The following is a 57,671-nucleotide window of genomic DNA, read 5'->3' as shown; positions in this document are numbered from 1 at the left end:
TCGTGCAGAGGGCGGCGGCAAGCATCGCTTCGACCTGCCGCTGCACTATGCCGGCCAGATCGTCGACTCCGGTCTGAAGTTCCAGGGCGGGACCAGCGAACTGAAGCCGCTGGGCAAGGCCAATGGCTACCAGCACCTGTGGGATCGCGGCCGGGCACCGGTGAAGGGCGGCGCGCGCGTCGCCTGGTTCAACGAGGGGCGGTTCTACGACTACGTCTTCGCCTCGACCGATGTCGACCAGGTCGTGCTGACCGAGCTGGGCGCCAATGACCCCGACTACAATCTCCGCAACGAACGGGCCGTGATCCTGCGCGGCGACGACCGCGACGGCTTCGTCCTGGCCGGGGTTCTGGAGCCGCACGGCTCCTACAGCGCGGCGGAGGAATACGCCCGTGACACCCTCACCGCCGTGAAGGGCGTCGAGCGCGTCTCCGAGAACGGCGCCGACCTCGTCCTCATCCGCCTTTCGTCGGGCAAGACCCTGACGATCGGCGTCTCCTGGGATCCCGATCCCGCCAAGCGCCATCGGGTCACGACCCCGGGCGGCGCCTATGCCTGGACCGGCTTCTCCGGCCTGGCCACCGCCGAAAAGTGAGATCCGCCATGAAGATCAAGGGACTTCGCTGGCTGATCGTCGGGTTGGTCGGTTTGGCCACGGTGATCAACTACATCGACCGCAACGCGCTGGCCGTGATGTGGCCGCAGATCTCCAAGGACATGGGCGTCGGCAAGGAAGAGTACGCGCTCATCCTGACCTGCTTCATGCTGTCCTACGCCGCCGGCCAGTCGATCTTCGGCAAGATCTTCGACGCCCTGGGCACGCGGATCGGCTTCATGCTGTCGATCCTGGCCTGGTCGGCCTCGATCGCGCTCCACGCCGCGGCCAGGTCGGTCCTAACCCTCGGTATCCTGCGTGCGGCGCTGGGCATCAGCGAGGCGGGCAACTGGCCCGGCGCGGCCAAGGCCAATGCCGAGTGGTTTCCGGTCCGCGAGCGCGCCTTCGCTCAGGGCATCTTCAATGCCGGCGCCTCGGTCGGAGCCATCATCTCTGCGCCGCTGATCGCCTGGCTGTTCCTGACCTTCGGCTGGCGCGCCACCTTCCTGGTCATCGGCGTGCTGGGTGTCATCTGGGTCGTGCCGTGGGCCATCGTCTGTCGCGCCGCGCCCGAGGACCATCCCTGGCTGTCCGACGAGGAGCGCCAGCACATCCTGACCGGCCAGCGTCCGGCGTCGGGCGAGGCCGAGGTCGAATACAAGCCCACCTGGATGGGCCTGTTGCGCCACCGCGAGGCCTGGGGCCTGATCCTGGCGCGGTTCTTCATCGACCCGGTCTGGTGGCTGTTCGTCTCGTGGCTGCCGATCTATCTGGCCGAGCGCTTCGGCTTCGACATCAAGCAGATCGGCCTGTTCGGCTGGGTGCCCTATGTCGGCGCGGCGGCGGGCAGCCTGTTCGGCGGCTGGATCTCCGGCTGGCTGATCGGTCGCGGCTGGCGGCCGGGGCTGGCCCGCAAGTGGGCGATCACCCTGGGCGGCGTCTTCATGTTGCCGGCCCTGCTGCTGACCATCGGCGCCTCGACGCCGCTGCACGCGGTGCTGCTGATCGCCGTGATCCTGTTCGGCTTCCAGATCGCCATCAACAACATCCAGACCCTGCCCAGCGACTACCTGCCGGGCAAGTCGGTCGGCTCCCTGGCCGGGATCAGCGGCACCGCCGCCGTGGCCGGGGTGCTGATCACCACCTGGATCGTCCCGGTCGCCACCAAGGTCAGCTACGCCCCGGTCTTCGCCATGGGCGCCAGCCTGGTCCCTCTTTCCATCCTGTCCATCTGGCTCTTGGGCGGCCGAGGCGAGCGCCTCGTCGATCCCGCCCTCGCGGCCCGCACTACCAACGGAGCGAATTCCTGATGCCCCTCACCAACAAGACCGTCATCGTCACCGGCGGCGCGCGCGACATCGGCAAGGCCGTCTCGCTGAAGCTGGCGGCGGAAGGGGCCAATGTCGCGATCAACTACTTCGGCAGCGAGGACGGCGCCAAAGCCACCCTGGCCGAGATCGAAGCCGCCGGCGGCCGAGCGCTCATCCTGAAGGGCGACATGACCTCGGCGGTCGACGTCCAGGCCCTGGTCGACGCCGCGCTCTCCACCTTCGGCGGCCCGATCGCCGCCCTGGTCAATGTCGCCGGCGGCATGGTCGCCCGCAAGACGCTGGGCGAGATGGACGAGGCCTTCTTCGACCATGTCATGCGCCTGAACTTGACCTCGGTGTTCCTGGCCACCAAGGCGGCCGTGCCGCACATGGCCGAGGGCTCGGCGATCGTGAACCTGTCCTCGCAGGCCGGCAAGGACGGCGGCGGTCCGGGCGCGACGGCCTACGCCACGGCCAAGGGCGCGATCATGACCTTCACCAAGGCCATGGCCAAGGAACTGGGCCCGCAGGGCATCCGCGTGAACGCCCTTTGCCCCGGCATGATCGGCACGACGTTCCACGACACCTTCTCGAAGGACGAGGTTCGGGCCCGCGTCGCGGCCAGCACGCCGCTGCGCCGCGAAGGCCGCGCGCCCGAGATCGCCGACGCGGTGGCCTATCTGGCCAGCGACGCGTCCAGCTTCCTCACGGGGGTCTGCCTGGACATCAACGGCGGCCTGTTGATGAGCTGATGGTAGAGACGTCGATGATCGCCAAGACCCTCGCCGCCGTCCTGGCTCTGGGCGCGACCCCGGTCGCCGCTCAGACCTGGACCGATCCCGCTGCCTGGGCGTCCGTGAAGGCGCCCGAGGCGACCAAGGACGTGGTCTATCTCCAGGCCAGCGGCCAGGACCTGCATCTGGACGTCTATCGCAACACCGCCTTTGACGGTCCGCGGCCGGTGCTGGTCTACATCCACGGCGGCGCCTGGTGGAAAGGCGAGAAGCCGGCCGGCTGGGGCGGGTTCCGCTCCTACCTGGCGGCGGGCTTCTCGGTGGTCACGGTCGAGTACCGCCTGACCGACGTCGCCCGCGCCCCGGCGGCCGTCCAGGACGTTCGCTGCGCCCTGTCGTGGGTGAAGGCCAACGCCAAGACCTACGGCTTCGACGCCAAGCGGGTCGTGCCCTACGGGACCTCGGCCGGCGGCCATCTGGCCTTGATGGCCGGCATGTTGCCGAAGAAGAACGACATCGACCTGCCGGCCTGCCGCGACCAGCCCAAGGTGGCGGGTATCCTCGACTTCTACGGGCCGTATCACCTCAAGTCGGATCTGCCGGGGGCGTTCAAGAGTCCCTCGACCGCGCGGTGGATCGGCGATGGCCCGGAAAGCCTCTGGAAGTCCATGTCGCCGGCCGCCTATGTCCGTAAGGACCAGCCGCCGGTCTTCATCGTCCACGGCGACGCCGATCCGACCGTGCCGTTCGAGGCCTCGACCTCGCTGAAGGCGGATCTCGACAAGGCCGGCGTCCTGAACCGCTTCCACCCGGTGCCGGCCGGCGTGCATGGCAAGTTCCCGAAGGAGGAGCAGGTCAAGGTCGAGCTGGATGCGCTCGACTTTCTGAAACCCCTGGCGCTCGACGCCCGTTAGCCGCCCAAAGAAAAAGCGCCGCCTCCGGGAGGAGGCGGCGGCGCGAGTTGCTAGGCGGGGGGGGGTGGAAAGAAGGACGCCTAGAAATTGTAGCGGAGGCCGACGATGAACTGGCGGCCGCTGTGGGTGTAGACGTTCAGGCGGTTGCTGTAGCCGACGTACTGGTCGTTGAACTCGTCGGTCAGGTTCACGCCTTCGACCGAGAGCTTCAGGTTCTCGCGGATGTTCCAGCTGGCCTGCATATCGACGTTCAAGGTCGAGTTGGTGCCGTGGACGGTGTTGCCGTCGCTGCCCGGGACCTGGGTCAGGTAGCCGGCGCGATAGGCCAGCGAGCCGCGCACGCTCCACTTGTCGGTCTCGTAGTAGAGCGTCGCATTGGCGGCGTTCTTGGACAGGCCGATCAGGTCCTCGATCACCACCGGCGAGCCCGCCGTCGACGAGGTCGGATATTCGATCTTCGAGGCGACATAGGTGTAGTTGGCGATCACGCCGAAGTGGCTCAGCCAGCCTGGCAGGAAGGTGAAGGGCTGCTGCACGTTCAGCTCGAAGCCCTTCAGGTCGCCGCCCTTGGTATTCACTGGCTTGGAGACCTGGAACAGCATGTCCGGCGTCGCCAGGGTGCCGGCGATCAGCGAGTCCGGCAGGCCAAGGGTGTTGTAGACGCGCTGCTCGCTCTGGGTGGCCACGAAGGTGTCGATCTTCTTGTAGAAGAGACCGGCGGCGAACATCGTCCCGGAGGCCGGATACCATTCCAGCGAGACGTCCAGGTTCTTGGACTGGGTCGGGCGCAGGTACGGGTTGCCCGAGCTGAAGCTGCGGTTGGCGCCTTGCACCGCGACGTCACCGCCGGGCGAGAGCGAGCCGATGCCCGGGCGGGCGATCGTCTTGGCGGCGCTCACACGGGCCACGAAGGTGTCGGTGACGTCGGCCGCCAAGTTCATCGACGGCAGGGTCAGGTCATAGTCGCGCTTGACCTCGACACGCTGGACCGAACCGCCGACGGCGGCGTAGCCGGCCGACTCCTGTTGGGTGTGGACGCGGCGCAGGCCGGCGTCGCCGCGGAAGGGCAGCCCGAACGCCTCGAAGCGGAAGTCAGCCTGGACATAGGCGCCGGTGTCGCGCTCCTCGACCGCGCCGTACTGGCCACGGGCCGAGGTGTTGTTGGTGCCGGTCAGGGCGTAGATGCCGGTGTTGCTGTAGATGTTCAGCAGGGCGTTGTATTTGTCGATGTCGGGCACCAGCCAGGCGGTGGCGTTGCCGGTCGGCATGCCCAGGCCCTTGCCGAAGCCGCTGAACACCTTGGACGTCGAGGCGACCTGGGCCGGGGTCAGGGTCTGGCTGACCGTTTCGGTGGTCCGGTACAGGCCGTAGCTGTCGTACTCGAACTTGCGCCAGTCGACGCCGGCCTTGATCTTCAGATTCTGGTTGGCTTCCCACTCGCCATAGACCTTGGCGGTGGAGAACTGGTTCTCGACGAAGGTCGGGCGGATGCGGACTTCCGAGGTGCCGTTGATCGCCGACCAGTTGGCCGGATCGGTCGGGTCGAAGCCCAGCAGGATCTGCGGCGCGCGACCCTTGCGGAAGTCGTAGGTGTAGTTGGCGCTGTTGAGGCGATCGAAGGTGACGATCGTCGAAATCGGCTGGGTGAAGGTCGAGTCCGCGAAGCCGACCACACCGCCGACGACCAGGCTCTCACCGAAGTTGTGCTTGGCCGAGAGGGTGGTCTGCTTGAACTCGGTGTTCAGCTCATCATAAGCCGACTGGGTGCGCAGATCGACATTGTCCATGCGGGCATAGACCAGGTTGCCGTTCTCGACCACGCCGTCGCGGATGATGGTCTCCGGCTTGCCGGTGGTGGCGCGCGACAGGCCGATAGCCTGCAGTTGGGCTTCCTTCCGCACGCCGGCCAGATAGGCGTACAGCATGTCCAGCGTGATCTCGGTGTTGGCGTCCGGCTTGTACTGGATCGAGCCGGCCAGGCCCGTGCGCTTGTTCTTGATGTCGTAGCTGACGAAGGCCGGGATGCGCGGGGCGAAGATGCCGGTCGTCGTGTTGGTGTTGTTGATCTGGGCTAGCGTGTAGCCCGGCACGGTCGAGGCGGCGTTGAAGCCGCCGTTGCTGCCACCGACGGCCCAACGGGTGATGTTGGCGCCTTCTTCCTTCAGGTGGCGCTCTTCGTAGGCGGCCGAGACCAGCACTCCCAGCTTGCCGTCGAAGAAGGTGCGGCTGGCTAGGGCGGAGAAGCGCGGCGTGGTCTTCTTGGCCAGGTCATTGTAGCTGGCGCCCGCCGCCAGCACGAGCTGGGGCTTGCGGCTGTCGAAGGCGCGCGAGGTGTTCAGGTCGACCGTCGCGCCCAGCGAGCCTTCTTCCACGTCGGCCGAGGCGGTCTTGCGCACGGCGATGCTGTTGAAGAGGTCAGAGGCGAAGACGTTGAAGTCGAAACCACGGCCGCGGTTGGTGCCGCCGCTGTTGGCCGTGCCGCCGGTGGTGGAGATGGCCTCCATGCCGTTGATGCGGACGCGGGTGTATTCCGAGCCGAGGCCGCGCACGGTGATCTGGCGGCCTTCGCCGTTGATGCGCGAAATCGAGACGCCGGGGATGCGCTGCAGGGATTCCGCCAGGTTCAGGTCGGGGAACTGGGCGATGTCCTCGGCCTTGATGGCGTCGACGACGCCGCTCTCGTTGCGCTTGAGGTTCATCGCGCTCTGCAGGCTGGCGCGGAAGCCGGTGACGACGATGGCGTCGACTTCATCGCCACCCGACTGGGCGGGGGCAGGGGCCGTCTGAGCCGAGGCGGCGCCCGCCAGGATCAAGGCCAGGGCCGAGGCGGACAGCGCCAGGGCGGTGCGCGCTGCGGGTTTGCGGTTGGTCGACATGGTCCCTCCCAAGTGCCCGCGTTTCGCGGGTCTCTTTCGTGGCGAAGGCGGTCGAGCCACCTTCTTCGTTGGCTTCAGGATAGGAACGGCTTTTCGTCGAGGGCCAATCTCAATCGGGTATGAACCGATGCGCGTTCGGCAAGGATCGCCCGTGATCCTTGGCCGGAAAGGGCGTTCGAGGTGTGATTTTCGGCAAAATCAATCGTTGGCGCGACTTTCGAGCCCGGGTTTCGATACGGAAGCTGCCTCGATCGATGTCGCGCGTAGATCGGTCCATAGGCGAATTGACTTAGACCTCCGGCGCGAGCGCCTCTAGCGTCCACCCTGACAAACGCCGACGACAGATCGGTTCACTGGGAAGGGACGCCTATGACCGACACCACCAAGCGGACGCGGGTGCGCTGGCTGATCATCGCGGTCCTCTTCATCATCACCACGATCAACTACGCCGACCGCGCGACCTTCTCGATCGCGGGCCAGTCGGCGTCGAAGGAGCTGGGGCTCGACCCGGTGGCGATGGGTTACATCCTGTCGGCCTTCGCCTGGGCCTATGTGCTGGGGCAGATCCCCGGCGGGGCGCTGCTGGATCGGTTCGGCTCCAAGAAGATCTACACGATCTCGCTGATCGTCTGGTCGCTGTTCACGGCGCTGCAGGGCTTCGCCGGCTTCTTCACCGGCCTGATGGCGGCGACGGTGCTGTTCGCCATGCGCTTCGCCGTCGGCCTGGGAGAGTCGCCGTCCTTCCCGGCCAATGCCCGCATCGTCGCGGCCTGGTTCCCGGGCTCGGAGCGGGGCACGGCCTCGGCGATCTTCAACTCGGCCCAGTACTTCTCGCTGGTCGCCTTCGCGCCGCTGATGGGCTGGCTGGCCCACACGTTCGGCTGGCGCTCGGTGTTCTGGGTGATGGGGGCGGTCGGCGTCGTCGCGGCGTTGTTCTTCGTCAAGCTGATCCACAGCCCGCTGGCCCATCCGGCCGTCAACAAGGCCGAGGTCGACTACATCGAGGCCGGCGGTGGCCTGGTGCGCATGGAGGAGGCCTCCGCCTCGAACGGCGCGGCCTTCACCTGGGCCAACGTCAAGCAGGTGTTGTCCAGCCGCATGCTGCTGGGCGTCTATCTGGGCCAGTACTGCATCAATGTGCTGACCTATTTCTTCGTCACCTGGTTCCCGATCTACCTGGTCAAGGAGCGTGGCCTGTCGATCTTGCAGGCGGGCTTCACGGCCGCCCTGCCGGCGCTTTGCGGCTTCGCTGGTGGCATCCTGGGCGGCATGATCTCGGACGCCCTGCTGAAGAAGACCGGCAATCTCGATATCGCCCGCAAGACCCCGCTGCTGCTGGGGATGGTGCTGGCCACCTGCATCATCGTCTGCAACTACGTCGAGCAGGAGTGGCTGGTCATCGTGATCATGGCCGCGGCCTTCTTCGGCAAGGGCGTGGCCTCGCTGGGCTGGGCGGTGGTGGCCGACACCTCGCCCAAGGAGATGGCCGGCGTCACCGGCGGCATCTTCAACACCTTCGGCAATGTCGCCGGCATCGTGACCCCGATCGTCATCGGCTACATCGTCAAGGCGACCGGCTCGTTCGACGGGGCCCTGATCTTCGTCGGCGCCCACTGCGTGATCTGCATCCTGGCCTATTTCCTGATCGTCGGGAAAATCCAGCGTCTGGAACTGAAGGCGGTTTGAGCATGACGACCCGCCGCTCCGTCCTGGCCGGCGCCTCGGCCCTGGTCTTCGCCGCTTTCGCGAAGCCTGTCGCCGCGTCGCCGGCGCTCACGGTCTCGACGCCAATGGCCCCGCCAGAATGGGCGCTGCTGCAGCGCGAACTGCTGAAGGTCAATGAGGAGGCCTGCGCGGCCTTCTTCGCCCGTTATTTCGATGATCGCGGCTGGCTGCTGGCGGTCGAGCGCTGGGGCGCCAACGACGGCCCCGACGATGCCATCGAGAACGTCAACGACTGGCCCACGCTCCATGCCCTGGGCGCGGGCGACCGGGTCCTGGCCATGGCCAAGAAGGCCTTCGACGGCAATGTCGCCCAGTACACGGCGGCCAAGACCCAGGAGGTGCCGTTCGCTCGCGAGGGCATGTACTTCCGCGAATTCCCGGTCATGACCGACTGGCAGCACCTGTCCGAGGGGCTGTCGGTGTTCAACCTGCTGGGTCTCTCGGACCCCAACGACGCCAAGTATCGCGACCGGGTGAAGCGCTTCTCGGGTTTCTACACCGGCGAGGACAAGGCGGTCCCGAACTACGATCCCAAGCTGAAGATCATCCGCAGCATGATCACCGGCAGCAAGGGGCCGATGCTGCGTCAGGCTACGCCGCTGGACTGGGCCGGCGACCGGTTCGACCCGACGAACTTCTTCATGGAGCACGGCGAGGAGAGCTACGAGCAGACGCTGCACCACTACGACGAATATGGCGACGTGGTCGGCGACGCGCCGCTGAACCTGCAGGCCACCAGCCTGGTCCTCAACGCCTACATGCTGGATCACGAGCCGAAGTACCGCGACTGGATCGTCGCTTACGTCGACGCCTGGATCGACCGCGCCAAGGCCAATGGCGACGTCCTGCCCAGCAAGATCGGCCTCGACGGCAAGATCGGCGGGCCCAAGGGGCAGTGGTGGAGCGGGACCTACGGCTGGGGCTTCAGCCCCGTCGTGCCCCAGACCGGCAAGCGGGAGGACCGCAACCGCGTGCCGCGCGCCGTGGTCGGCTTCCTCAATGCCTATCTGCTGACCGGCGACGACAAGTATCTCGACGTCTGGCGCCGCCAGAACGACGTGATCAATGCCCAGAAGAAGACCGTCGACGGCAAGGTCCTGACCCCGCGCATGTACGGCCCCAAGGGCTGGTACGGCTATGCGCCCGGCGAGTACCGGCTGAACGGCCTCGAGATCTGGTACATGTCGCAGAAGGCCAGCGACCGCGCCCGCGCCGCCGACCATCCATGGGTCTCGTACCTGGAGGGCAAGGACGCCGGCTATCCGGTCAAGGCCTTGCGCGGCGACCTGGAGCGGGTCCGCGCCCGCGCGCAGGCTCAACGCGACGACAAGACGACGGCCGACACCCGCCTGGCCGACGCCACGCTCGACATCAATCCAGCCAGCGTCACGACCCTGATCCACTTGATGGAAGGTGGCATCAACATCGCCCGGCCGGCCTGGTCAGGGACCTCGCCGTCGCAGGGCGGGGCGCTGCGCTATGCGCGCTTGCGCTGGTTCGATCCCGAGCGCCGCCGCGCCGGCATTCCGCCCGACGTCTCGGCCCTGGTCGAGAAGCTGGGCGAGGACGAGACGGTGGTGACCCTGGTCAACATCAACCAGGTCTCCGCGCGCACGGTGACCGTGCAAGGCGGCGCCTATGCCGAGCACCAGATCCTGAGCGCGGCGCTAGGTGAGGGGTCCCCGACACCGGTCGACGCCTCGGCCTTTACGCTGCGCCTGGCGCCTGGCGCCGGCGCGCGGCTGACGCTGAAGATGAAGTGCTATACGAACGCCCCGACCCTGAGCTTCCCCTGGGAGCGAGGCTAAGGCTTCAGGCCTGAAAACCTCGCCCTTCGACAGGCTCAGGATGAGGTTTTCTACTGACAAGCATGTCATTCGGACCTCACCCTGAGCCTGTCGAAGGGCGAGGTCCGCATCCACTGAGATCAAGGAGAAACCATGATCGGCGCGACTTCCAGGCTAGCGCTTCTCGCGGCGTTGATCGCGACTCCCGCTCTAGCCCAGACGTCGGAACCGAAACCGATCGCGGCGGTCGCCGCCGGCGGTCCCGCTGTCACCGGCGGCGAGACGACCCTGCTGTTGGTGGATCGCGATGCTGACGACGACGCTCAGGGTTCGCTGCGCTGGGCCATCGCGACCAGCAACGCCGAGCCCGGCCGTTACCGCATCGAGATCGCCGCGCCGACCATCGTGCTGAAGTCGGCCCTGCCGCCGATCAAGGGCCCGGTCTCCATCGAGGGCCGGGCCTTCGCACGCTCTGGCGGCCACAACGTCGTGGACGGTTCGGGCTATCTGCCGCGAGACCTGAGATCCTGCCCCGGCATGGTTCCGGGCCAGTACGGCACCAATGTCCGCACCGCCAGCAATCCCGGTTTCGCCTTGGTCGACACCAGGGGCGTGGCTCTGAAGGGGCTGGAGATCCGCAACTTCTGCATCGGCGTGCTGATCCTGCGGACCTCGAACGTGGTGGTCGCCGACAACCGGATCGTCCGCAATATCGGCGGCGCGGGTGTCATGCTCAGCGGCGACGACGGCAAGGGCGGCTCGACCTCGAACACGACCCTGAACAACAAGGTGCTGCGCAACACCTTCCTGGAGAACGGCGACGGCCTGGAGCTGACGCGCGGCGCGGCCTTCAACCTGATCGCCGACAACGTCTTCGACGGCGGAACCGACAATCTGGAGCCCTCGCAGGGCATCGAGATCCTGTGGGGCAACGACAACACCGTCGTGCGCAACCGCTTCGTCCGCTACTCGGACGGCCTGCAGTCGAACTGGGGCGCGCGCAACTATGTCGGCGCCAACACCTTCGAGGGCAACGCCTTCGGGGTCAGCCTGACGGGTGCCGGCAATATGGTCGAAGGCAACATCATCCGAGGCAATGGCATTGGCATCGCCGTACGGCCCGAGGCCAAGGTCGCGGTCAACCGGATCAGCCAGAACAGCATCTCCGGCAACGGCCTGCCGATCATGCGCTGCTCGGCCGGCGGCTCGTGCGACCCGAAGCTGGCGCGGGGCGGCATCGTCATCGGCCCGCCGGGCCTGGAGCACGGCAGCTTCGTCGGCTCGCGCGGCATGGGCGTGGTATTCGACAAGGCCGGCGCGGCGGTGATCTGCCTGAACCAGGACGATCCGCCGAACTGCCATGCGCAGCCGCAGTTTGGGTTGGGGCCGCCGAAGCTCTCGGCCGTGCGTCTGGCCGCAGGCAAGCTCTCGGTGAAGGGCGTGCTGCAAGGACCGCCGGCCAGTCTCGTCACCGTCGAGGTCTTCGCCGGCAAGGCGGGAACCGCCGAGGGCGAGCGTTATCTGGGCTCGATCCAGGCGGTCACCGACGGCGTGGGCAACGCGGCCTTCGCGGGCGAGGTCGAGGGCGCGGCGGTTGGCTCGGCGATCACCGCCACATCCACCACGGCGGCGGGGGCGAGCTCGGCGTTTTCGAAGCCGGTGGCGTTGGGGCGCTAGCGCCGAGGAGCCGTCCTCGCCCTTCGACAGGCTCAGGGTGAGGACTACGCGTAGGGCGGTTCGGTAGGAAACCTCACCCTGAGCCCGTCGAAGGGCGAGGTTGCCGCTAGGTCCCTTCCTTCATGAACGGCGCGACCGCGAAGATCTCGCGCTCTTCCTTCCTCGGATCATCGACCATCCTCGAGGTCTCGTTGATCACCAGCGTCGCCCGCTTCGGCAGGGTGTATTTCTCCCAGGCTGGGATCGCCGCGCCGTTCGGATCGCCGGTCCGCGCGAAATTGACGAAGGCGCCACTCATCTGGTCGCGGACTTTCTGGGCCGCTGGCCCCGTGCCCGTCTTCGATTCCTTGGCGTCCAGCGTGCCGAACACCAGCGGGATGTCGTAGGTGTGGTAGGCGCCCATCTTCGGATCGGTCTGCGCGCCGAAGTCCAACTGGTACATCCAGGCCGGCGCGCCGATCTGCGCGCGTCGCTCGGCCTGGATCAGGTGGCCTGGCCAGGAACGACCCGCCGTGGTGATAGCGAAGAAGCAGTCCGACGGGCTGTAGTTCGGATAGAGCGCCCGGTACCTGGCGACCAGATATTCCGGCGACATGTCGAGGACCAGCTCGTTGTCCAGCTTGCCCGGCAGCTCCTCCCAGGTCAGGGCGAAGTTCTTGGGATCGCCGCCCAGGAAGGCCTTGGTCTCGTCGTGGGTGTTGCCGATGATCATCGGGATGTGGCCGCTCTCGCGCGGGGCGTCGGGATAGAACGGGTGGCGGGCCAGGACGCCGTGGTCGAGCACCGACCAGAAGACGATGCTACCCTTACGCTCCAGAGGATCTCGCATCTTCAGAGCGTCGACCAACTGAGCGGCGGGCAGGGCCTTCAGCGCCTCGGTCTGGTCGGGCTTGAGGCCCAGCTTCTCCATGAACGCCTTGGCGCGGATCGTGGCGTGGATCGGGCCCATGGCGGTGACATGCTGGCCGCTCATGGTCGCGACCTTGTGGTAGAGGCCAGCCGCGCGGGGCATGGCCATCAGGGTCACGATCTTTCCGCCGCCGCCCGACTGGCCGAAGGTCATGACGTTGCCGGGATCGCCGCCGAACGCGCCGATGTTGTCGCGCACCCATTGCAGGGCCAGGATCAGGTCCAGATTTCCGACATTGCCGCTGTCGGCCAGCTCGGGTCCGCCCAGCCGCGCGAGATAGGCGTAGCCGAAGCAGTTCAGGCGGTGGTTCACCGTCACCACCACGACGTCATAGGTCTTGGCCAGCCAGGTCCCGTCGTACAGCGGGCTGGAGCCCGAGCCATTCGCGTGGGCGCCGCCGTGGACATAAAACATCACCGGCCGCTTCTTCCCGTCGGCGACGCCCGGCGTCCAGACATTGAGGAACAGGCAGTCCTCGCTGGTCCCTTCGTCGGCCTTGGTCTGCGGGCTGGCCGCGCCATAGGCGAGGGCGTCGGCGATCCCCTTCCAGGGCTGGGCGGCCTCGGCGGGCTGGAAGCGCCGCGCGGAGGTGTCGGCGCCGTAGCGGACGCCCTTGAACACCTTGATCCCATCGACCAGCGCCCCGCGCACCCGGCCGGCGGTGGTGGTCGCCACGGGCGCGGCGACGCCGGCGGCGTTCACCTTGGTCGCAGCGGTCAGGGCGGCGGCTCCGGCCAGCACGGCGCGGCGATCGAGGATCATGTGGTCTCTCCCAAGTCTTGTCGTTGGGCGTCGGCCCACCGGGGGAGAGACGGCGCGCCTCAGCGCGCGTCGGCGCCCGCCGGCGAGGCCTCGGCCAGGCATAGATCGATGAAGGTCTGCAGGATCGGGCTCTCGTTGTCCTTGCGCCAGGCCATGTAGAGCTCGACCGGCCGGTCGGGCGTGGTCGCCACGGGCCGGAACTGGACGTCGTCGAAGTGCAGGCTCATGGCCGCTTCGGGCACGATCGCCGCGCCGAGGCCGGCGTGGACCAAGGCCAGCATCGAGTGGATCTGGGTGACGTGCTGGACGTAGTTCGGGGCCACGCCGTTGGCGTCGAACAGTGTCGTCAGCATGTTGTAGAAATAGCCCGCGCCTTCGGGCGAATACATGATCAGCGGCGCGGCGTCGAAGTCGGCCAGGGTCAGCGAAGCCTTGGCCAGACGCGCATCGCCGTTGGGCAGGGCCGCGACCAGGGGTTCGGACAGCACGCGAGCAGTGGCGAACTCGACCCGCTCCATCGGCGGGCGGACCAGGCCGATGTCGATGCGGCCGGTCAGCAGCGCCTCGACCTGCTCGCGGGTGACCATCTCACGCAAGGTGAGGTCGGCATTGGGCAGGCGGGCCTTGGACAGGATCACCAGCTGCGGCAGGAAGTTGTAGCCGGAGGCGGCCGTGAACCCGATGGCGATCTGGCCGGCCTCGCCGCTGGCGATGCGGCGGGTGGCGAGAGCCGCGCTCTCGGCCAGGCGCAGGATGCGGCGGGCCTCCAGCAGGAAGGCGCGGCCGGCGGGGGTGAGGCGCACCGAGCGGCTGGTGCGATCCAGCAGGGTCACGCCCAGGATCCGCTCCAGGAGCTGGACCTGCCGGCTCAGCGGCGGCTGGGTCATGTTCAGCCGCTGGGCGGCGCGCCCGAAATGCAGCTCTTCGGCGGTGGCGACGAAGCAGCGCAGCTGGCTCAGTTCGAACATCGGAAAGCGCCCATCCACAACACCCTGGAGGCGTGAAGCTAGACGCTCGTTCGGCCCGATGGCCAACGTCTTCTTGCCGGGAAGGGGCGTGAACGCGTTCATCGCGGGGCGAAAGCGGGTCGATGCTTCGCGCGCATCGACCCGGATCGTCTAGCCGTTGGCGGCGCGGCGGGTGTCGTCGAGGTTCGCGCGGGCGATCAGGCCCTGCAGCTCGCCGAACTCGGCCGGGGTCAGTTCGGTCAGGGGCAGGCGCACGGGGCCGGCGTCGCGACCGATGGCCTTCATGCCGGCCTTCACGATCGAGACCGCGTAGCCCTTGCCCTTGTTGCGCAGCGAGATGTACGGCAGCACGAAGTCGCGCAGGCCGGCCATGACCGCTTCACGGTCGCGGGCGCGGACCGACTTGTAGAACTCCAACGCCCATTCCGGCATGAAGTTGAAGATGGCCGACGAGTAGGTCGTCACGCCCATCTCCAGATAGGGCAGGGCGAAGGTCTCGGCCGTCGGCAGGCCGCCGATATAGGTCAGGCGGTCGCCCATGCGGGCATAGACCCGCATCATCAGCTCGATATCGCCCACGCCGTCCTTGAAGCCGACGAGGTTGGCGTTGCGCTCGCACAGCTTCTCGAGCGTGTCCTCGTTGATGATCGCGTTGTCGCGATTGTAGACGATGACGCCCAGCTTGGTGGACTTGCAGACCGCCTCGATGTGGGCGGCGAGACCTTCCTGGGTGGCGTTGGTCAGGTAGGGCGGCAGCAGCAGCACGCCATCGGCGCCGGCGGCTTCCGCGTCAGCGGCCAGGTCGGTGGCGATGGCCGTGCCGTAGCCGCAGCCTGCGATGACGGGGATCTTGCCGGCGGTCTCGGCGACGGCGGCGCGGACCACCTGGCCGACTTCGCTGGGACGCAGCGAGAAGAACTCGCCCGTGCCGCCGGCGGCGAACAGGCCGGCCAGATCGCGTTCCAGCATCCAGCCGCAATGCTCGCGGTAGGGCGCTTCCAGGAACTGGTGATCGGCGTCGAAATGGGTGACGGGGAACGACAGCAGGCCGCCGCCGAGCTGGCGGGCCATTTCCGTCGGCGACATTCGGCTCATTGAGTCCTCTCCGAACGGCGGCGCTCGTCTCGGATCAGTCCGGGAGGCCGCTTGTTGATCGTCACGGTAGAGAGGGGCGACGTCGCGGTCTAAGCCAAAGGCGCTATCGACCGATACTGAATTTGGCTTGATGCATTTCGAGGCCCGCCATTGGTCTGACCATTGGGCTTGCCTGTGGATAGAATCACAAGTCAGCTTGGACGTCAGTGCAGTCAGGGGCGTTTCATGGTGGCGTTGCTTAAGACCAAGGGTTGGCTGGTGCGCAACTTCGCGGGCAGCCTGTTGTTCGGGTGGATGCTCATCGCCGTCGCCGGATGGTCGGCCGTCAGCGGTCAGGGCTGACAAGGCGGGACAGGCATCCCGGACTGTCGCCAAGGGTTCACGGTTCGGCGCTAGTGGGCGCCTTCCTGTTTCTCCTTCGATGGTCGAAATCCCATGCTGAAGCGGTCTTCGCTGTTCCTGGCGCTCGCCGCCGTCGTGGTCGCCACGGCTCAACCCGCCGTGGCGGCGTCGCTGGCCGACCTGCCGCTGAAGCAGAACGGCGGGACCTGGGCCTCGGGCCACGTGCAGGGCGTCGCGGTCGATGTGCGCGGCGGCTACATCTACTACTCGTTCACGAACCTGCTGGCGAAGTACGACTTCAAAGGCAACCTCGTCGGCACGCTGGTCGGCTGGACCGGTCACCTGGGCGACCTCGACTTCAACCCGGCGAACGGCAAGGTCTACGGCTCGCTGGAGTACAAGGAAGACAAGGCCTTCTACATCGCCGTGATCGACGTCTCCCGCCTGGACCGTGTCGGCGTCGAGGCCAGCAAGAGCGAGATTTTCCGCACCGTCTATCTGCCCGAGGTTGTGAAGGATTATTCGGCCGACCTGAATGGCGACGGTCGCTTCGATGGCGACGACGGCAAGTTCAAGGGCGACGTCATCGCCTCACCGGATCACCGCTACGACTGTTCCGGCATCGACGGCGTGTCGTTCGGTCCGGCGTTCGGCCAGACGGACGGCAAGCGCTATCTGACCGTCGCCTACGGGATCTATGGCAACGTCAATCGCACCGACAACGACCACCAGGTGCTGCTGCAATACGACATCGGCGACTGGGGCAAGTTCGCCAGCCCGTTGACCGAGGCCGCGCCGCATCACAACGGCCCCGCCGTCCCGAACGGCAAGTATTTCGTGCGCACTGGCAACACGCACTACGGCGTCCAGAACCTGGCCTATGACGAGAGCCAGCAGCGCTGGTTCCTGGGCGTTTATCAGGGCAAGAAGCCGAGCTTCCCCAACTACCTGCTGTTCGCCGTGGACGCGCGGGCCAAGCCGACACGAAGCGACCTCGTCGGCGTGCCGGCCGAGAGCGGCAAAGGCTGGGACCAAGGCATGCTGCTGCCTCTGGCCGATGACGGCCTGAAGGACGCGGCCACCGGCGTTCGCGGCTGGAACCAGAAGGCCGATGTCGGTCTGCAGCCGGTTGGGAAGGGGCTGTTCTATCTGGCGACCAACGCCAAGATCGACGGCAAGCAGACCGCCGACCTCACCTTGGCGCGTTGGACCGGCGAGCCCGAGAAGCCGTTCGTCCCGGCGACAGCCGAGGATCTGCGCGCCTTGACCAAGGCCGCAGCCGCGCGCTGAGCGCCAGGGCCTAACTGTCACAATTGCCCGCTAGGCAGGGCCTCGAACCGGAGCGGCGTCTCGCGCCGTGTCACCAGACGAGCGGGCGAGGCATGAGCGGCGGCGACAGGGAAAGGCAGAGATGGTTCCTGCGGAACATCCTGCCGCACGAGCCCGCGCTTCGAGGGTGGCTCTCGCGCAACGCGCTGGCGGGTGTGGAGCCCGACGACGTGATCCAGGAGGCCTATACGATCCTGGCCGAACTGGAGAGCGTCGAGGCCATCCGCCACCCGCGCGCCTATCTCTTCCAGGTCGCCCGCTCGATCGTCGTCCGCCATGTGCGCCGCGCCCGGATCGTCTCGATCCACGCCGTCGACGACCTGGAGCGACTGGAGCATCCCGACGACGCGGCCTCGCCCGAGCAGTATGCGATCGACCGGGACGATCTGAGGCAACTGGCGCTGGCGATTGCGGCCATGCCGCCCAAGACCCGGGAAGCCTTCGTGCTCAGACGGGTCCAGAGCTTGCCCCAGCGCGAGGTGGCGGCTCAGATGCGCATCTCGGAAAATACGGTCGAGACTCACATCTCTCGCGGCGTCCTTTTCCTGATGGATTGGTTCGGACGTGGCGGAAACAAGCGGTCCCAAACCTCTAGGAAGACGGAAGCAGAGATTGCCGAGATAGATGGCCGAGCGAGAATCCAGTCGAGACATTGATCAGGCGGCGTCCGAATGGACGGCGCGGCTGGACCGTGGGCCGCTGTCTCCGCAGGCGGAAGAGGCTTTCCAGGCTTGGCTGAGTAGCGATCCACGCCGCAAGGGCGCGATGCTGCGCGCCCAGTCGCTGGCTCTGATGAGCCAGTCCGCCCAGGCGCTGGGTCCCGACTTCGACCCAGCCGCTTTCGAAGCGCCCAAGCGGTCGCCCCTTGGCGGGGTCTCGCGCCGTAGCGCCCTGACCTGGACAGGCGGCGGCGTCGCGGCGGCGGCGATGATCGCCTTCGGTGTCGGGGTCACCTCGGCCGGCGCGGTGACCAGCACCGAGCGCGGCGAGATCCGTCTGGCGCCGCTCAAGGACGGTTCGACCGTTCTGCTGAACACCGACAGCAGTATCCGGGTCCGCTACGACCAGGGCGAGCGCGAGGTCACCCTGCTGAAGGGCGAAGCCTTCTTCCAGGTGGCGCGCGACGGGCGTCCGTTCGTCGTGGTCGTGAACGGTCGTCGCCTGCGCACGACTCAGGCGGGTTTCCGGGTTCGCAAGTTGGACGCCGATCCCATCGACGTCCTGGTGCAGTGGGGCAGGGTGGACGCCGCACGGGGCGTCGTCCTGACGGCCAACACCCAGCTCGCCTTCGCCGGCGCGGCGCTACCTCGGTCGATCGCGCCGGCGGTGGTGACACGCGAGTTGGCCTGGCGCGAGGGCAAGCTGGCTTTCGAGGGCGAGACCCTGAAACAGGCCGCCGACGCCTTCGCCCGCTACAGCGACACCCGGATCGAGATCCGCGACGCCGCCCTGGCCCGCGAGCAGGTGACCGGCCTTTTCGCCGCCAACGACCCGGCCGGCTTCAGCCGCGCCGTCGCGCGCGTGTTCGACGCCAGACTCGACCAGAGCGGTGACGACCTGGTCCTCACTCGCGGCCCGGTGGCGCCCCACCAATAAAGTTTTGTGACTGATAGCGGAACCAATCCGCCGACGGCTCTCAACCGTGAACGTCGCGACACGAGCGACGATTGGGGCCTGCTCGACCATGAACTCTCGCTACTCCTTCCTCGCCTGCGGCGCTTCCGTCGCCGTGCTCGCGATCGCCGCGCCGGCGCTCGCCCAAGAGCGCGTCTTCGACATTCCGGCCCAGTCGGCGGTTCGCGCCATCCCGGAACTGGCTCGCCAAGGCCAGGTGCAGATCGTGGCCCCGGCCCGCTACCTGGAAGGCGTCCAGACCCCGGCCGTGAAGGGCACGATGGACGTCCGCACGGCCCTGCGCCGCCTGATCGCCGGCACGCCGCTGCAGATCGACACCGACGACGGTCAGGTCATCACCTTGCGCTCCTCCGCTTCGGGCGCCCCGCGGCCCCAAGCTGGCGTCGGCGCGGGCGTCGTGCGGGGCAAGGTGTTCAACACCGCCACCAACGAATTCGTCCGCAACGCCGAGATCCGCGTCGAAGGCACGCCGGCCGTGACCCTGTCGGAAAACGGCGGCGACTTTCGCCTGACGAACGTGCCGGCCGGTGATGTCACCGTCATCGTCAAATATACCGGCCTGCAGGAATCCCGGCAGGTCGTGACGGTCGTCCCCGGTCAGGTGGCGACCGTCGAGTTCTCGCTGCAGCCGCCGTCCTACGCCGCCTCGGCCGAGGGCGTCGAAGCGGTGACCATCACCGCCAAGCGCGAAGGCCAGGCCGCCGCCATCATGGAGCGCCGCGCCTCGACCAACGCCAAGAACGTCGTGGCCGCCGACAACTTCGGCGCCCTGACCATGGGCGACGTCGGCGAGTTCATGAAGAACATGCCCGGCCTGTCGCTGGACTACACCGAGGTCGACGCCACCTCGGTCCGCATCGGCGGTCTGGACCCGAAGTACTCGACCTTCACGACCGACGGCGCCCGCATGGCGACCGCGACGTCGAACAACAACAACGGCCGCCAGAACTCGTTCGAGCAGATGTCGATCACCGGCATCGACTCCATCGAACTGAACAACACCTTGCAGGCCAGCATGGACGCCGACAGCCCCGGCGGCGCGATCAACCTGCGCAGCAAGTACGCCTTCCAGCGCAGCAAGCGCCTGCTGCGCTTCCAGGTGGGCGCAGTGGGCACTTCGGACGCGGGTCTGTCGCGGGCCTATCTGCCGGACGACGAGAAGCACGCGCGCATCTATCCGTCGGCCCAGATCGGCTATGCCGACGTGTTCCTGGACGGCCGCCTGGGGATCGCGTTCAACGCCAGCTACAACGCCAACTACGTCCAGCAGGACCGCATCCAGACCGACTGGTCCTATCTGGCCAGCGGTCGGGTGATCCCGTACCAGGTGATGTGGCGTCCGGGCCCGAAGCTGACCAGCCGCAAGGCCGCCAACCTCAGCGTCGACTACAAGCTGACCGACCAGTGGGCGCTGAGCCTGCGCAGCAGCTATTCGTTCTACGACGTCGAGTACTTCAACCAGTACACCTACCTGATCTTCGGCACGACGACCGCGTCGCAGACCACGGCGGACTCGACCCCGACCCACATCGTGGTCAATCCGAACGGGACCAACACCCGGCTGCACACCCAGTATTCGCACCGCTACGCCGGCACGCCCTCGTGGCTGTTCGCCCCGAAACTGGAGTACCGCGGCGACACCTGGGAAGCCCAGCTGCGCGCCAGCTATTCCAGCTCGGAATTCCAGTTCCGAGACAATTCCAAGGGTTTCTTCCAGCGTACGGACAGCTACCTGACCCGCATCGGCTTCACGCTGGATCGCGCGTCGGAAGACTCCAACGAGTGGACGCTGAAGCAGACCGCCGGTCGCTCGTGGAGCGACCCGACGAGCTTCAATCGCGACGACGACATCGGCAACAACATCCGCACCTCGGAGTCGAACGCCGGCAACCGGATGTACGGCCTGAACCTGGACCTGAAGAAGAAGCTCGATCTGGGCAAGGTCCAGCTGAAGGTCCTGGCCGGCGGCACCTATCGCACCAACGTCTGGAAGACCAACGAGGGCTCGTTCAAGCAATTCCAGTACGTCGGCCCGACGAACGACCTGACCCAGAAGGCGCCGGAAGCCGTCATTCCCTGGACCAAGAACTACCAGTTCAAGATCCTGGGCTTCGACGCCGGCAACATGAACGACCAGAACTGGCGCGCGGACAGCAACTACGCCACCTACGACATCTTCGCCCAGCATCCCGAGTACTTCGTGCCCGACACCGTCGGCAACGTGAAGCGCCAGCTGGACAACAACAAGAAGGTCGGCGAGACGGTCAACGCCGCCTATTTCGAAGTGCAGCCGCGCGTCGGCAAGGCCCAGTTCGACCTCGGCCTGCGCTACGAGAAGACCGAGACCGACGCCCGTGTCGCCGACATCCGCTCGGCCAAGGAAGTCACCGCCGCCGGCCTGTCGGTCAGCACGGTGCCGGGGCTGCTCTACCAGTACCGCAACGGGACCTATACGACCCGCCACGGCGAGTATGACGACTGGTTCCTGAGCGGCGGGGCCAAGTACGACTTCACCAAGAAGCTGGTCGGTCAGCTGGCCTTCAGCCAGTCGATCCTGCGTCCAGACTACGGCAACCTGGGCGGCGTCGTGGCCGTGGACGACACCAACCTGTTCGTCACCGTCCCGAACCCGCTGCTGAAGCCCGAGCACTCGACCAAGTACTTCGCCAGCCTGCAGTACTATCTGGAGCCGTCGGGCATGATCGGCATCTCGGCCTACAAGCTGGATGTGAAGGACATGCAGGTCACCGGCATCACGGTGAACCCCGAGGACGTCGGCTACAATCCGGCGGACTATGCCGGCTACACCTTCCGCAGCGCCCAGAACCTGGATGGCACCAACACCAACAAAGGCATCGTGCTGGAGTATGACCAGCAGCTGACCTTCCTGCCGGGCGCGCTGCGCGGCCTGGGCCTGCGCGGCTCGATCACCAAGATCGACGCCAATGGTGAGCGGGTGAGCCTGCCGAAGACGGCGGCCAACTGGGGTCTTCGCTACAGCTACGGCAAGTTCGACTTCCAGCTGACCGGCAATTCGCAGTCCAAGTCCCGGACCAGCGCGCTCAGCAACACGCCGACCACGGCCAACAACGGCATCCTCTACCACGCCGCTCGTGAGCTCTGGAACGTCAGCGCCAGCTACAAGATCAATCGCCAATTCGAAGTGATGCTGGCCGGTCGCAACATCTTCAACGCGCCGGACATCATCTACTCGAACCAGCGCAGCCGGGTGCAGCAGTACAGCATCTACGGCTCGATGTGGAACCTGGGCGTCAAGGGCACCTTCTAGCCCTCCGGTTCCACCCATGGCCGCGCCGTCTCCCCCTTCGGCGCGGCCATTTCCCTTTTCCGAAAATCCAGTCGAGGACCGCGTCATGGTTCTGAAGATCGATCGTCGCCGCCTGGTCATGGCCGGCGGGCTTGGGCTGAGCGCCTTCCTGTTGCCCCAGGGCCGCGCCCTGGCCGCCGAGGTGCTGGGCGCGACCGGTTTCACCCACAGCGTCGCCAGCGGCGAGCCGGGTCCGGACGCCATGCTGCTGTGGACCCGCTACGTCCCGGTGACCGGTGACGCCATGCTTCGACTGCAGGTCGAGGTGTCGCTTGATCAGAGCTTCGGCAAGATCGTCGCGGGCGGGAGCGTCCGCACCGGCGCCTATCGCGACTGGACCGCGAAGTTCACCGTCGATGGGCTGAAGCCGGGGACCGTCTACTGGTACCGCTTCGTCGCCCCGAACGGTGACAAGTCGCCTGTCGGCCGCACCAAGACCCTGCCCGAGGGACCGGTCGCGAAGTTCGGCCTGGCCGTATTCTCTTGCTCGAACCTGCCGAACGGCTGGTTCAACGCTTATGGGCACGCAGCGGCCCGTCCCGACCTCGATTTGTGGCTGCACACCGGCGACTACATCTACGAATACGGCGTCGCCTCGACCGCCGAGGCCAATTGGGCCGAGGGCCGCAAGGAGATGCTGCAGCCGGTCACCGAGATGCTCTCGATCGCCGACTACCGCCTGCGCTACGCCAGCTACCGCGCCGATCCCGACCTGCAGCGCCTGCATCAGGTCGCCCCGATGGTCGCGCTCTGGGACGATCACGAGTCCGCCAATGACAGTTGGGAGGGCGGGGCACAGAACCACCAGACCGCGACCGAGGGCGACTGGAACGTCCGCCGCGCCGCCGCCATGCAGGTCTATCACGAATGGATGCCGGTCTCGGACGAGCCGTGGAAGGCCTATCCGATCGGGACGCTGGCGACCCTCTACCGCACGGAGTCGCGCGTCCTGGCCCGCACCCGGCAGGCCGACCTGGGCGCGGCCTTCCGAGCCTCGGATCCCGACGCGGCGTTGAAGGCGTTCCGCGATGGCGCGTGGCAAGACCCGTCGGCGACCATGATGGGCTCGACCCAGGAGAGCTGGCTGGCCCACGCCTTCAAGGCCAACGCCCGCACCGCGCCGTGGCAACTGGTCGGCATGGGTACGATCCTGGGCCGCACCGTGATGCCGCAGGACGCGGTGAGCTGGCTGCGTCCCGAGGTGACCGAGAAGAAGGCCAACGGCTATCGCAACAACGCTCGCGCTGCTCAACAGGGTCTGCCGATGTGGATGGATCGCTGGGACGGTTATCCCGCTGCACGCTCGCGCCTGCTGAAATCCGCCCAGGCCGCCGACGCCGATCTCGTCATGCTGTCAGGCGACAGCCACAACGCCTGGGCCTACGGCCTGATGGAGGATGGCCGCCCAGCCGGCGTCGAGTTCGCGGGGCAGGGCGTCACCTCGGGCGGCATGGAAGGCGACATGGGCGCCGATCCCAAGCTGGTCGCCCGGGGCTTCATGGCCGCCAATCCCGAGATGAAATGGGCCGACACCAGCCAGCGCGGCTATCTGATGATGCAGGTCACGCCCCAGCGCGTCACGGGCGAGTGGCTGTTCATGAAGACCATCAAGGCCCGCACGACCGAGATCGCCGGCACGCACCGGATGAGCGTCGAGCGTGGCCGGAAGGTCTTCGCCGTCTAGGGTTTGCGAGACTTGCCGTGAACTTCGTGAGATAACTTCATCGCAGTTTGTGGGGCGGCAGGGGGCCGATCCCAAGCTAGGCGGCGCAAGGGTCCAAGGCCACTAGGCCGGATGGGCTACCGGAGCTCTCGTTCCGTGTGCGGACCGTCGTGAGGGTGGGGGAGCTCTTTGGTGTTCGATCCTGCGTTTCGTGACCCCGTTCTCGTCAACGAAGCGCGCATGGAGTTGAAAGGCAGCATCGCGGCGTGGTTCGGCCTGACGGTCGTCACCGCGTTCATGGCCTTCGAGTTCGCCGGACGCGCCGAGCCTGTCGGCTACGCGCTATGGCTCGGCGGCATCTCGATCTTCCTCGCATCGTGGCTCGTGGCCTGGACGAGCTTCAGGCTCAGGCCGCCGACCGACCAGGCGATCCTCGCGCGATGGATCCCGGGCGCTAGGGCGGGCATGACGCTGTGCAACGCCGTGACGGCGGGCAGCGTCTGGGTCTTCCTGCCCGCATCCGATCCGGACCTTCGAGCCCTGATGCTGGTGCTCTACGCCTGGTACCTGATCGTCCAGTTCGCGGCGGCCACCGAGGCGACCCAGGTGCTGCGAGGCGCGGTGGTGCTGGTGCTCGGGTCTCTGACCGCCTGGCTGCTGGTCGAGCGGCCGCCGCACTTCCTGAAGCTGACCCTGTTCCTGCCGCTGTTCGGCGCGACGCTGCTGGCCATCCGCCGCTTCGTGCGCGAGGCCGTGGTCAAGGCGACGGCCGCCCAGGCGGCGGCGGATGCCGCGAACCGCGAGCTGGCCAAGGCGCTGGTCAACCTGGAACGCGAGCGGGACGCCAAGACCCAGTTCATCCGCGCCGCCTCGCATGACCTGCAGCAACCCTTGCAGGCCGCAGCGCTGTTCCTCGACCGGATCAAGCCCGGCGCGCGCGTCGGCGACCAGACGTCCTCGGTGAGCGGGCTGAAGCGCTCGCTCGGCGTGGCCCGCGACCTTGTCGACGCGATGCTGCAGCACCTGAAACTCGAAGGCGGCGCGGTCCGGGCGCACGCCGAACAGTTCTCGGCCGGCGAACTCTTCGACCGCGTGATCCTGACCCAGGGCGCGGCGGCCGCGATGGCGCATGTCCGGCTCTCGTTCGTTGGGCGCCGCATCCCTCTGCACGCCGATCCGCGACTGCTGGGCCGCGCCGTCGAGAACCTGGTCGCCAACGCCATCCGGCACTCCGGCGGACGGCGCGTGGTGATCGGCGCGCGGGCGAACCGGGAGCACGTGACGATCTGGGTCGTCGACAATGGGCGTGGCCTCACGCCCGGCGATCAGGCGCGGATCTTCCACCCCTTCGAGCAAGGGGGACATGTCGGCGCCGTCGGCGGCTTCGGTCTGGGCCTGGCCTCGACCCTGGGGCTGGTCGAGGTGATGGCCGGGACCTGTGGCGTGAAGCCCGGCCTGACGCGCGGCGCGGCGTTCTATATCCGGCTGCCGGCCGATCCCGCCGTCGATGAGGCCAAATGCGCGGCCTGATCTGCGACGACCATCCGCTGATGCGCGAGGCCTTGATCGCCACGATGCGCGATCGCTGGCCCGACGTCGTGCTTGACGAGGCCGGCGACTATCCGACCGCCTGGGCCAAGGCCGAAGCCGCGCCCGACTTCTGCCTGGTCGACCTCTCCATGCCCGGCGCAGAGCCGCTGGAGGGCGTCGGCGGCCTGAGGGCGCGGGCGCCGGGCGCCATCGTTCTGGTGATCACGGGCGTTGAGGATCAAGAGCTGCTCGACGCCATCGCGGCCCTCGGCGTCGCGGGCGTCCACTCCAAGAACACCGAAGCCGACGTCCTGATGGAGGCGATCCGGGTGCGTATTCCCGGACTGCAGGCCCTGGAGGCCAGGCGCCTGCCGCCGCGCCAGCAGCAGGTGCTTCAGTTGCTCGCGGAAGGCATGACCAACAAGGAGATCGGTCGTGAGCTGGGCATCTCGCCCGCGACGGTAAAGATCCACGTGGCCCGCCTGACGAGCTGGCTGGGCGCGGTCAATCGGACCGACGCGGTGATGCGAGCCAAGAGCGCGCGCCTCATCTGAAGCGTGGCTTGTGTGATCATGTAACGCGTTCACGGCGGCGCGCGCGCCTGCTAGGTGGGCCAGATGGTGTTCTTGACGACATGGCTGAGGCAAGCGGGCGGGGTGATCCTGGCCAGCCTGATGCTGTACGTCTCGATCGCGCCCGCCATCGACAGCCTCGTCTGCCTGTCCGACGCGACGGCCGTCGCCAACGCGTCCGCCAAGGCCGAGATCGCCGTCGCCTCCACGACGTCCGAGCAGGGTCACGCGGACGACGCCGGCGCGCCGTGCCTGCATGGCCATTGCCACCATGGCGCGGCGGTCATGCCGGCCCTTCAGCAGGCCGACGCGACCGTGGTGCTTCACAGCCAGTGGCTTCACGCCGATCGCGGCCGCGTCGCGACTGCGGGCCGCCAATTCGAGATGATCCGCCCTCCCAGAGCCTGACGGCTGCCTTTCGCACGCCCTAGCACCGTCAAAGCTCAGAGGATTCCATGACATCCCGAAATCCGGGGTCGCTTCGCGCGGCCCTGCTGTGCGCCGCCTGTCTTGCGACGGCCGGCCCCGCCGTGGCCGAAACCGCGCCGCCGTTCGCCGCGCTGCTGGCGCAGGCCCGCACGGCCGCGCCTCGCCTGGCCCAGGCCAAGGCCGACACCGACATCGCCCGAGGCCAGGCGCTTCAGGCCGCCACGCGACCCAATCCCGTTCTCAATCTCGAGATGGAGAACTTCGCCGGCTCTGGTCCGTTCAGCGGCGCGGGCCTGGCGGAGACGACCGTCTCCTTCGCCCAGACTCTGGAGACCGGCGGCAAGCGCCAGCTGCGTCGCGCAGCCGGCGAGGCCGGGGTCTCGGCCGCCGAAGCGCGCCAGGACCAGACCGCGTTCGAGTTCGCGGCGGACCTCGCCGTCGCGTATGCCGAGGCCGAAGCCGCTAGCGCGCGGTTGGCCCAGGCCGAGGAGATGCTGGCCTCGGCCCGGACCGACGCGGACATCGCTCGCGAACTGGTCGCCGCCGGTCGCGAAGCCGAACTGCGCGTCGCCCAAGCGGCCGCCGAGCGCGACGCGACCCAGGCCGAGCGTGACGGGGCGCTCGCCGACAAGGAGACCGCCTTCGCCAAGCTGTCGGCCCTAGCCGGCGGGGCGGTCGCTTTCGATGGCGTGAGCGAAAGCCTGCTCCAACGCTCGGCGTCCGAGACCGCTTCAGAAAGTCCGGCCCCGGCCGTGCGGGCGGCGCGGGCCGAACAGGTCGCCGCGGAGGCCCGCGTGAGCGTCGAGCGCCGACGCGCCTTGCCCGATGTGACGGCCTCGTTCGGTGTCCGTCGCCTGGCGGGAGACGACGCCACCGCCCTAGTGGCCGGCGCGGCGATCCCCCTGCCGCTGTTCGATCGCAATCGCGGAGGAACGGACGCAGCGCGGGCCGAACTGGCGCGGGCGCAGGCTCGGTTACGCGAGGTCGAGCTGGACACGGTGGCGGGTCTTCGCGCCGCGCGCTTCCAGGCTCGAGGCGCCGAAGCGCGCACCGTCGCCGCCGCTTCGGGGGAGAGCGCCGCCGCTGAAGCCTACCGCCTGGCGCGGATCGGCTACGAGGCCGGCCGTTTGCCGCTCATCGAACTTTCCAGCGCTCGACGCGCCCTGGCCGCCGCCCGGGTCCGTGTGCTGGACACCCGGCTGGCGCGGGTCCGCGCCGAGGCCGAGATCGCACGCCTGACCGGCCGCGTCCCTTTCGGAGGCTGACATGCCCATCGACAACAAGACCTACCTGGCTGCCGCCGCCCTCACGCTCGCCCTGGGCGCGGGCTTCGGCATAGCCAAGCTCACCGACCGCGACGTCGCGCCGAAGCCCGCCGCCGAGCATGGTGAGGAACACGCCGAAGGCGGTGGCGACGTCGTCAAGCTCAGCGTCCAGCAGGCCGCCGAGGCCGGCGTCGCCGTCGTCACGGTCACGCACGGCGGAGCGGGAGACCTGCGTCTGACGGGCCGCGTCCAGGCCGCGCCGAGCGCGCGCGCCGTCGTCGCCGCGCCGGTGTCGGGCGTCGTGCTGGCCCTGCGCGTGGCGCCCGGCGCGCCCGTGTCGGCCGGCTCGCCCCTGGCGGTGATCCGCAGCGCTGACGGCGCTTCGGTGCGGGCCGATGCGATCGCCGCCGGCGCCGAGGTCGAGGCCGCCCGTGCGGCGCTGGCCCGGGAGGAGCGCCTGTTCAAGGCGGGCGTGACCGCTCGCCAGGACTGGGAAGCCGCCCGCGCGACCACGGCCAAGGCCGAGGCGGCGGCGGTGGCGGCGCGAGCGCGCTCGACGGCTTCGGGCTCGCCGGGCGCCTCGGGCGAGGTGATCGTGCGCGGCCCGATCGGCGGCATCGTCACCGGCCTGCAGGTCGCGCCAGGCAGCTTCGTCGCCCAAGGCGGCGTCGTGGCCGAGGTCGCCGACGTCAGTCAGGTCGAAGTCGTGTTCAACGCCCCGGCCGAAGCCGCCGACCGACTGCGGGTCGGTGCGCCGCTGAAGGTGATCCAGCCCGACGGTTCGGAGGTCGACGCGGTGATCGTCGGCGTCGCGCCACTGGCCCAGGACGCCACGGGCGCGGCCGTGGTCCGGGCCAGGCCGAACGGCGGGCGGCTCACGCCCGGCGCGGCGGTCAGCGCCTCGGTGGCGACGAACAGCGGCGGTGCGCCGACCGTACCGTCCGAAGCGGTCCAGACCCTGAACGGGCGGTCCGTGGTCTTCGTGGCTGAGGTGAACGGTTTCCGGGCGCTGCCCGTAACGCCGGGACGTTCCGGCGGTGGCCGCACCCAGATCGTCGTGGGCCTGAAGGGCGGCGAGCGCATCGCCGGACGCGGCGCCTTCCTGCTCAAGGCCGAACTGGCCAAGGGCGAAGCCGAGCACGAGGATTAAACGCCATGCTGAGCAAGCTCGTGGCGCTCTCCGTGCGCCATCGTATCGTCGTGGTCCTGGTCGTCGTCCTGGCGGCCGCTTATGGCGTCTTCGAACTGTTCCGCCTGCCGATCGATGCGGTGCCGGACATCACCAACAAGCAGGTGCAGGTCACCACCGTCGCCCCGGCCCTGTCGCCGGAGGAGATCGAGCAGCGGGTGACCTTCCCCCTGGAGACCGGTCTTTCGGGGATCCCGGGCCTGGTGGAGACCCGCTCCATCTCGCGGAACGGCTTTTCCCAGATCACGGCCGTCTTCAAGGACGACACCGACATCTACTTCGCCCGCCAGCAGGTCAACGAACGGGTGGAAGCCGCGCGCGAGGAGCTGCCGGCCGACGCCAAGCCCGGCATGGCCCCGATCACCACGGGGTTGGGCGAGGTGATGATGTGGACCGTCGAGTTCAGGCCCGGGAAACCGGTCCGCGCCGGCGCGCCCGGCCTCCAACCCGACGGCGCCTATCTGACGCCCGAAGGCGAGCGCCTGACGACCGAGCGGCAGAAGGCGACCTATCTGCGCACGGTCCAGGACTGGATCGTCACGCCGCAGCTGCGCTCCACCCCGGGCGTGGCGGGCGTCGACACCATCGGCGGCTACGTCAAGGAATACGCCGTGCGGCCGGATCCGGCGCGGCTGTCGACCTATGGCGTCGGCCTGAACGAACTGGTCGAGGCGGTCGAACACGCCAACACCGTCGCCGGCGCGGGCTACATTTCGCGCGGCGGCGAGGCCCTGGTCGTGCGGGCCGACGCGCGCGTCTCGTCGCTGGAGGATCTCGCCTCGGCCCCGGTCACCACGCGCAACGGCCTGGTGGTGCGGGTCTCCGACGTCGCCCAGGTCGAGATCGGCCAGGCCACCCGCCTGGGCGCGGCCCAGGAGAACGGCGAGGAGGTGGTGATCGGCACGGCCCTGATGCTGGCCGGCGAGAACAGCCGCACGGTCGCCCACGCGGTCGGCCAGCGGCTGAAGGCGATCGCGCCGTCCTTGCCGTCGGGCGTGGCGGTGAAGCCGGTTCTGGATCGCACCGACCTGGTCGATCGCACCATCCGCACCGTCCAGAAGAACCTGGCCGAGGGCGCCCTGCTGGTCGTGGTCGTGCTGTTCCTGCTGCTGGGCAACGCCCGGGCGGCGGTGATCACCGCCCTGGTCATCCCGCTGGCGTTCCTGCTGGGCGTGATCGGCATGAACCGGTTCGGGGTCAGCGGAAACCTGATGAGCCTGGGCGCGCTGGATTTCGGCCTGCTGGTCGATGGCGCCGTGGTGGTGGTCGAGAACACCCTGACCCGCATGGGCTTGCGCCGCGCGGCCGAGGGCCGGGATCTGTCCCTGGCCGAAAGGCTGGACGAAGCCTCCGGCGCGGCGCGCCAGATGATCCGCCCGGCGGCTTTCGGCCAGGCGATCATCCTGCTGGTCTATGCGCCGCTGCTCGCGCTCGAGGGCATCGAGGGCAAGATGTTCCAGCCGATGGCGGCGACGGTGATGCTAGCCCTGGCTGGCGCCTTCGTCCTGACCTTCACCTTCGTGCCGGCGATGACGGCGCTCTTGGTGAAGCCGCCCAAGGTCGACCACGAGACCCGGGCCGAGAAGGTCGCGCGAGAGTGGTTCGAACCGGCCACTCGCTGGGCCGTCGCCCGTCCGGGGCGGGTCGCCATCGGCGCGGCGGCGGCGGTCCTGATCGGCCTTGCCGCCTTCCTCGGCCTGGGCCGGGAATTCATCCCGACCCTCGACGAGAAGGACGTCCTGGTTCAGGCGCTACGCGTGCCGAGCACCTCGCTGGAGCAGTCGATCGAGATGCAGGGGCGCTTGGAGAAGGCGCTGCTGAAGGTCCCCGAGGTCGCCTTCGTGTTCTCCAAGACCGGCACGGCCGAGGTCTCCACCGACCCGATGCCGCCGTCGATTAGCGACACCTACGTCGTGCTCAAGTCCGAACGGGATTGGCCGGATCGTGGCGCCTCGAAAGCCGAGGTCGTGGAGAAGATCGAGCAGGCCGCCACCACCCAGATCGGCAACGCCTACGAAGTCACCCAGCCGATCCAGATGCGCTTCAACGAGCTCATCTCGGGCGTTCGGTCCGACGTGGCGGTGAAGGTCTATGGCGACGACTTCGCGGCCATGGAGCGGACGGCCAACGAGATCGCCCGGGTGTTGGGCGGCGTTCGCGGCGCGACCGATGTCCGTGTCGAACAGGTCTCCGGCTTGCCGATGGTGACGGCCGAGGTCGACCGGGCCGCGGCGGCGCTCTATGGCCTGCACGCGGCCGACGCCGCCGACGCGATCCAGATCGCCTTGGCGGGGCGCGAGGCCGGGCGGGTATTCGAGGGTGATCGTCGTTTCGACGTCGTTGTGCGTTTGCCCAACGCCAGTCGCAACGACCTGGCGGTCGTGGCCCAGACACCGCTGGCGGTCAACAACGGGGCCAGCTTCGTGCCCTTGGCCTCAGTCATCCGCTTTCGCGAAGGCGAGGGGCCCAACCAGATCAGCCGAGAGAATGGCAAGCGCCGTATCGTCGTGCAGGCCAATGTGCGCGGCCGTGACCTGGGCGGCTTCGTCGCCGAGGCTCAAGGCGCGGTCGAGCAGCAGGTCCGCCTGTCGTCCGGCGCGTGGCTGGACTGGGGCGGCCAGTTCCAGAACCTGAAGCGCGCGGAGGCCCGGTTGGGTCTGGTGATCCCGGTCGTGTTCGTCCTGATCGCGGTCCTGCTCTACTTCGCGCTGGGCTCGGCGACCCAGGCGGCCCTGGTCTTCAGTTGTGTTCCCCTGGCGCTGGTTGGGGGAGCCTTGGCGCTGCTGCTGCGAGGGATGCCGTTCTCGGTCTCGGCGGCGGTAGGGTTCATCGCGGTGTCGGGCGTCGCCACCCTGAACGGCCTGGTGCTGATGCAGTCCATCCGCGAGAAGCTCGACACGGGCCTCGACCGAGCGGTGGCGGCCACCGAGGGCGCCATGAGCCGTCTGCGGGCCGTGGTGACGACCGCCCTGGTCGCCATCCTCGGCTTCTTGCCGATGGCGTTGGCCAACGGCGCGGGAGCCGAGGTGCAGAAGCCGCTGGCGACCGTGGTCATCGGCGGGCTGCTGACGGCGACCCTGCTGACCCTGGTGGTGCTGCCGGCGTTCGCGGCGCGGACGCTTGGTCGCGCCAAGAAGGAGGCCTAGAAGCGGCGGGCTCCGATCCTGCTGAAGGCCGCGTGGGCGCCGGCGGCGAAGTCGCCACGCCGCAACGCGTCCTCAAGGCCCGGAGCCCCGCCTTGCATGGCGACCTGTTCGCCCTGCAGCAGGATCCAGGTCCAGGCGCCGTTCTCCTCGCACACCGTCAGGCGATAGGGCGTCTCGTCGTGTTCCATGTCGCATCCTCCGTTCAAGCCCGGAGGTTGGTCGAGCGGCATGCAGGGCGAGCGGCGGCCGATGTCGAGATCCGGTGCAGACGCCGTGCAGGGCGCTAGGCGCGGGGCAGGGTGACGGCGAACGCCGCGCCGGTATCGCTGTCGACCAGGTCGATCGTGGCGTGACTGGCGGCGAGGAGCGAACGGGCGATGGAGAGGCCAAGGCCCGTGCCGCCGTCGGCGCGGCGGCTGGTGAAAAAGGGCTCGAACAGTCGCGCCCGGTCGGCGGCCGGGGCGCCGGGGCCGTTGTCGACGACCTTGAGGATCGTGGTCTCCGGCGTCTCGTCGACGGTGACCGTCACAAGGCTTGCCCCGGCCTGCCGGCTGTTCTGGAACAGCACGCTCAGGACGGCGTCGAGCGTCGTGTCGGGCGCGGCCACGAGCAACGGCGTGTCCGGAAGCCTAAGGTCGATATGGAAGTGCTCGCTCTCGACGGCGTCGGCCGCGCGGCGGAGTGGGTCCGAAAGGTCCGTCGCCACGCCGGCCTCGGGACGCGCCATGTCGGCGCGGGCCAGATCCAGCAGCCGGGTGACCAGCCGAGACAGCCGGACGGTGTCGGCGGCGGCGTTGTCGAGGAAGCGCCGGCGCTCCTCGGCGCTCATGGTGTCGCCGTGGTCCTGCAGGAGTTCGACCGAGCCTGCGATGCCGGCCAAGGGCGTCTTGAACTCGTGACTGACGGCGGTGGCGAAGTCGCGCAGATAGCCCGAGCGGCGGTCGATGGCCTCGGCCATGACACGGAAGTCGTCATAGAGCGCCTGGATCTCCAGGGCAGCCAACGGCGGGGTCTCCGGCGGTTCGCCGCGCCCGGCCGCCAGAGCGCGCGAGGCGTCGCTCAGGGCCTCGATCGGTCGGGTCACGCCGCGCGACACCAGGCCCGACAGCAGGACCAGGATCACGAAGATCCCCGCCACGCCCAGGACGATCTTGCCCCGGTCTTCGTAGAGCCCCCGGAACAGCGCGCGGGGCGAGCGCGACAGCAGGACGACGCCGACGACGCGATCTCCAACCCGGATCGGACGGGCATGGTGCAGACGCACGCCCGAGGCGCGGCTCAGCCACTCGAAGGCGTAGCTCGGACGATAGTCGCCGTTTCGGCGCACCACCGTGCGGGGCTTTCCGGCCAGGGCCGTTCGGATCTCGGGCAGCGCCGAGAGGTCGCCGCCAATGCCGTAGCCTCGGGCGACGAGGCCATGGGCGTCGAGGATCTGGACCGAGGCCAGGGTGGTGCGCGCGGTTCGCTCGATCAGGGGATCAAGCCCTTGAGCGATGCGGGCGGCGTCAGGATCGAGCGTCTTGTGCGTGGGAACGGGCAGGGGGCGTTCCGGCAGGACGGCCGCCGTGCGCAGGTCGATGGTCGTGGGCTCGGCCGCATAGTAGCCCGGCGCCGAGCGGTCGAGGCGCGGCTCAGGCGGCGCGCCCGGCCAGGCCAGGCTGGCCGCCGCCGACAGCACCGCGCCCTGTGCCACCAGCTCAGCCTCGGTCTGGCGGACCAAGGTGTTCTCGTAGACGCGCAGGAAGATCGCGCTGACGCCCGGCATGGCGGCGGCGAAGAACAGCACCGCGAACAGGATCACCCGCAGCCGCAGCCGGGGCCACCGGCGCTTCACGAAGGTCTTGGCCGCGTCGATCAAGCCGGACCGCCCTGGCAGGCCCCCAGGCGATAGCCGACGCCGGGGCGCGTCTCGATCACGTCATGGCCGCCGAGCAGGGCGAACTTGCCCCGCAGGTTCCGGATATGGCTGTCCACCGTCCGGTCGGTGACAGCGAAGCCGGGGCCGCGCAGACGGTCGATGATCGCCTCGCGGCTGAACACCTTGGTCGGCGCGGCGGCCAGGGTCCGCAGGATACCGAACTCGGTGACGGTCAGGGTCAGCTCCTGGCCGTCCCACGAGGCGCTCCAGGCCTCGGGATCGAGGCCGAGGCGGCCTCGGCCCAGGGCGTCGGACGTTTCCGCCTTCGCCGCCTGCGAGCCGGTCCGGCGCAGGATGGCGGTGACGCGGGCCACCACCTCACGGGGGCTGAACGGCTTGACCACATAGTCGTCGGCGCCCAGCTCGATGCCGAGGACGCGGTCGATCTCGTCGTCGCGGGAGGACAGGAACAGGATCGGCAGATCGCCCTCGGCCCGCAGGCGGCGGCAAACCTCCAGCCCGTTCATGCGCGGCATGTTGATGTCCAGCACTACAAGGTCCGGGCTGGCGCTCGCCGTCATGGCCAGGGCCTCCTCGCCGTCCTGCGCCTCGCTGGTGTCGAACCCGGCCTTGCCGAACGCGAAGATCAGGAGCTGGCGGATATGCGGGTCGTCGTCGACGATGAGGATGCGTTGCGGCATGGGCTCATGTTCAAGGTTGAGGGGGCACGGTCAACGGGGTTACTGGCTGGGCCGCCTCCGTGGGGTCCCCGACCAGCCGGCCGTCGCATTCCCGCTCGGCGCGAGGAGGCGATGGCGGGCGAGCGGCGATCAAGGCGGTGGCCGTGTCCAGGCGGCGCGCATTGCGCCAGAACCAGGTCCGCCAGTGCGCCTGGTTGCGCCGTGCTGTGGCCATGACCTCCATCCGCACCGACGTCGTCGCCTCCGCCTGGACCTGAGGTAGGGGGCGGCTCTCCAGTTCGGTCAGCGGGATCAGCGCGGAGGGGCCCAGGTTCTCCAGATAGCAGAGGTCGAGCCTGGGGCCGTGGCCGTTGACCTCGCGCGCGTTGCGGGCGTTCCAGGTCGCGGCGACGGCGCCGAGATCGATCAGGCTGGCGACCAGGATCGCCACGACGGCGGTCAGGGTGTTGGCGTTGATCAGCCAGCTCGCGCTCTTGGCTTTCAACAGCCGGACGCCGATCAGGACCAGGCCGATGGCGACCAGGGCCATCCAGAACAGCGCGGCGATCCGCAGTTGGGTCAGGCCGTAGGCCTCGACATAGTCCCAGGTTCGCAGGGCGCTCGAGGCGACCAGCAGAAGGTTCTGGGCCACGAACAACACCACCATCCAGCGCACGGCCGGAGACGCGGCCGTGGTCGAGCCCGGACGGAGGGCGATCAGCACGAAGCCGCCGGCCAGGATCGCCGTGACGATCAGCAGATAGGCGCCGCGATGGGCGTACTCGGCCAGGGTCACGCCGTCGGGCAGCGGCGCGTGGCTCCAGAGGAACGCCACGTCGAGACCGTTCTGCAGGGCGAAGAGGACGTTGAAGACGATCAGCGACAGGGTCAGCGAGGTGGGCGTCACGCCGAAGACCTCCAGGTCGCCTTGGACATCCGGCGGCGCGATCGTGCGGCGAAGACCACGCGGGCGCAGCAGGCCCCAGGCCAGGACGCCGGCCAGCCCCCAGAAGATCGACCGCAGGACCTCCAGATGCGGTAGCCGCAGTTTGGCCAGCAAGGCTCCGATCAGCGGGTTGGCCGCCGAGAACAGGGCGATGAACACCAGACCGCCCGCGATGGGCAGAAGCAAGGCCGAGACATAGGCCTTTCCCGGCGTGGCCCGGCGGCGACGCAGGCGGCGCGCACGAAGGCGGACAAGGTCGATCACCGGGCCGGCCAGGCCGCGCACGCCCGCCATGAGGAGGCGCTGCGCCCAAGCCCAGACGTCGTCCCTGGCCCGGGCGCGCGGGGATAGCGTGGCCACGCCAAGCGCCAGCAGGCAGAACCAAGCCATCATCAGCGAGGGTTGTTCGAACGATAGCAGGGCCAATGCGCCGGCGATGGCTAGGGCGAGCAAGGCCCGCCGATCATGCCTCACGGCCGGGACGGCGAGCAGCACCGCCAGGCCAAGGGCCAGGCCGTAGGGGCCGAAGCTCGCGCCCTCCGGGTTATAGAAGAGCGCGTCGGCGACGGCGATCAGGCCGACGGCGAGGGCGCTCTTCATCCAGTAGGCTGAACGCAATCTTCTGGTGAACGGCATGGCCGCAAGCCCCTTGTTTCAGGAACCTTGTTGATGCCGAGGCCGTGTCCAGCGCGGTCCCTGCAAGCGATGCAGGCGCCGCCCGGGTTCGATGCAGATCTCGTGCAGACGCGGGGCCGAAGGCGTCGGGCCGTAGTTTTTCTCAAGCTAACCCGAGAACACAGCGATACCCGGCGCGTTCGATCAGGCCTAAGCGGGAACGGCTAGGCAGCAGAGGCTCCCACGCGATGGGCGATCAACGACAGTTCAAGGCGAGCGAATTGGCGAAAGCGAAGGACCTGGCCCCCTGGCTGGCCTGCCTTGCGCACGCGGTTCCGCTGGCCATGGTGCTGATCTGGCTGGTCAGCGAGCTGGCGACGCCGGTGTCGGCCATTGCCGGCCTTGGCCTGTACCTCGCCGCCTTCGTCGTCCTGCTGCCGCTGGCCAGGCCTTGGGCTGACCACGCGTCCTCGCCGTTCCCGACCGATCTCGCCGACTAGCGCGCGGCGATCGCCGTGATTTCGACCGCCAGGTCCGGACGGGCCAGGCGCGCCTCGACGGTGGTGCGAGCCGGCGGGTTGTCGCGGTCGATCCACTGATCCCAGGCCTGGTTCATCTCGTCGAAGCCGCCGATATCGGCGAGGTAGATGGTGACGCTGACCAGCTTGGCCTTGCTGGTTCCAGCCTCGGCCAGGGTCTCGTCGATCTGGGTCAGGATGTCCCGGGTCTGCTCCAGCACGGACTGGCCGCGCGTGGTTTCGGCGACGTGGCCGGACAGGAAGACCACCCCGTTGAAGGCCACCGCGTCGCTCCAGCGCGCCGCCTTGCCGATGCGTTCGATCATGGACGTCTCTCCCAACATGTCGCTGCCGTGCAGCGTCCGATCCCGCCGCCTCAGGCGCGGTCGTGAAGATCGGCGAATATCTGGAGAAAGGTTGGAGGCCCGGCCCGGAATCGAACCGGGGTGCACGGATTTGCAGTCCGCTGCGTCACCACTCCGCCACCGGGCCACCGGTCGACGACGTTTAAGCGTCGGCGAAGAGGAAGCGTTCGATACAGGACCGGATCGGCCCCTGCAACGGATTCGTCGCAGGGGCCAACCGATTTGTCTGGCTTTGCCGGCCTACATCGGGCCGACGCCGCCCGGGCTGGTCTGGAAGTCGAAGGCCGGCTCGCGGGGACGGCGCGGGTTGGGAACGCCCTGGCCGCCGAAGCCGTAGGTGAAGCCGATGAACACGGCCCGCAGGTCCAGGTCCATGGCGCGGCGATCCTTCAGGGCCGTGGTGTTGATCACGGTCTTGTCGCCGAAGGTCTTCAGCGCGTCCTGCACCGTCACCACGCCCGACAGGCGGTCGTTGAACTTGTGGCGATAGCCCAGCAGCAGCATGCCGGTCGGCTCCTTGTAGCCTTGCGGCGTCAGGCGCTTGCCGGTGGCGAAGCCGCTGATCTGCAGGAAATCCTTGGGCGTGGCCTGGACGTTCAGGGCCGCATAGCCCGAGACGGTCCAGGTCGAACGCTTGTCGGGGAAACCGAGGTCCGTGGCGCCAAGCTCGTTCCAGGCCGCGTTGCCGCTGATCGTGTACGAGATCTTCGGCGTCAGCTTGGCGTTGGCCACCAGCTCCAGCCCGCCGGCGCGGCTCTTGGCGAGGTTGGCCTTGGTCGTCAGCAGCACGCCGTTGCCGATGTCGCGCACCACGTCGGTGACGCCGTCATGGGCTTGGCGGAAGTAGAGGGTGCCCAGGTAATAGTTGAAGCCCTTGCGCAGCTGGTAGGCGACCTCGAACGAGTCCGTCACCTGCGGCTTCAGACGCGGGTCGCCCTGACGATAGCTGTAGGGGTCCTGGTAGATCCGGTAGGGGTTCAGGTCCTGGGCCGTGGGCCTCTGGATGCGGCGGCTGTAGCTGGCGTTGATCTGGCGGGTGTCGTCCAGGCGGTATTGCACGTGCAGCGACGGATAGAGGCGCAGGTAGTCGTAGCTGTCCTTCAGCTTCGAGGTGACCTGGTTGGTGTCGACGGTGACCTCTTCCAGACGCAGGCCCGGCATCACGGTCCAGTCGCCCATGGCGCGGCTATAGGTGGCGTAGAAGCCGTGGACCGCCTGGTCGTACTTGAACTGATTGGTCAGGGCCGCGTCGACGAGCAGGGAATTGCCGTTTGGACCCCGGGCGCCGAAGTTGTCGTAGTCGTTGTCGTCGACCTGCAGCTCGTAGCCGGCCACCAGCTTGGCGCCGCCGGGCAGGGGGCGCTTGTACTCGGCCTTCAGGCGGGTCTGGACCAGCTCGTCGCCGATGCTGATGCGCTCGACGAAGTTCGAGACGGCCGGCAACTGGTTGAAGGCGTCGGAGAAGGTGGTCTGGCGGTCGCGGGTGCGTTCGACGCTGGCGCGCAGCGTGAGCTCGTGTTCGTCGCCGGAGAACTTGTGGCGCAGGTCGCCCGACAGGCCGGCCACCGACTTCCTCATCTCGCCGTCGCTGCGGCGCTGATAGCGGACGATCGGTGCGCCGCTCGAATTCTTGCCCTCGTAGGACGAACCGGCGTCGGAGTCGTAGGACATGTCGTTGTAGCGGGCCTCGGCGCTGACGCGGGTCTGCTTGTCGACGTCGTAGTCCACGCTGGCGCGCGCGTTGTGCGACTGGCCACGGCTGATGAAGCTGATCTTCTGCTGGCTGTCGGCGTAGCGGCCCGTGGCGGTGTCCAGGCGCGAGCGGTCATCGACGATCTCGCCCTTGGCCTTGTCGCGACGCCAGCCGGCGTCGCCTGAAACGGTCAGCTTCTTGGTATTGCGGCTGAGGCTGACACTGGCGTTCTTGCGACCTTCGGTGCCGAGATTGGCGCGGACCGAGCCGACCATGCCTATGCCGCGTTGCTGCTTGGTGATCAGGTTGATGACGCCGGCCGTGCCCTCGGGGCTGAAGGCGGCCGAGGGGTTGGTCATGACCTCGACCCGCTCGAACTGATTGGCGGGGATCTGCTGCAGCACCTGGCCGCGGTTTTCGCCCTTGAACATGCCGGACGGCTTGCCGTCGATCATGATGGTGACGTTGGCGTCGCCGCGCAGGCTGACATTGCCCTGCACGTCGACCTGCACCGAGGGCACGCCGCGCAGCATGTCGGCGACCGAGCCGGTCGTCGACTGCAGGTCCTTGCCCAGGCTGTAGCTGCGGCGGTCGATCGAGGTCTTCATGTCCTGCGAGGACGGGGCGGTGATGGTCACGCCCTGGACCTGCGTGGATTGTTCCTTCTTGGCCGGAGCGGGGGTGGTCGTCGTTTGGGCGAAGGCCGTGGTGCTAAGGGCGGCCAGGCCCGTGGCGGCCAGCAGGGCGGCGCGGCGGGTCGTGAAGGTCATGGGGAAGGTCTCCTCTGTTGCGAGGAAACTGCCCGAGCGACTCAAAGCCTTGCAGTGCCGGGCGTCAGGCCGTCCGGGTGACGTTTGTCACCTCAGGGCTTGGTCGGCTCGACCGCGTCCAGGTACTGGCCCACCACGGCCTCGGCCCCGGTGAAGATCAGGGTGCGGGTCACGCCGAAGCGGCGGACGTTCACCTGATTGACCTCGTCGCTGTAGATGTCGGCGAACATGGCCGCCTTGACGCCGACCGTGGCGGCGGCGTCGGCTGGCGCGATCTTGCCGGCGTACTCGAAGCGCACCTCGTCGGCGCCGAGGGTCAGGTCCTTCAGGGTCAGGTCGACGATCTTGCCGTCCACCGCCACGCAGAACTGCTTGAGCATGTAGGTCTTCAGCGCCTCGACCGCCTCGGGATCGTCGAGGCTGGCCTGGGCGTCGGGGGCGATCACGGCCAGGGCGGGTTCGGCGTCGTGCGTCGGGACCCGGTGGCTGACGGTGACCGCGCCCGTCTTGGCGTTGATCTCCACGACGCTCAGCGCGCCGTGGCCGCGATGGGCCGCCGCCGGGAGCGGGGCGAGCACGAGGCCCGCCGCCGCGATCATCCCCAAGAACCCTGGGGCAGCCCAACGCAAGATCACTTCGGACCTTCGTCCTTCTTCGCTTCGCCCGCAGGCGTGGTGGTCAGGCTGTCCGGATCGACCTTCAGGTTGGCGTCCTTCATGCGGTTGCTGCCCATTTCCGGCGGCTTGGTGATCTTCAGCGTCGTCGGGGCGATCACGCCGTCGAAGACGTTGTTGCTGCGATCGGCGTCGGCGGTCTCCCACAGCGGGTCGAGCTCGGCGCCCTTCACCTGCTTGGGCGAGACATGCTGCCAGGTGACCTGCCTGGAATTCTTGCGCCAGATCTCGGCCGGGATGCGGATCGTCTCTGTCGAGCCGTCCGTATAGTCCAGCTTCAGGATCACCGGCATCACCAGGCCGCCGATGTTGCGGAAGGTGAAGCGGTAGAAGTTGTCCTTCACGTCCTGGGCGGCGACCTCTTCCGGGGTCAGGTCATCACGGGCCGTCTTGGCGCGCTTCTTGGCGCCTTCGGTGACCGTGAACTCGTCGGTGGCGTCGTAGAAGTCGCGGGTCTTCGGATCGGTCTCGACGATCGTCTTGCCGGTGTTGCGGGCGGCGGTCAGCGAGCCGGGGTCCTTGGCCTTGTCGGCCTTGCGGGCGGCGGCCTCGATGTCGGGATCGCCGCTGTCGAGACGGCCCTGCACGACCTTGTCCAGCGCGATGTCGACGTGGTCGGTCGAATAGAACCAGCCGCGCCAGAACCAGTCGAGGTCGATGCCCGAGCTCTCTTCCATCGTGCGGAAGAAGTCGTACGGCGTCGGGTGCTTGAAGCGCCAGCGGTTCGAATACTCCTTGAACGCGCGGTCGAAGAGCTCGCGGCCCATGACCGTCTCGCGCAGGATGACCAGCGCGGTGGCGGGCTTGGAATAGCCGTTCGGGCCGAACTGCAGCACCGAGTCCGACTGGGTCATCAGCGGCACCTGGTCCTGGCTGACCATGTACTCGACGATGTCCTTGGGCTCGCCGCGACGCGACGGGAACTTCTTGTCCCACTGCTTCTCGGCCTGGAACTCAAGGAAGCTGTTCAGGCCCTCGTCCATCCAGGTCCACTGACGCTCGTCGGAATTGACGATCATCGGGAAGTAGTTGTGGCCCACCTCGTGGATGACCACGCCGATCAGGCCGTACTTGGCGCGGTCGGTATAGGTCAGGGCGCCGGTCTTCTTGTCCTTCACCGGCCGGGGGCCGTTGAAGCTGATCATCGGATATTCCATCCCGCCCTGCGGGCCGTTCACCGACTGGGCCACCGGATAGGGGTAGGGGAAGGTGAAGCTGGAATAGACCTTGATCGTCTGGGCGATCGACTTGGTCGAATAGGCGTCCCACAGCGGCCGGGCTTCCTTGGGGAAGAACGACATGGCCATGACCAGCGGATACTTGGCGCCCGGCTCGTCCTGCTTCACGCCCATGGCGTCCCAGGCGAACTTGCGCGAGGTGGCCCAGCCGAAGTCGCGGACGTTGGCGGCCTTGAACACCCAGGTCTTCTCGCCGGTCGGCTTGCCGGCCTCCGCGGCGACGGCTTCCTGCGGGGTCACGACATAGACCGGCTCGCTGGCGGTGCGGGCCTTGGCCAGGCGGTCACGCTGGGCGGCGGTGAGGATCTGGGCGGCGTTCTGCAGCTCGCCGGTGGCCGAGACCACGTGGTCGTTCGGCACCGTCAGGGCGACGTTGTAGTCGCCGAACTCCAGGGTGAACTCGCCGTTCGAGAGGAAGGTCTTGTTGTGCCAGCCCTCGTAGTCTGAATAGACGGCCAGGCGCGGGAACCACTGGGCGACCTCGAAGATGCAGTTGCCGTCATCGCCCTTGGCGGTGAAGCACTCATAGCCGCTGCGGCCGCCGATCAGCTTGGTCTCCACCATCGGGAACGACCACTCGATCGAGAACTTGGTCTCGCCGCCATTGGCCTTCACGGCCGCCGGCAGGTCGATGCGCAGCATGGTGTCGACGACGGTGAACTTCAGGGGGCGGCCCGACGCGTCCTTGACCGACTTGATGGTCATGCCGCCTTCCCAGTCCTGGAAGCGCTTGGCGCGGCGGACCTGGCCCAGGGTGACGCTGTCGCCCGAGACGGTCTCGGTCATGTGGCTGATGGACGAACGCTTAAAGTCGTTCTGGTCAAGCATCAGCCAGAGATAGGGCAGGTCGTCCGGCGAGTTGTTGCGATAGGTCACCGACTCCGAGCCGATGATCGACTTGGTCGGCTCGTCCAGCCGGCCGGTGATGTTGTAGTCGACCTTCTGCTGCCAGTAGCGATAGCCCGGCGCGCCCGAGGCGTTGCGGTAGTCGGTCGGGGAGGGCCAATCCTCGCCTTCCAGCTGGCGGAACTTGTCCTCGAACGGCGCCTTGGTCTGCTTGATGGCGTCGGCGTGAGCAACAGAAGCGGCCAGCGCGGCCGCGATGACGCCGGCCACGGCGTAGCGAATGGAACGCTTGGACAAGTCGAGAGCCCCTCAGAAGGCGGACGGAAACCGCGAAGGGACCTTGGCGAGGCTCAAAGGGAAAATCATCCCATTTTCGCGGTGAAGATCAGAAATTGATCTTCATGCCCGCGCGGACGGCGCGCGGCTCCACCGGATGGAAATGGACGTCGTCGACGCCGCCGGAAGGCTCTCCGGGGAGGCGCGAGGCGTAGAAGTAGGCGATGTCGTCCTTGTGACTGTTGGTCAGGTTCAGAACCTCGACCATCAGGCTGGCGCGACCGAAATCCTGGACGAAGAGAGCATTGACCAGGCTGGTAGGTCGCGAGCGCACGGAATTGTCCTCGACCAGCGGCGCGGCGCCCAGGCGGCGCCAGGTCAGGGACAAGGTCGAGGCGTCGCCGAGTTTCCAACTGGCGCCGGCGCTGAGCACCGCGCTGACGGCGTTGGGGATGCGGTCGCCGTTCGTGAAGCGCGCGTGTGTGCCGGCGTATGAGGCGGTGAGGTTCAGGCGCGTAGTTGGCCGCCAGTCCGCCAGCAGCTCGATGCCCGCGCGCTTGGTCGCGCCGCTTGCCTCTGTGAAGCCGGCGTCGCCGACATAGACGAGCTCGGAATCGACATGCAGCGCCCAGGCCGCCGCCGTCAGGGACAGGCCGTCGCGCTTCCAGCGCAGGCCCAGCTCCGCGCCGTCGGTGGGCGAGAGCAGCGGCGCGCGCTCGGCCGGATCGCCGGTGACCGGATCGACCGTGATCACCGCGCCGCGCGCGTCGTTGGAATGGAAGCCGCGCCCGGCGTCGGCATAGAGCTCGAAGGTCTTCGACAGCCGCCAGGCCAGGGCCAGCTTGGGGTTGACCAGCACGTCGCTGACCTTGCCGGCATTGCGGGTATCGCCGGCTTTCACGTCGGCGCCCATAGCGTCGGCGCGCAGGCCGAAGGTGGCGTCGAGCTTGCCGAACCGCTTGGACGCCTCGCCCCACAGCGCCGTCGACCATTCGGTCAGGGCGTCTTGACGCACGGTCTCGCGGCGAACCCGAGCGGTGGTGCGATAGAGGCCGACCTTGCCGATGTCGTCGACGCGGGCCGAGGCCCCGGCGCGGAAGCTCCAGCCGTCGATCGGCGCCCAGCGCTTGGTCACTGATCCGCCGTAGATCCAGCGCTGGTCGGCCTGTTCGAACTGGTCGCCATTGACCGGGTCGTCGAGGAAGTAGGTGAAGTTCGAAAAGAGATCGAGCTTGTAGCGCTGGACGTAGAGCACGGTGTCGAGGCCGCGCAGGAGGTCGCGGCGGCGCGCCGACAGCATGTAGCGCGAGGTCTCGCCGCCGTCGGTCGTATCGACCGCGTCGAGGCGGCCCAGCTTGCCAGTTTCGACCGCGCGGCGCGGGATCTGGTCGGTGGCGTTCCAGTCGGCGTCGTACGCCAGGGCGGTGATCGACCAGCCGCCGACGATCGCGCGGCCCAGCAGGTTGATCTTCTTGAGGTCTTCCGGCGTCGACCAGGCGCCGCGCGCGGTCGAGAGGTCGGCGGCGACCAGGACGTTCTGGCTCAAGGCCTTCGAACCGACCGCCCGGTAGTAGGCGTTCTCGCCGACCCAGGCCTGCAGCCCGTCGCCGTGCAGATGGTCGGCGGTCTCGAACGCCACCGCCCCGGCCGTGGCGAAGTCGCCGTTCTCGGCAGAGTAGGGACCCTTCCTGAAACCGATGTCGTGGATGAACTCGGGCGTCAGGACATTGAGGTCCAGATAGCCCTGGCCGTGGCCGTGGCTCGGCAGGTTCAGCGGCACGCCGTCCAGCGAGGCGGCCAGGTCCGTGCCGTGATCCAGGTTGAAGCCGCGCAGGAAGTATTGGTTGGCCTTGCCCGCGCCCGAGTGCTGGGTGGCGGCCAGGCCGGGCACGGCCTCGATCAGTTCGCCGGGCCGGAGCAGCGGCCGCACGGCGAAGTCGGCATAGGCGATGCGGCCTTCGCTGGCCGAGGTCGCCCGCCCGATCTCGTTGGCGCGACGGCCCCAGACCGAGATCGCCTCGACCTCCTGGGCGTGGACGAGCACGGGCGCCGAGGCGGCGGCAAGCAGAGCAATCAGGGGCGCGGAACGCGTCATGGGGCGGCTGTTAGGGCCCGGCGTCGGGCGTGGCAAGGCCGCGTCTCGTCCACAGGTTGCTCCGCCACACCAAGTTTTAACGGCGTTCTGGCATCAATGGCGGCTCAAATCCCGAGGGAGTGGGACGTTTGAAACCTGCAGCGCTACATCCGGCGGCCGAGATCGGCGTCGAGCCGGCCAAGCCGCACGGCCTGGGGCGGGCGATGCTGATTGCCGCCTTCGTGATCTATGCCGCCGGCGCGATCGGCGCGTGGTGGCTGGCGCTGCAGCTGATCCCCGCCGAACTGACCCTGACCTTCCTGGGCAAGTCGGTGCATTCGGACTCGGTGCACGACAAGCTCAACAACATCTTCCTGATCTTCCTGCTGCTGCCGACCGCCTTGTGGATCGAGTGCGTGACAGTGGGCTGGGAGCAGAGCTCGCTGCGCCAGCTGATCTTCGCCCGCACGCCGTCGCTGAACACGGACCTGACCGTTTTCGTCCTGGGTCAGGGCCATGTGCTCGATATCGTCGGCCGTATCCTGATGCTGGGCGCCTCAATGGTCTCCGGCGGCTGGATTCACGACGCCATCCAGCGCGCCACGGGCGTGAACCTGGGCCCTCCGCCGCTACCGTTCCTCCTGCAGCTGCCGCTCTACTTCGCGGTCTACAGCTTCTTCGACTACTGGACCCACCGGACGGACCACACGAAGTTCTTCTGGCCGCTGCACCGCTACCATCACTCGGCCGAGGACTTCGGCGTGGTGACCTCGGTGCGCCAGCATCCGGCGACCTTCACCGCCATCTTCCTGGTCAACCTGCCGCTGGCCATCCTGGGCGCGCCGGCCGAGGTGATGATCTATGTGAACGTCCTCGTGGTCGGCCTCGGCCTGGTGATCCACGGAAAGATCGACGCCAACTGGGGCTGGGTGGGGCGCTGGCTGATCCAGTCGCCAAACCATCATCGGGCCCACCACAAGCTGGACATGACCCATCCGACGGGCCACTTCGCCATCATGCCGATCTGGGATCGCCTGTTCGGCACTTGGTACGAGGATCGGCCCGACCCGAAGCTGGCGATCGGCGTCGACACCCCCTACAGCCACGGCTTCTTCGTGCCGCGCGACATGGCGCGGGACTACATCCACTTCTGGATGGGCTGGTTCGGCGGCCGCAGCGACGGGCCGGAGTCCGACCTGAAGCTGTTGAAGAAGCGCTGAGGAGCCGAAACCCCGCCCTTCGACAAGCTCATGGTGAGGTTTCTACTGATGCGGGGCCGGAAATAGTCCTCACCCTGAGCCTGTCGAAGGGCGAGGGCGGTCCCTCGACTAAGCCGCCTTCAGCAGGCCGTCGAAGTACTCGATCGTCCGCATCAGCCCGACCTTGAGCGGCGCGGTCGGCGCCCAGTCCAGGTGCTGCTTGGCCAGGGTGATGTCCGGCTGGCGCTGGCGCGGGTCGTCCGAGGGCAGCGGGCGGTGGACGAGGCCTGACTTGCTGCCGGTCAGCTCCAGCACCAGGTCGGCCAGCTGCTTCATCGTGAACTCGACCGGGTTGCCCAGATTGATCGGGCCGGTCACGTCGTCGCTTGAGTTCATGAGCTTCATCAAGCCGTCGACCAGATCGTCGACATAGCAGAACGACCGCGTCTGGTTGCCGTCGCCATAGAGGGTGATGTCCTCGCCCTTCAGCGCCTGGACGATGAAGTTCGACACCACGCGCCCGTCGTTGGGATGCATGCGCGGGCCGTAGGTGTTGAAGATCCGCGCCACCTTGATGCGCAGCTTGTGCTGGCGCCAGTAGTCGAAGAACAGGGTCTCGGCGCAGCGCTTGCCCTCGTCGTAGCAAGAGCGGATGCCGATCGGATTGACGTTGCCCCAGTAGCTCTCGACCTGCGGGTGGATGGTCGGGTCGCCGTACACCTCCGAGGTCGAGGCCTGCAGGATCTTGGCCTTCACGCGCTTGGCCAGGCCCAGCATGTTGATGGCGCCGTGGACGCTGGTCTTGGTCGTCTGCACCGGGTCGAACTGGTAATGCACGGGGCTGGCCGGGCAGGCCAGATTGTAGATCTGATCGACCTCGACATAGAGCGGCATGGTCACGTCGTGCCGCAGCAGCTCGAAGCGCGGATTGGAGAGGTTCTGCGCCACGTTCTGGCGTGAGCCGGTGTAGTAGTTGTCGACGCAGAGCACCTCGGCCCCGGTCTCCAGCAGCCGGTCGCAAAGATGCGATCCGACGAAGCCCGCGCCGCCCGTCACCAGAACTCTCTGCGTATGCATCGCCGACCTGACCTTTCAAGGACTCAGCGTCCGACTGCATTTCTACAGCGGCGTTGGCGCTCGCTCCAAGGTCGCGTTTGTCCGCAAGACGGCGGCGTTTCGTCGCCGATGGCCTCAGGCTGCCGTCGCGACTCCGCCGAGGATGGCCTGGGCGACGGTGCGCACCAGCGCGCCGGGGTCGATCGGCTTGTGCAGCAGGCCGCTGAACAGGGTCTCGTCGATCCGCACCGTGGCGTCGGCCGAGAAGGCGACGATCGGCGTCGCGCGGTTGGGGCCGTCGCTTTCGCGGATGCGGCGGGCCGCGGTCTCGCCGTCCATGATCGGCATCCGCTGATCCATCAGGATCAGATCGAAGGCGTGAGTCTGGGCGATCGCCAGGGCGGCGGCGCCGTCGGCGGCTTCCGAGAGATCGACCGACAGGCCGCGTAGGACGGTCCCGACGAGATCGAGATTGACCGGATTGTCGTCGACCACCAGCACCCGGCAGCCCGAGGCATGGGCGCCAGGCGCGGCGGACTTGGGCGTCGAAGGCGCGCCGACCCGGGCGGCGGGGACCTCGAACCAGAAGCAGGAACCCTGACCGACGACGCTCTCGACGCCGATGGCGCCGTCCATGGCCTCGATCAGACCCTTGCAGATCGCCAGGCCCAGGCCCGAACCGCCATGGCGGCGCGTCGACGAACCGTCGACCTGCGAAAAGCGCTTGAACAGGGCGTCCAGGCGGTCCGCTGGAATGCCGGGACCACTGTCGCGCACGGCCAGCTTCAGGCGGTCGCCGACATAGGACGCCTCGACGGCGATCTCGCCCCGCTCGGTGAACTTCACGGCGTTGCCGACCAGGTTCAGCAGCACCTGCCGGATGCGATCCGGCGCGAGGTCCAGGCTGGCGGGCAGGGCGCCCAGGCCCTCGCTGCGCAGGACCACGTCCTTCTCGTCGGCCTGCAGCGAGAAGATATCGAGGGTCTCCTCGACCAGCGTCGCCGGCTGGCACGGCTGGCGGGCGATCTCGACCTGGCCGGCCTCCAGCTTGGAGAAGTCCAGGATGTCGTTGACGGTCGACAGCAGGGCCTTGCCGGCGCTGGACACGCGCTTGACGAAGCGCTGGGTGGTGTCACTGAGCTCGGGCTGTTCGGCGATCAGGCGCGAGAAGCCCAGCACGGCCGTCAGCGGCGTGCGCAGCTCGTGGCTCATGTTCGACAGGAACTCGGCCTTCACATTGGCGGCGGCCTCGGCCTCGGCGCGGGCGGTTTCCAGCGCCGCCTCCATCGCCTTGCGCGAGCTGATGTCGCGGACGACGTCCTGAATGCCGATGAAGGCGCCCGTGTCGGGATCGAAGAACAGGGTGGGCTGGCCCTCGACCCAGATCCAGCGACCGTCCTTGCGACGCCCCCGGAACTGCAGGGGTTCTGCGCTGGCGCCGGGGCCGGCGGCGATCAGGGCGGCGTAATAGGCCAGCACGCGAGGAACGTCCTGGGGGTGGCTCAGGTCGATGACCCGTTTGCCCAGCAGCTCTTCCGGCGCATAGCCCAGGACCGCCTTGCTGGCGGGGGACATGAAGATGATCGCGCCCTTGGCGTCCAGACGCGTGATCATGTCGCCGGCGTTGTCGGCCAGCAGGCGATAGCGCGCCTCGCTGTCGGCCAGGGCGTCGTCGATCCGCTTGCGGTCGGTGATATCGCGGATCACGTCGGTCACGCCGACCGGGGCGCCGGTCTCGGGATCGCGGATCAGCTTCGGGCGGGCTTCCACCCAGCGCAGACCGCCATCCTTGCGAACGATGCGGTACTCGATGACCCAGCCCGACGGGCCGGCCAGGGCCGTCTCGAACGCCTGCACGACGCGAGGGCGGTCTTCGGGATGGATGAACTCCAGCGCCGTGCGCCCGACGGCTTCCTCGGCGGTGTAGCCGGAGATCGCCTTCACCGCTGGTGAGACGTAGGTGAACCGACCGTCGGGATCCATCTTGGTCACGAGGTCGTTTGCGTTCTCGGTCAGCAGCTTGTAGCGGGCGCTGCTGCGCTCGACCGCGCGTATGGCTTCCAGGTGATCGGTGACGTCCTGCAGCAGGCCGAACAGCGCGACGACCTCGCCTCGGTCGTCGAGTTCGCTGACACCCCGCGCCACGAGGTCGCGGACCTGCCCGTCGGGGCGCACGACCTCGACCTGGACGTCGAAGCCGCCCTTGGTCTCGACGGCCGCTTCGAAGCAGCGTCGGATGTGCTCTGCGTCCTCGGGACGGTAGTGGGCGAGGTCGGCGTCGAGCTCGGGGCGATAGGTTTCGCGATCCAGGCCGTGGATGACGTACATCTGGTCCGACCAGGTCACCGTGCTGGTCGTGATGTCGTAGCGCCAGTGACCGACACCGGCCATGCTCTCGGCCAGCTCCAGCAGGCGCTGTTTCTCGGCGGTCAGGCGGTGGGCCTTGGTCAGCTCGAACTCGTCGACGACGATCCGGGCCAGCAGCTTCAGGCGCTCGAGCTCGCCATCGGTGGGGCGGGGGCGGGGCTTGTCGTCGATCACGCACAGCGTGCCGAGGTTGTGCCCATCCTTCGTCGTGAGGGTGGCGCCGGCGTAGAAGCGGATATCGGGCGCGCCGGTGACCAGCGGGTTGTCGGCGAAGCGCGGGTCCAGCGTCGCGTCTTCCACGACCATGACGGCCTCGGGCCCCATGGCGACGGCGTGGGCGCAGAAGGCGTCGCCGCGCGGGGTCGAAGACGCTTCCAGCCCGATCCGAGCCTTGAACCACTGGCGCTCTTCATCGACCAGGGACACCAGCGAGATCGGCGTGCTGAACAGGTTTCCGGCCAGATCGGCGAGGCGATCGATGGCGGCGTCGGCCGGCGTATCCAGGATCTTGTAGGACTTGAGGGCGGCCAGGCGCTGGGCTTCGCGAAGGTCCATGGTCGGCGTACGCCCCGGCTACTCAAACGTTTGCGCGATTTTAGATCGGACCCCTCCCGAACGGGGTTAAGACCGGGCGCGGCAGAATGGCGCAGGTCGGCGAACGTCGATCCACCAACGCCTCAGGCGGTTTCCTCCCGCAGCACCGCCAGGGTCTCCAGGCGCGGCGTGGCGTAGTCCAGGAACGCGCGCACCAACGGCGGCATGAAGCGGCCTCCGGCGGTCAGCAACTGGACAGGCAGGGGCGCGGGTTCGAAGTCTCGCAACAGGCGCACCAGCCGCCCGTCCGCCAGTTCGTCGGCCACCTGGTAGGAGAGGGCGCGGCCCACGCCCTGGCCGGCCACGACGGCGGCGAGAGCCGCTTCGACATTGTTGACGCTCAGGCGCGGCTCCAGCCGTACGGCGCGAGGACGGCCGTTGGCCTCGAAGCGCCATTCCGGCGAGGCCGAGACCACCGTGGTCAGGACGGTGTCGTGGTCGGCCAGGTTAGCGGGGGACCTGGGCTCGCCGCGTCGCGCCAGATAGTCGGGCGAGGCGACCGTGACCCGACGCAGCATCCCGACTCGCCGCGCCAGCAGGCTGGAGTCCGCCAGGGCGCCGATGCGAAGCGCGACGTGCAGTTCGGACTCGATCAGGTCGAGATTGCGGTCATGCAGGGTGACGTCGGCGCTGACGCCGGGATGCTCGGCCAGGAAGCCGTTGACGATGGGAACCAGGTGGCGGCCGCCGAACACCGTCGGGCCGGTGATCCGCAGCAGGCCACGAACCATGTCGGGGGCGGAGGTTTCCAGCGCCGCCTCGTAGTCGGCCAGCAGCCGGCGGGCGCGGTCGGCCAGTTCGCGACCGGCTTCTGTCGGAGCCAGCTTGCGCGTCGTGCGCTCGATCAGCCGCGCGCCGGCCCGCTCCTCCAGCGCAGCCAGCGCCCGGGTCATGGCGGCGGGCGAGCGGCGCAGACGCCGTCCGGCGGCCGCCAGTCCTCCGGCGTCGATCACCGCCACCAATAGGGACAGCTCATCGAGGCGATCCATCTAGGTGTTCCAAAATCAGCAAAAATCTATTGCCGATTTGGCCAATTCATTCCGTCAATCGCAATGGTGAAAATGCCGATCATCGAACAACGAGGAGACTTCCGATGGCCGACACCGCGATTGTCCTGCACGGCGTGCCGCTGAGCGGGCACACCCACCGCGTGGCCCTGATGCTGAACGCCCTGGGCCTGGGCTACCGTTTCGAGAACGCGCCCGCCGACGTCCGCTCCAGCCCCGCCTTCCTGGCGCTCAACCCGCTGGGCCAGATCCCGGTACTGGAGGACGGCGATCTCGTGCTGGCCGACAGCAATGCGATCCTGGTCTATCTGGTCCGCCGCTACGCCCCGGACTCGGCCTGGCTGCCGCAGGAGCCGGTCGCCGCCGCCTCGGTGCAGCGTTGGCTGTCGATCGCCGCGGGCGAAGTCATGCACGGCCCTGCCATCGCCCGGATGATCAGCCTGTTCGGCTTCGCGGACGATCCCGCCCGCGCCGCCCGGATCGCCGCCCGCGTCCTGACCTTCATGGACGGTCACCTGGTCGGCCGCGAGTTCCTGGCCGCCGAACACGTCACCATCGCCGACCTCGCCTGCTACAGCTACGTCGCCCACGCGCCCGACGGCGGGGTGTCGCTGGAACCCTATCCAAACGTCCGCGCTTGGCTCGCCAAGGTCGAGGCCCAGCCCTGGTTCCAGCCGATCCCGGACTTCGCCAAGCTGGAAGAGGCTGCCTGAGATGGACGGGCCGTTCCACGCCGGCGAGCTGATCGCCCAGGCGCGCGCCGGCGTGGACGCGCCCGGCGGGGCCGCGGGCATCCGCGCCTTCATGCCCGACCAGCACCGAGCGTTCTTCCCTTTGCTGCCCTACCTGTTCGTCTCGACCGTCGACGAAGACGGCTGGCCGGCGGCGACGGTGCTGACGGGCCAGCCCGGCTTCATCTCGAGCCCGGACCCAACCACGCTGCTGGTCGGGGCAACGCCACGCGAGGGCGAGCCGGGCCACGACCTCTTCCGTGCGGGGCGGCCGTTCGGCGCGCTGGGCCTGGACTTCTCCACCCGTCGCCGCAACCGCGCCAACGGCGTCATCGAGGCGGCGGACGGGGAAGGAATGCGGCTCAAGGTGCTGCAAAGCTTCGGCAATTGCCCGCAGTACATCCAGACCCGCGCGGTGGAGGAGGCCCCGGCCTCGACCCTTCCGGCCGAGAGCGTGCGCGTCGATGCACCGGAAGTCCTGGCCCAGATCGCTGACGCCGACACGTTCTTCGTCGCTACGGCCTCGGGCGGCGAGAACGGCGGTGCGGACATCTCGCACCGGGGCGGCCTGCCGGGGTTCGTGAAGGTCCAGGACGGGGCGCTGGTCGTGCCGGACTTCCGGGGCAATCGTTTCTTCAACACCTTGGGCAATCTGGTGGAGGATCCGCGCGCGGCGCTGCTGTTCGTCGACTTCGACACCGGCGACCTGCTGCATCTGCGTGGCCGAGTCGAGATCGATTGGGATCCGCCGACTAGCGAGGCCTGGCCCGAGGGCGTGCAGCGCCAGTGGCGGTTCTACCCCGAGACGGCCTGGCGTCGGCCGGCGGCCCTGCCGCTGCGCTGGCTGTTCGGCGACTTCTCGCCCGTGACCCTGATGACCAAGGCCTGGAACGAGGCCGCCTAGGCGAGGTGACACTTGTCATGTCCGCCCCGTGACGCCCGGCACTGATGGGGCGCGTCGCGGGGCGGCATGTTGGCTTCACAACGAGGGAGCCAAACATGTCACCCAAACTTTCGGAGCCGCCGGTCGCCGAGTTGCGCCAGGCGATCAAGCACCGGGGCAAGACCCTGGCGTTGAATGGCCTGGACCTGGTCATCCGCCCCGGCCAATGCGTGGCCCTGCTCGGCCCGAACGGCGCCGGCAAGAGCACCAGCGTCGCCCTGCTGACCGGTCGCCTGCGCCCCGACACCGGCGTCGCCAGCCTGTTCGGTGAAGACCCTCGCGGCGTCGCCAGCCGAGGCCGCATGGGCGTGATGCTGCAGGAGGCCGGCCTTCCGCAGACCCTGACCGTCCGCGAGCAGGTCGACCTGTTCCGGGGCTACTATCGCCAGCCCCGCCCGCTGGACGAGATCATCCGCCTGGCCGGTCTGGAAGGCCTGGAGCGTCGTCGTTGCGGCGCCCTGTCAGGCGGCCAGCAGCGTCGCGTGCAGTTCGCCCTGGCCATCGCCGGTCGCCCGGACTTCCTGGTGCTGGACGAGCCGACCACCGGCATGGACATCGAGGCTCGTCGCGCCCTCTGGACCGCCGTCCGCGCCGAGATCGCCCGGGGCTGCGCCGTCCTGCTGACCACCCACCATCTGGACGAGGCCGAGGCCCTGGCCGACCGCATCGTGGTCATCGACCATGGCCAGGTCATCGCCGACGGCTCGCCCGAGGCCATCAAGTCCCGGGTGTCGGGCGTGGCCATCCGCTGCCGCACCCGCCTGTCGGACGCCGAGCTTTCGGCCCTGGCCCGTGTCACCGGCGTCAGCCGTGACGGCGGCAAGGTCACCCTGCTGACCACCTCGGCCCCCGCCACCCTGCGCGAGCTGCTGGCTCGCGATGAAACCGTCGACGATCTGACCGTCTCCGGCGCCTCGCTGGAAGACGCCGTTACCCGTCTCGTCCAGGCCGGCGCACCGGCCCAGAACCGCCAAATCGAGGTCGCCTGAGATGCACATCCTGGCCGTCTATTTCCGTGAAGCCCGCGCCCAGGTCCTGGCGACCTGGCGCACCCCGCAGTTCCTGATCCCCAGCGTGGCCCTGCCGCTGCTGTTCTACGGGATCATGGGACTGGGTCTCAGCAAGGGGCGCGAGGAGATCGCCCGCATGATGCTGGCCAACTACGTGATCTTCGCCGCCATCGCCCCGGCCATGTTCGGCTTCGGCGCCGCCGTCGCCGCCGAACGCGAGGCCAAGCTGATCGAGCTGAAGCAGATCGCCCCGCTGCCCGCCGGCGGGTACCTGGTCGGCCGCCTCGCCGCCGCCCTGGCCCTGGTCGCCACGGCGATCGGCTTGCTGGGCGCGCTGGGTTACTTCGGTGGTGTGACCATGGTCCCGTGGCGCTGGGCCGCGACCCTGGGCCTTGGGCTCTTCTCGGCGATCCCTTTCGCCCTGATCGGCCTGAACCTGGGTCTGCGCCTGGGCTCGCAAGGAGCGACGGCGACCGCCAACCTGCTGTTCCTCAGCTTCAGCCTGTTCGGCGGTCTCTGGATCCCGCTGCAGGTCATGCCGGGCTGGATCACCAAGGTGGCCGAGTTCACGCCGTCGTACCACTTCGGCCAACTCTCGCTGATGCTGTCGGGCCTCCAGCCCGCGGCCAATGTCCCGCACCACGTCTCGGTGCTGATGGCGATCACCATCGCCGCGGCGATCGGCTCCTGGGCGGCCTGGCGCCGGCAGGCGGCTTGACCGTGGCGAGCGGCGCGCGCGACATCGCCGGCATGGACAAGGACCCCGTGACTCGGTCGGCCGGCGACAAGAGCCTGCGTCATGTGGCGCTCCCTTTCGGGGGGCGCCGCTTCGATGCGCGCTGGAGCGTGGTCTTCCTGGCCTACCTGCCGTTTTACTTCCTCTCCTGGCTCTTCCGCTGGCCGGGGAAGGTCGAGCTGATCGCTTCGCTGGCGGGCTTCGCGTTCTTCCTGGGCCTGTTCATCAAGATCTACCGCAACAAGGGCCGGCCCCAGTTCTGGGAGGTTCTGGCGATCTTCGGCCTGGGCATAGCGCTGTCGCCGTTCAAGGCCGGGTGGAGTGTCTACACGATCTACGCGATGTCGTTCGCGGCGCGGATGCAGTCGCGCACGTTGTCGGTGCGAACTCTGATCGGACTGGAGATCCTGCTTCTGGCGATCGGCGCGCTGTTCCTGCGGTCCAGCTGGCCGATCTGGGCCTCGGGCGTGATCTTCGGCGGCATCACCGGTTTCGCCGGCCTGATGCAGGCCGACATGGAGCGCAAGAACACCGAGCTGGCCGTCGCCCACGAGGAGGTTCGCGCCCTGGCCACCACGGCCGAGCGCGAGCGGATCTCCCGCGATCTGCACGACCTCCTGGGCCACACCCTGACCCTGGTCGCCGTGAAGGCGGAGCTGGCCGCCAAGCTGGTCAGCCGCGACGCCGAGGCGGCCGAGCGCGAGATGCAGTCGGTGGCCGCCGCAGCGCGCGAGGCTCTTTCGGAGGTTCGCACCGCCGTGGTCGGCATGAAAGGCGCCTCGCTGGCTTTCGAACTCGACAAGGCCAAGCAGGCCCTGGCCGCCGCCAATGTGAAGTCCGAGGTCTCGGCCCTGACCATCGACGGCCATCCGGGACAGGAGGCCGTGCTGGCCATGGCCCTGCGCGAGGGCGTGACCAACGTCATCCGCCATTCCGGCGCGACCCGCTGCGAGATCAAGCTGCAACCCACCGCCAAGGCCCTGGTGCTCAGCATCGTCGACGATGGCGCCGGCGGCCGTGTGGTCGAGGGCTCCGGGCTGAAGGGCATGCGCGCGCGGCTAGCCGCCATCGGCGGCGGGCTTGTCATCAAATCCGACAAGAGCGGCACGCGCCTGACGGCGACGGCTCCGCTGGAGGCACTATCGTGATCCGCGTCATCATCGCCGAAGACCAGAAGATGGTGCTGGGCGCCCTCAGTGCGCTGCTCGAAATGGAGGGCGACATCCAGGTGGTCGGCCGCGCGCCAGACGGAGCGGTCGCGCTGGAGCTGGTGAAAGTCGAGAAGCCGGACGTGCTGATTTCCGACATCGAGATGCCGAACCTCACGGGCATCGACGTCGCCGCGCGGCTGAAAGCCGATGGCGCCAACACCCGCGTGCTGATCGTCACCACCTTCGGTCGGCCAGGCTATCTGCGCCGGGCCATGGAAGCGGGGGTCAAGGGCTACCTCCTGAAGGACGGCCCCAGCAGCGTACTCGCCGCCGCCGTCCGCACCATCGCCGCCGGCGGCAGGGCCATCGCGCCGGAGCTGTCGGAAGCCGTCTGGGACGCCCAGCCCGATCCGCTGACCGACCGCGAGCGCGAGATCCTGCGCCTGGCCGAGGAGGGGCGTTCGAACAAGGACATCGCCGACGTGCTGGACCTCTCGCCTGGCACCGTCCGCAACTACCTGTCCGAAGCCGCCCAGAAGCTGGGCGCGGCCAACCGGGTGGAGGCGGGACGCATCGCGCGGTCGAACGGCTGGCTCTAAGGTTTCGGTGCGCCGATCAGCTCCGCCGGATCGCCGTCCAGGTCGATCCGCTGGCGGACGATCTCCAGATGGTCGCCGGCGTCGCGCATTTCGTAGAGCTTGCCCCGCGCCCGCTTGAACGGTCGGTGCACGATCATCATCAACTGACCGTCTAACCGGCGGAACAGCATGCCGTGGCCACTGTCGTAGCGGACCAGCGGCTCCAACTGCTCCCAGGGACCGGCCAGCGTTCCGCTCTTCGAGCGGGCCTGGGCCTGGACATAGCCCTTGGCGTCGTAGCTGGACCACAGCATCAGCAAGGTTCCGGTGCGCGTGCGGAACAGCTCGGGACCGTCGGTGACATGGACCTCGTCGCCGGTGGGTTGAAGGCGACCGCTGGCCCAGGGCGCGTCGCTGGCCTTGAACAGCGTGATCGGCGCGCCGGTCGCGACCAGATCGGCGGTCACGGGCAGGGCCTCCATCGTTCCGTCGGTCGTTTGCAGCCACTCGTGGGCGTAGACGAACCAGCTCCTGCCGGCCAGGTCCCGGTAGAGCGTGCCGTCCAGGGTCATCAGGTCCTTCGGCGCGACGGGCTCGCCCTGGCGGACCAGGGTGAAGGGACCTTCCGGGCGATCGGCGACGGCCACGACAGTGCCGCGCCGGTAGGGCGTGCGGGAGCTGGTCGGCGCCAGCCTGGCGGTCTCATTGTGGAAGGTGGTCAGCAGCCGCCAGCGGCCGTCCTGGAAATGCACTTCCGGCGCCCAGGCGCCGCCGGTGAACCAGGCGTCCTTCGGCGCGATGAAGACGGCCTGGGGACGGCTCCAGGCCTGCAGGTCGCGGCTGACGTACATCATCGTCCCGAGGCCCGGCGTTCCGCTGACCGATGGGACGTTGGCGGTGTAGAGCCGATAGAGCCTGGCCTTGGTGTCCGCGACGATCCAGGGATCGTGCAGGGGCATGTCGGGCAGCCGCATCGAAGCGGCCTCGACGGCCGGTTCCGGCTGCCGCCAGGCCAGGGCGGGCGCCGCCGTCGCCGTGGCGAGCAGCAGCGCCAGCCGCAGGGCTTTCATCAGCGACCCCAGAGGCGCTCCCACTTCCAGCCGGTCAGGTCCTCGACGATCTGGCGGGACTCCTCGCTCTCGGCCTCGGCTTCGCCGGCGCGCAGGCGCTCGACTTCCTTGACCAGCACCTCGTGGGTCTTGGCGTTCAGGCGGAACGACCACGAGATCACCATGCCGGCCAGCATGACCAGGATCGGCAGAGCGACCATGACCAGCACCAGGGTCTGGATCGCCTCGGGCGTTTGCGGCGGCATGGGCTTGCCCTTGGCGGCCGAGACGAAGCCACCGGCGCCGATCAGCGAGGTGGTCAGCAGGATCGCGCCGGACTGGGCGATCTTGCGCACGAAGGTCATGACCCCGGCGAAGATGCCTTCGCGGCGCTGGCCGGTGACCGCCTCGTCGACGTCGGGCAGGTAGTTGTAGACCCCCCACGGCACGAAGTTCAGCGTCCCGCGGCCCAGGCCTGCCAGGATGATCGGCACGAACAGCCAGAACAGCACGCCGGGACCGGCCTTGGCGCTGAAGATGTTGCCGCCCAGGCCTGCTACGCCCTCGGCGAAGCCCGCCGGCTTGATCAGGTAGAAGGCCAGGAACAGCAGCAGGGCCGCACCGACGAAGCTGATGGCCATGCGGTAGGCGGCCGTCGGGCCGGTGCGGATGATGACCCGGATGGCGATCATCACCGAGATCAGCTGCGCAACGTACATGGTCGTCATCAGCTGCGAGATCAGCAGGGTCGAGCCCAGCATCACAGTGGCCACGAACAGCGGGAAGGCGGTGTTGAAGATGTCCTGGCTGATATAGCCGCCCAGATACAGCGACAGATGCTGGCGGAAGGCCTTCAGCTTCAGCGTCGAGAACAGGTCGCGGAACATGTTGACCGGGATCATCGCCGCCTTGCCCC

The 57,671-nt window shown here is 68.2% G+C and carries 44 protein-coding genes and 1 tRNA gene (2 of these 45 only partly in view); 26 read left to right on the top strand and 19 right to left on the bottom strand.

The window, feature by feature from the left end:
* The 4 genes in view from AC07NN_RS19925 to AC07NN_RS19910 are tightly spaced (at most 14 nt apart) and all read left to right on the top strand, a layout consistent with a single transcriptional unit that may run on beyond the window.
* Positions 1-595 carry the 3' portion of an alginate lyase family protein gene (locus AC07NN_RS19925; RefSeq protein ID WP_494645008.1) on the top strand. It extends 1,568 nt beyond the left edge of the window, so only the last 595 of its 2,163 coding nucleotides appear in the window; the start codon falls outside the window, past its left edge; it ends in the stop codon at positions 593-595.
* A gap of 8 nt (positions 596-603) precedes the next feature.
* Positions 604-1,905, top strand: coding sequence for an MFS transporter (locus tag AC07NN_RS19920; protein ID WP_494645006.1), 1,302 nt, complete (start codon positions 604-606; stop codon positions 1,903-1,905).
* On the top strand, positions 1,905-2,657 hold the full coding sequence (locus AC07NN_RS19915; protein ID WP_494645001.1) for an SDR family NAD(P)-dependent oxidoreductase: 753 nt from the start codon (positions 1,905-1,907) through the stop codon (positions 2,655-2,657). The genes AC07NN_RS19920 and AC07NN_RS19915 overlap by 1 nt, the downstream gene beginning before the upstream one ends.
* 14 nt (positions 2,658-2,671) lie before the next feature.
* Positions 2,672-3,553 (top strand): alpha/beta hydrolase fold domain-containing protein, encoded by an 882-nt coding sequence (locus tag AC07NN_RS19910; protein WP_494644998.1) that lies wholly within the window; start codon positions 2,672-2,674, stop codon positions 3,551-3,553.
* A gap of 80 nt (positions 3,554-3,633) precedes the next feature.
* On the opposite strand, the gene AC07NN_RS19905 is transcribed toward AC07NN_RS19910, so the two are convergent.
* Entirely contained in the window at positions 3,634-6,429 is a 2,796-nt protein-coding gene (locus AC07NN_RS19905) for a TonB-dependent receptor (protein ID WP_494644996.1), read from the bottom strand.
* 369 nt (positions 6,430-6,798) lie between these two features.
* On the opposite strand from AC07NN_RS19905, the gene AC07NN_RS19900 reads away from it, so the two are divergent.
* The 3 genes from AC07NN_RS19900 to AC07NN_RS19890 all read left to right on the top strand — a co-directional run bounded on the left by AC07NN_RS19900 (position 6,799) and on the right by AC07NN_RS19890 (position 11,618).
* On the top strand, positions 6,799-8,115 hold the full coding sequence (locus tag AC07NN_RS19900; protein WP_494644994.1) for an MFS transporter: 1,317 nt from the start codon (positions 6,799-6,801) through the stop codon (positions 8,113-8,115).
* A 2-nt stretch (positions 8,116-8,117) separates the two neighbouring features.
* Positions 8,118-9,962, top strand: coding sequence for a DUF8034 domain-containing protein (locus AC07NN_RS19895; RefSeq protein ID WP_494644992.1), 1,845 nt, complete (start codon positions 8,118-8,120; stop codon positions 9,960-9,962).
* A 132-nt stretch (positions 9,963-10,094) separates the two neighbouring features.
* Positions 10,095-11,618 (top strand): right-handed parallel beta-helix repeat-containing protein, encoded by a 1,524-nt coding sequence (locus AC07NN_RS19890; RefSeq protein WP_494644990.1) that lies wholly within the window; start codon positions 10,095-10,097, stop codon positions 11,616-11,618.
* A gap of 106 nt (positions 11,619-11,724) precedes the next feature.
* Here the strand turns inward: AC07NN_RS19890 and AC07NN_RS19885 are convergent, their stop codons facing one another.
* The 3 genes from AC07NN_RS19885 to kdgD form a co-directional block, all read right to left on the bottom strand.
* On the bottom strand, positions 11,725-13,290 hold the full coding sequence (locus AC07NN_RS19885) for a carboxylesterase/lipase family protein (RefSeq protein ID WP_494644988.1): 1,566 nt from the start codon (positions 13,288-13,290) through the stop codon (positions 11,725-11,727).
* A gap of 59 nt (positions 13,291-13,349) precedes the next feature.
* Positions 13,350-14,258, bottom strand: coding sequence for a LysR substrate-binding domain-containing protein (locus tag AC07NN_RS19880; protein ID WP_494644986.1), 909 nt, complete (start codon positions 14,256-14,258; stop codon positions 13,350-13,352).
* A gap of 150 nt (positions 14,259-14,408) precedes the next feature.
* Positions 14,409-15,344: a 5-dehydro-4-deoxyglucarate dehydratase gene (gene kdgD / locus AC07NN_RS19875; RefSeq protein ID WP_494644984.1), complete on the bottom strand. Its 936-nt coding sequence runs from the start codon at positions 15,342-15,344 to the stop codon at positions 14,409-14,411.
* A gap of 444 nt (positions 15,345-15,788) precedes the next feature.
* Between kdgD and AC07NN_RS19870 the strand changes: the two genes are divergently transcribed.
* The 11 genes from AC07NN_RS19870 (at position 15,789) to AC07NN_RS19820 (ending at position 31,781) form a co-directional block, all read left to right on the top strand.
* Positions 15,789-16,985 (top strand): hypothetical protein, encoded by a 1,197-nt coding sequence (locus AC07NN_RS19870; protein ID WP_494644982.1) that lies wholly within the window; start codon positions 15,789-15,791, stop codon positions 16,983-16,985.
* Between the two features lie 92 nt (positions 16,986-17,077).
* Complete coding sequence (locus tag AC07NN_RS19865) at positions 17,078-17,680, top strand: RNA polymerase sigma factor (protein WP_494644980.1); 603 nt, start codon at positions 17,078-17,080, stop codon at positions 17,678-17,680.
* Positions 17,649-18,620: a FecR family protein gene (locus tag AC07NN_RS19860; protein WP_494644978.1), complete on the top strand. Its 972-nt coding sequence runs from the start codon at positions 17,649-17,651 to the stop codon at positions 18,618-18,620. The genes AC07NN_RS19865 and AC07NN_RS19860 overlap by 32 nt, the downstream gene beginning before the upstream one ends.
* 88 nt (positions 18,621-18,708) lie before the next feature.
* Complete coding sequence (locus tag AC07NN_RS19855; RefSeq protein ID WP_494644976.1) at positions 18,709-21,948, top strand: outer membrane beta-barrel protein; 3,240 nt, start codon at positions 18,709-18,711, stop codon at positions 21,946-21,948.
* Between the two features lie 85 nt (positions 21,949-22,033).
* The gene (locus tag AC07NN_RS19850; protein ID WP_494644975.1) at positions 22,034-23,671 is read left to right on the top strand and encodes an alkaline phosphatase D family protein; all 1,638 of its coding nucleotides are present in this window, start codon (positions 22,034-22,036) and stop codon (positions 23,669-23,671) included.
* 219 nt (positions 23,672-23,890) lie between these two features.
* Positions 23,891-25,180 carry a sensor histidine kinase gene (locus AC07NN_RS19845; protein ID WP_494644972.1) on the top strand — a complete coding sequence of 430 codons (1,290 nt, stop codon included), beginning with the start codon at positions 23,891-23,893 and terminating at the stop codon, positions 25,178-25,180.
* Complete coding sequence (locus tag AC07NN_RS19840; protein WP_494644970.1) at positions 25,168-25,734, top strand: LuxR C-terminal-related transcriptional regulator; 567 nt, start codon at positions 25,168-25,170, stop codon at positions 25,732-25,734. The genes AC07NN_RS19845 and AC07NN_RS19840 overlap by 13 nt, the downstream gene beginning before the upstream one ends.
* Positions 25,735-25,797: 63 nt before the next feature.
* On the top strand, positions 25,798-26,160 hold the full coding sequence (locus AC07NN_RS19835) for a hypothetical protein (protein WP_494644967.1): 363 nt from the start codon (positions 25,798-25,800) through the stop codon (positions 26,158-26,160).
* Between the two features lie 47 nt (positions 26,161-26,207).
* Positions 26,208-27,446 (top strand): TolC family protein, encoded by a 1,239-nt coding sequence (locus AC07NN_RS19830; RefSeq protein ID WP_494644965.1) that lies wholly within the window; start codon positions 26,208-26,210, stop codon positions 27,444-27,446.
* Position 27,447: 1 nt separating this feature from the next.
* The gene (locus AC07NN_RS19825; protein ID WP_494644961.1) at positions 27,448-28,596 is read left to right on the top strand and encodes an efflux RND transporter periplasmic adaptor subunit; all 1,149 of its coding nucleotides are present in this window, start codon (positions 27,448-27,450) and stop codon (positions 28,594-28,596) included.
* A 5-nt stretch (positions 28,597-28,601) separates the two neighbouring features.
* A complete protein-coding gene (locus AC07NN_RS19820; RefSeq protein WP_494644956.1) occupies positions 28,602-31,781 on the top strand; it encodes an efflux RND transporter permease subunit in 3,180 nt (1,059 codons plus the stop codon).
* Here the strand turns inward: AC07NN_RS19820 and AC07NN_RS19815 are convergent.
* The 4 genes from AC07NN_RS19815 to AC07NN_RS19800 all read right to left on the bottom strand — a co-directional run bounded on the left by AC07NN_RS19815 (position 31,778) and on the right by AC07NN_RS19800 (position 35,901).
* The gene (locus AC07NN_RS19815; protein WP_494644954.1) at positions 31,778-31,969 is read right to left on the bottom strand and encodes a hypothetical protein; all 192 of its coding nucleotides are present in this window, start codon (positions 31,967-31,969) and stop codon (positions 31,778-31,780) included. The genes AC07NN_RS19820 and AC07NN_RS19815 overlap by 4 nt on opposite strands.
* 95 nt (positions 31,970-32,064) lie before the next feature.
* Complete coding sequence (locus tag AC07NN_RS19810; RefSeq protein WP_494644952.1) at positions 32,065-33,639, bottom strand: sensor histidine kinase; 1,575 nt, start codon at positions 33,637-33,639, stop codon at positions 32,065-32,067.
* Positions 33,636-34,340 carry a response regulator transcription factor gene (locus tag AC07NN_RS19805; RefSeq protein ID WP_494644950.1) on the bottom strand — a complete coding sequence of 235 codons (705 nt, stop codon included), beginning with the start codon at positions 34,338-34,340 and terminating at the stop codon, positions 33,636-33,638. The genes AC07NN_RS19810 and AC07NN_RS19805 overlap by 4 nt, the downstream gene beginning before the upstream one ends.
* 10 nt (positions 34,341-34,350) lie before the next feature.
* The gene (locus AC07NN_RS19800; protein WP_494644947.1) at positions 34,351-35,901 is read right to left on the bottom strand and encodes a DUF4153 domain-containing protein; all 1,551 of its coding nucleotides are present in this window, start codon (positions 35,899-35,901) and stop codon (positions 34,351-34,353) included.
* 260 nt (positions 35,902-36,161) lie between these two features.
* On the opposite strand from AC07NN_RS19800, the gene AC07NN_RS19795 reads away from it, so the two are divergent.
* Positions 36,162-36,380, top strand: coding sequence for a hypothetical protein (locus tag AC07NN_RS19795; RefSeq protein WP_494644945.1), 219 nt, complete (start codon positions 36,162-36,164; stop codon positions 36,378-36,380).
* Here AC07NN_RS19795 and AC07NN_RS19790 read toward each other — a convergent pair.
* The 6 genes from AC07NN_RS19790 to AC07NN_RS19765 all read right to left on the bottom strand — a co-directional run bounded on the left by AC07NN_RS19790 (position 36,377) and on the right by AC07NN_RS19765 (position 44,355).
* Positions 36,377-36,724, bottom strand: coding sequence for a RidA family protein (locus AC07NN_RS19790; RefSeq protein ID WP_494644941.1), 348 nt, complete (start codon positions 36,722-36,724; stop codon positions 36,377-36,379). The two genes, AC07NN_RS19795 and AC07NN_RS19790, sit on opposite strands and share 4 nt — an antisense overlap.
* Before the next feature lie 92 nt (positions 36,725-36,816).
* Positions 36,817-36,890: transfer RNA gene (locus AC07NN_RS19785), tRNA-Cys, on the bottom strand.
* Positions 36,891-37,003: 113 nt separating this feature from the next.
* On the bottom strand, positions 37,004-39,226 hold the full coding sequence (locus AC07NN_RS19780) for a TonB-dependent receptor domain-containing protein (protein ID WP_494644939.1): 2,223 nt from the start codon (positions 39,224-39,226) through the stop codon (positions 37,004-37,006).
* A 92-nt stretch (positions 39,227-39,318) separates the two neighbouring features.
* A complete protein-coding gene (locus AC07NN_RS19775) occupies positions 39,319-39,804 on the bottom strand; it encodes a DUF6702 family protein (RefSeq protein WP_494644937.1) in 486 nt (161 codons plus the stop codon).
* 53 nt (positions 39,805-39,857) lie between these two features.
* Positions 39,858-42,281, bottom strand: coding sequence for a M1 family metallopeptidase (locus AC07NN_RS19770; protein ID WP_494644935.1), 2,424 nt, complete (start codon positions 42,279-42,281; stop codon positions 39,858-39,860).
* Positions 42,282-42,369: 88 nt separating this feature from the next.
* A complete protein-coding gene (locus AC07NN_RS19765) occupies positions 42,370-44,355 on the bottom strand; it encodes a TonB-dependent receptor (RefSeq protein ID WP_494644933.1) in 1,986 nt (661 codons plus the stop codon).
* A gap of 128 nt (positions 44,356-44,483) precedes the next feature.
* On the opposite strand from AC07NN_RS19765, the gene AC07NN_RS19760 reads away from it, so the two are divergent.
* Positions 44,484-45,554 carry a sterol desaturase family protein gene (locus AC07NN_RS19760; RefSeq protein ID WP_494644931.1) on the top strand — a complete coding sequence of 357 codons (1,071 nt, stop codon included), beginning with the start codon at positions 44,484-44,486 and terminating at the stop codon, positions 45,552-45,554.
* Positions 45,555-45,662: 108 nt separating this feature from the next.
* Here the strand turns inward: AC07NN_RS19760 and AC07NN_RS19755 are convergent, their stop codons facing one another.
* From AC07NN_RS19755 to AC07NN_RS19745, 3 genes are all read right to left on the bottom strand, one after another.
* A complete protein-coding gene (locus AC07NN_RS19755) occupies positions 45,663-46,610 on the bottom strand; it encodes a UDP-glucuronic acid decarboxylase family protein (RefSeq protein WP_494644929.1) in 948 nt (315 codons plus the stop codon).
* Between the two features lie 114 nt (positions 46,611-46,724).
* Positions 46,725-49,511 carry a PAS domain S-box protein gene (locus AC07NN_RS19750; RefSeq protein ID WP_494644927.1) on the bottom strand — a complete coding sequence of 929 codons (2,787 nt, stop codon included), beginning with the start codon at positions 49,509-49,511 and terminating at the stop codon, positions 46,725-46,727.
* A 122-nt stretch (positions 49,512-49,633) separates the two neighbouring features.
* Complete coding sequence (locus AC07NN_RS19745; protein ID WP_494644925.1) at positions 49,634-50,539, bottom strand: LysR family transcriptional regulator; 906 nt, start codon at positions 50,537-50,539, stop codon at positions 49,634-49,636.
* Between the two features lie 104 nt (positions 50,540-50,643).
* Here AC07NN_RS19745 and AC07NN_RS19740 point away from each other — a divergent pair, with 104 nt between their 5' ends.
* From AC07NN_RS19740 to AC07NN_RS19715, 6 genes are read left to right on the top strand one after another with little or no spacing between them, the layout of a single operon-like run.
* Entirely contained in the window at positions 50,644-51,270 is a 627-nt protein-coding gene (locus AC07NN_RS19740; RefSeq protein WP_494644923.1) for a glutathione S-transferase family protein, read from the top strand.
* A 1-nt stretch (position 51,271) separates the two neighbouring features.
* Positions 51,272-52,192, top strand: coding sequence for a pyridoxamine 5'-phosphate oxidase family protein (locus tag AC07NN_RS19735; RefSeq protein ID WP_494644921.1), 921 nt, complete (start codon positions 51,272-51,274; stop codon positions 52,190-52,192).
* Between the two features lie 44 nt (positions 52,193-52,236).
* The gene (locus tag AC07NN_RS19730) at positions 52,237-53,220 is read left to right on the top strand and encodes an ABC transporter ATP-binding protein (RefSeq protein ID WP_494644919.1); all 984 of its coding nucleotides are present in this window, start codon (positions 52,237-52,239) and stop codon (positions 53,218-53,220) included.
* 1 nt (position 53,221) lies between these two features.
* On the top strand, positions 53,222-53,959 hold the full coding sequence (locus AC07NN_RS19725) for an ABC transporter permease (RefSeq protein ID WP_494644917.1): 738 nt from the start codon (positions 53,222-53,224) through the stop codon (positions 53,957-53,959).
* Between the two features lie 2 nt (positions 53,960-53,961).
* Positions 53,962-55,125 (top strand): sensor histidine kinase, encoded by a 1,164-nt coding sequence (locus AC07NN_RS19720; protein WP_494645037.1) that lies wholly within the window; start codon positions 53,962-53,964, stop codon positions 55,123-55,125.
* Entirely contained in the window at positions 55,122-55,727 is a 606-nt protein-coding gene (locus AC07NN_RS19715) for a response regulator transcription factor (protein ID WP_494644915.1), read from the top strand. The genes AC07NN_RS19720 and AC07NN_RS19715 overlap by 4 nt, the downstream gene beginning before the upstream one ends.
* Here AC07NN_RS19715 and AC07NN_RS19710 read toward each other — a convergent pair.
* Complete coding sequence (locus AC07NN_RS19710) at positions 55,724-56,776, bottom strand: glycoside hydrolase family 43 protein (RefSeq protein ID WP_494644913.1); 1,053 nt, start codon at positions 56,774-56,776, stop codon at positions 55,724-55,726. The two genes, AC07NN_RS19715 and AC07NN_RS19710, sit on opposite strands and share 4 nt — an antisense overlap.
* Positions 56,776-57,671, bottom strand: the 3' portion of a protein-coding gene (locus tag AC07NN_RS19705; protein WP_494644911.1) for an MFS transporter. 673 nt of this gene lie beyond the right edge of the window; the window shows 896 of its 1,569 coding nt (coding positions 674-1,569); its start codon lies beyond the right edge, outside the window; it ends in the stop codon at positions 56,776-56,778. Before AC07NN_RS19705 ends, AC07NN_RS19710 begins: the two co-directional genes overlap by 1 nt.

This window comes from Caulobacter sp. GW821-FHT09H08, assembly GCF_059415885.1.
The sequence above is the reverse complement of the archived record's forward strand: the minus strand, read 5'-3'. Positions and strand labels throughout refer to the sequence as shown.

What these genes read in the sequence shown, in the direction of transcription:
- AC07NN_RS19910 (WP_494644998.1), top strand. Translation starts at nt 2,672, where the DNA reads ATGATCGCCAAGACCCTCGCCGCCGTCCTGGCTCTGGGCGCGACCCCG.
- AC07NN_RS19755 (WP_494644929.1), bottom strand. Translation starts at nt 46,610, where the DNA reads ATGCATACGCAGAGAGTTCTGGTGACGGGCGGCGCGGGCTTCGTCGGA.
- AC07NN_RS19835 (WP_494644967.1), top strand. Translation starts at nt 25,798, where the DNA reads ATGGTGTTCTTGACGACATGGCTGAGGCAAGCGGGCGGGGTGATCCTG.
- AC07NN_RS19730 (WP_494644919.1), top strand. Translation starts at nt 52,237, where the DNA reads ATGGGGCGCGTCGCGGGGCGGCATGTTGGCTTCACAACGAGGGAGCCA.
- AC07NN_RS19860 (WP_494644978.1), top strand. Translation starts at nt 17,649, where the DNA reads ATGGCCGAGCGAGAATCCAGTCGAGACATTGATCAGGCGGCGTCCGAA.
- AC07NN_RS19740 (WP_494644923.1), top strand. Translation starts at nt 50,644, where the DNA reads ATGGCCGACACCGCGATTGTCCTGCACGGCGTGCCGCTGAGCGGGCAC.
- AC07NN_RS19850 (WP_494644975.1), top strand. Translation starts at nt 22,034, where the DNA reads ATGGTTCTGAAGATCGATCGTCGCCGCCTGGTCATGGCCGGCGGGCTT.
- AC07NN_RS19800 (WP_494644947.1), bottom strand. Translation starts at nt 35,901, where the DNA reads ATGCCGTTCACCAGAAGATTGCGTTCAGCCTACTGGATGAAGAGCGCC.
- AC07NN_RS19880 (WP_494644986.1), bottom strand. Translation starts at nt 14,258, where the DNA reads ATGTTCGAACTGAGCCAGCTGCGCTGCTTCGTCGCCACCGCCGAAGAG.
- AC07NN_RS19710 (WP_494644913.1), bottom strand. Translation starts at nt 56,776, where the DNA reads ATGAAAGCCCTGCGGCTGGCGCTGCTGCTCGCCACGGCGACGGCGGCG.
- AC07NN_RS19725 (WP_494644917.1), top strand. Translation starts at nt 53,222, where the DNA reads ATGCACATCCTGGCCGTCTATTTCCGTGAAGCCCGCGCCCAGGTCCTG.
- AC07NN_RS19845 (WP_494644972.1), top strand. Translation starts at nt 23,891, where the DNA reads ATGGAGTTGAAAGGCAGCATCGCGGCGTGGTTCGGCCTGACGGTCGTC.
- AC07NN_RS19790 (WP_494644941.1), bottom strand. Translation starts at nt 36,724, where the DNA reads ATGATCGAACGCATCGGCAAGGCGGCGCGCTGGAGCGACGCGGTGGCC.
- AC07NN_RS19820 (WP_494644956.1), top strand. Translation starts at nt 28,602, where the DNA reads ATGCTGAGCAAGCTCGTGGCGCTCTCCGTGCGCCATCGTATCGTCGTG.
- AC07NN_RS19765 (WP_494644933.1), bottom strand. Translation starts at nt 44,355, where the DNA reads ATGACGCGTTCCGCGCCCCTGATTGCTCTGCTTGCCGCCGCCTCGGCG.
- AC07NN_RS19865 (WP_494644980.1), top strand. Translation starts at nt 17,078, where the DNA reads ATGAGCGGCGGCGACAGGGAAAGGCAGAGATGGTTCCTGCGGAACATC.
- AC07NN_RS19825 (WP_494644961.1), top strand. Translation starts at nt 27,448, where the DNA reads ATGCCCATCGACAACAAGACCTACCTGGCTGCCGCCGCCCTCACGCTC.
- kdgD (WP_494644984.1), bottom strand. Translation starts at nt 15,344, where the DNA reads ATGTCGCCGACGGAAATGGCCCGCCAGCTCGGCGGCGGCCTGCTGTCG.
- AC07NN_RS19870 (WP_494644982.1), top strand. Translation starts at nt 15,789, where the DNA reads ATGCTGAAGCGGTCTTCGCTGTTCCTGGCGCTCGCCGCCGTCGTGGTC.
- AC07NN_RS19840 (WP_494644970.1), top strand. Translation starts at nt 25,168, where the DNA reads ATGCGCGGCCTGATCTGCGACGACCATCCGCTGATGCGCGAGGCCTTG.
- AC07NN_RS19745 (WP_494644925.1), bottom strand. Translation starts at nt 50,539, where the DNA reads ATGGATCGCCTCGATGAGCTGTCCCTATTGGTGGCGGTGATCGACGCC.
- AC07NN_RS19750 (WP_494644927.1), bottom strand. Translation starts at nt 49,511, where the DNA reads ATGGACCTTCGCGAAGCCCAGCGCCTGGCCGCCCTCAAGTCCTACAAG.
- AC07NN_RS19830 (WP_494644965.1), top strand. Translation starts at nt 26,208, where the DNA reads ATGACATCCCGAAATCCGGGGTCGCTTCGCGCGGCCCTGCTGTGCGCC.
- AC07NN_RS19915 (WP_494645001.1), top strand. Translation starts at nt 1,905, where the DNA reads ATGCCCCTCACCAACAAGACCGTCATCGTCACCGGCGGCGCGCGCGAC.
- AC07NN_RS19780 (WP_494644939.1), bottom strand. Translation starts at nt 39,226, where the DNA reads ATGACCTTCACGACCCGCCGCGCCGCCCTGCTGGCCGCCACGGGCCTG.
- AC07NN_RS19805 (WP_494644950.1), bottom strand. Translation starts at nt 34,340, where the DNA reads ATGCCGCAACGCATCCTCATCGTCGACGACGACCCGCATATCCGCCAG.
- AC07NN_RS19920 (WP_494645006.1), top strand. Translation starts at nt 604, where the DNA reads ATGAAGATCAAGGGACTTCGCTGGCTGATCGTCGGGTTGGTCGGTTTG.
- AC07NN_RS19890 (WP_494644990.1), top strand. Translation starts at nt 10,095, where the DNA reads ATGATCGGCGCGACTTCCAGGCTAGCGCTTCTCGCGGCGTTGATCGCG.
- AC07NN_RS19900 (WP_494644994.1), top strand. Translation starts at nt 6,799, where the DNA reads ATGACCGACACCACCAAGCGGACGCGGGTGCGCTGGCTGATCATCGCG.
- AC07NN_RS19815 (WP_494644954.1), bottom strand. Translation starts at nt 31,969, where the DNA reads ATGGAACACGACGAGACGCCCTATCGCCTGACGGTGTGCGAGGAGAAC.
- AC07NN_RS19855 (WP_494644976.1), top strand. Translation starts at nt 18,709, where the DNA reads ATGAACTCTCGCTACTCCTTCCTCGCCTGCGGCGCTTCCGTCGCCGTG.
- AC07NN_RS19905 (WP_494644996.1), bottom strand. Translation starts at nt 6,429, where the DNA reads ATGTCGACCAACCGCAAACCCGCAGCGCGCACCGCCCTGGCGCTGTCC.
- AC07NN_RS19735 (WP_494644921.1), top strand. Translation starts at nt 51,272, where the DNA reads ATGGACGGGCCGTTCCACGCCGGCGAGCTGATCGCCCAGGCGCGCGCC.
- AC07NN_RS19895 (WP_494644992.1), top strand. Translation starts at nt 8,118, where the DNA reads ATGACGACCCGCCGCTCCGTCCTGGCCGGCGCCTCGGCCCTGGTCTTC.
- AC07NN_RS19885 (WP_494644988.1), bottom strand. Translation starts at nt 13,290, where the DNA reads ATGATCCTCGATCGCCGCGCCGTGCTGGCCGGAGCCGCCGCCCTGACC.